Origin of the sequence: Streptomyces sp. A2-16 (genome assembly GCF_018128905.1) — a bacterium.
Lineage (GTDB): Bacteria > Actinomycetota > Actinomycetes > Streptomycetales > Streptomycetaceae > Streptomyces.
In genome coordinates this window covers 8,202,233-8,259,903 of record NZ_CP063808.1, presented here as the reverse complement: position 1 = coordinate 8,259,903, position 57,671 = coordinate 8,202,233, and the positions used below count along the sequence as shown (strand labels likewise).

The following is a 57,671-nucleotide window of genomic DNA, read 5'->3' as shown; positions in this document are numbered from 1 at the left end:
GGCACGCGCCGGAGGGGTTCGCGGCCTATGTGGACATGGTGCTCGGGGAGCGGGAACGGCCGCGCAGGCCGGACTGGGTGCCGGTGACCAACCTCTGGTATGTCCAGGACGACGCCTTCCTCGGCAAGATCGCGATCCGGCACCGACTCAGCCCGTTCCTGCTGGAGTTCGGCGGCCACATCGGCTACGCGGTCCGTCCGAGTGCCCGGCGAAGGGGGCACGCCACGGCCATGCTCGCGGCGGCCCTGCCGGTCTGCCGTCAACTGGGCATCAACCGGGCCCTGGTCACCTGTGACACCACCAACACCGCGTCTCGTAAGGTGATCGAGGCCAATGGCGGAGAATTCGAGGATCGGCGCGGCGCAAAGCTGCGGTACTGGATCCGTACGGGGAACTGAGGCGTCTACGTCGTTATGGACCTGGAGAAGCGGCCTGCGCCGCAGCACCCCGCGTCGCAGCAGCCCGCGCCCGAGGGATGTCTGACCGTCGCGATTCGCATCCCTGTGCGCATCGTCGTGCTCGTGCTGGTCGTGCCCGTGCGCATGGTGTGGGACGCGCTCGTCGTGGTGGGACGGTTCCTGCGCGACCACGTGCTGCGGCCGCTGTGGCGGGCGCTGGTCGTGTGGCCCTGCGTGGCCCTGTGGCGGTACGTGGTCGTGCCGGTCGCCAAGGCGTTCGGATGGCTCGGCAAGGTACTCGTCGTCGTCCCCCTGGTGTGGCTGTACCGGTATGTGCTGACACCGGTCGGGCACGGCATCGCGTGGGTCGTGCGGGGGATCGGGGCCGGCCTGGCATGGGTGTACGCGCGCGTGCTCACTCCCGTCGGCCACGGGATCGTATGGCTCCTCAAGGGCGTCGGAGCCGTGCTGGCCTGGATCTTCACACCGATCGGGCGCGCGATCGCCTGGTGCGTGGGCGGGCTCGTGTGGCTGGCGGGCACGATCGCGCGCGGCGTCGGCGTCGCCCTGTACTGGATCGCGCGGATCCTGCTCGTCCTGCCCGCGATCGCCCTGTGGCGCTGGGTCCTCGCGCCCGTGGGAAGGGTTCTCGCCGTCATCGGGCGGGAGGTCTGGGACGCGCTCGGGCACGCCTGGCGGATCGCCGGGCACATCTCGCTCGCCGTCGGACGCTTCCTCGGGACCCTCTTCCGGTGGATCTTCGTCGAGCCGGTGCGCTGGGTGTACCGCACGGTGCTGACCCCGGTCGGGCACGTGATCCGCGACCTGGTGCTGCGTCCCGTCGCCGAGGCCGCGCGCAGTGTGGGACGGATCACCCGGGCCGCGCTCGCCTCCGCCCGTGAGTCCGTGCGGGAGGCCCGTGCCGACTTCCGGCGCATGCTCTTCGGCGAACCCCGTGCGAGGGAAGCGGTGGCCCGGCGGGAACCGACCGGCGCCGACACACGTACTCTTGGTAGCAGTACGACCGCACTCACGAAGGACTGAGCGACACTGGGCAAGCGACAGCCCGAAGGCCCGCCGCCCGCACCGGCGGTGCAGCGCATCCGACTGCGCTACACCAAGCGCGGCCGCCTCCGGTTCACCAGCCACCGTGACTTCCAGCGCGCTTTCGAGCGTGCGCTGCGCCGCGCCGAGGTGCCCATGGCGTACTCGGCGGGGTTCACGCCGCATCCGAAGGTGTCGTACGCCAATGCCGCACCCACCGGCACGGGCAGTGAGGCGGAGTACCTGGAGATCGCGCTCACACAGGCGCGCGACCCGGAGAAGCTCCGGCTCCTCCTCGACGAGTCGCTGCCCGCCGGGCTCGACGTCGTCGACGCGGTCGAGGCCCGCACCTCGGGGCTCGCCGACCGGCTCACCGCTTCCGTGTGGGAGCTCAGGCTGGACGGCGTGGACCCGGCGGAGGCCGAGCGCGCGGTCGCCGCGTTCAGGACCGCCGAGGCGGTCGAGGTCCAGCGCACCACCAAGAACGGCCTGAGGACCTTCGACGCCCGCCCCGCGGTCGTCCAGCTCGAAACGCACAGTGAACCTGCTGATAGGCCGACCGACCAGCCCTGTGCGATACTGCGGCTGGTTGTTCGGCACGTGACGCCTGCCGTTCGACCCGACGACGTCCTGTCCGGTCTCCGCGCCGTGGCCGACCTGGCGCCGCCGGTCCCCGCAGCGGTGACCAGGCTGGCGCAGGGGCTGCTCGATGAAGAGACCGGCACGGTGACCGACCCGCTCGCGCCCGACCGCGAGGCAGTCGAGGCCCACTCAACGGCCGAACCGACTGCCGCCGCGAAGGCGCCGGCGTAAGGAAGGTCCCGCGAAGGACGGGCGTCGTAGCGCAGCCCTCGTACTCGGGAGCCACCTGGGTCGGGCAGCGCACTGACCACAAGACTTTCGCCAGGCCGTACCAACAAGGGCGTACGGAACCGGCGAGACAGGACACAGAGAGCTTCCGTGCGGCGCCCGCGCCCCGGACGGCGGCACCGCGCATCGCGCGAGCCGCGGACGTCACCGGCATCCTTGCCGGACCAGGCGCGGCGCCCGGGAGCCTGACGGGAGACAAGCCCGCATGCTCGAACCGACCGAACCCACCGAGGGTTCCGAACAGAACACTCCGAGCGACACCCTGCCGCCGCGTCGGCGGCGCCGTGCCGCGTCCAGGCCGGCGGGACCGCCGGTCGCCGCCGCGGGTGGCGAGGAGATCGTCACCCCGGCCATACCGGCCGCGGAGGCCGAGGACCTCGTCACGGACGAGGAGGAGAAGCTCGACGAGAACGTCGAGATCACCGCGAGCGTCGAGGCGGAGGAGCCGGCCGAGGCCGCCGCGTCCGCCGGGCGTCCGCGTCGGCGTGCGACGCGCCGGGCGTCCGCGCCCGCCGGTGCGCCCGCCGCGGCTGAGACTGCCGAGACCGTGGTGCCGGTGGCCGCCGAGGCGTCCGTCGAAGCCGTGGCCGCCGAGAGCGCGCCCGCCGTGGAGACCACGGCCGAGGACGCGGCCCCGCCCCGTACCCGTCGGCGTGCGACCCGTCGGGTGTCGGCGCCTGCCGCCGCACCCGCCGAGTCCGCCGAGACCGAGACTGCCGTGACCGCCGAGGCGCCCGCCGCCGAAGCCGTGGAGACCGCCGCGCCCGCCGCGCGCACCCGGCGCAGGGCCTCCCGGCGTGCTGCCGCTCCGGCCGGCGCCCCGGAGGCCACCGAGGTCTCCGAGCCGGCTGAGCCCGAGACGGTCGAGCCGGTGGCCGCGGAAGCGCCCGCCGAGCCCGTCGAGGCGGTCGAGACCGCCGCCGAGTCCGAGGACGCGGCCCCGCGTCGCCGTCGGCGCGCCACGCGGCGCGTGTCCGCGCCGGTCGCCGAGACCGCCGAGCCGGCCGAGAGCGCTGCCGCGGAGGCGGCACCGGTCGCCGAGGCACCCGTCGCCGAGGTCGCGGCCGCCGAGGCCCCCGTCGAGGAGGCCGCCCCGCGCCGTGCCCGTCGTCGGTCCGTTCGCCAGGCGGCCACCGGGTTCTCCGAGCCCGCGCGCCAGGCCGTCGGTGCCGAGGACGAGGAGAACGGCTCCCGTCGGCCCGCGCGACCCGCGGTCGCCGTGTTCCAGGCGCCCGTCTTCACCGAGCCGCAGTTCCAGACCCCGCAGCGGGCCGCCGCCGAGGCCGCCGCGGAGGCGGAGGCCGGACCGAGCGAGCCGGCCGAGACCGTCGAGCCGGTCGAGGAGATCGCCGAGGAGCAGACCGGGTCGCGGCGCCGCCGCCGGCGCCGGGGTGCCGGTGACGAGCCCGAGGTGCAGGAGACCGTCGCCGAGACCGTCGTAGAGGAAGAAGAGACGGACGACGGCGCCGAGGACTCCGCAGAGGAGGACGAGGCCGAGGAGACCGGGTCGCGCAGGCGCCGTCGCCGCGGTGGCCGTCGTCGTCGCCGGGGCGATTCCGCCGAGGCCTCCGGTGACGAGGAGGCGGACGACTCCGACGAGCAGGACGCCGAGCAGGGCGGGCGGTCCGGGCGGTCGCAGTCCGAGCACTCCGCCCGGTCCGCGCAGGACGAGGACGGCGACGAGCAGGACGACGAGGACGACGAGGACGCCCGTTCCGACGAGTCCGGTGGTTCCAGCTCCAGCAGCCGTCGCCGTCGTCGCCGCAGGCGTCGCGCCGGTGACTCCTCGGTCGACGCCGAGCCCGGGGACACCGACCCCGAGCGGACCGTCGTCAAGGTGCGCGAGCCGCGCGCGAAGGCCGAGCCGTCCGACGAGGTGCAGTCCATCAAGGGCTCGACCCGTCTGGAGGCCAAGAAGCAGCGCCGCCGTGAGGGCCGCGAGCAGGGGCGTCGCCGCGTCCCGATCATCACCGAGGCCGAGTTCCTCGCCCGCCGCGAGGCCGTCGAGCGTGTGATGGTCGTCCGGCAGAGCGGTGAGCGCACCCAGATCGGCGTCCTCGAGGACGGTGTGCTCGTCGAGCACTACGTCAACAAGGAGCAGGCCACCTCGTACGTCGGCAACGTCTACCTGGGCAAGGTCCAGAACGTGCTGCCGTCGATGGAGGCCGCCTTCATCGACATCGGCAAGGGCCGCAACGCGGTGCTCTACGCCGGTGAGGTCAACTTCGAGGCGCTCGGCATGGCCAACGGGCCGCGCCGCATCGAGTCCGCGCTCAAGTCCGGCCAGCCCGTGCTCGTCCAGGTGACGAAGGACCCGATCGGGCACAAGGGCGCGCGTCTGACCAGCCAGGTCTCCCTCCCGGGCCGCTACCTCGTGTACGTGCCCGAGGGCTCCATGACCGGCATCAGCCGCAAGCTGCCCGACACCGAGCGGGCGCGTCTGAAGACCATCCTCAAGAAGATCGTCCCCGAGGACGCGGGCGTCATCGTGCGCACCGCCGCCGAGGGCGCGAGCGAGGACGAGCTGCGCCGCGACGTCGAGCGGCTCCAGGCGCAGTGGGAGGACATCCAGCGGAAGGCGAAGAGCGGCAACGCGCCGACGCTGCTCTACGGCGAGCCGGACATGACCGTCCGGGTCGTCCGCGACATCTTCAACGAGGACTTCTCCAAGGTCGTCGTCAGCGGTGACGAGGCCTGGCAGACCGTCCACGGTTACGTCTCGCACGTCGCCCCCGACCTCGCCGAGCGCCTGTCGAAGTGGACCTCCGAGGTCGACGTCTTCGCCACGTACCGGATCGACGAGCAGCTCGCCAAGGCGCTGGACCGCAAGGTCTGGCTGCCCAGCGGCGGTTCGCTGGTGATCGACCGGACCGAGGCGATGGTCGTCGTCGACGTCAACACCGGCAAGTTCACCGGCCAGGGCGGCAACCTGGAGGAGACGGTCACCAGGAACAACCTGGAGGCTGCCGAGGAGATCGTGCGTCAGCTGCGGCTGCGCGACCTCGGCGGCATCATCGTGATCGACTTCATCGACATGGTGCTGGAGTCCAACCGGGACCTGGTGCTGCGCCGTCTGCTGGAGTGCCTGGGCCGGGACCGGACCAAGCACCAGGTCGCCGAGGTCACCTCGCTGGGCCTGGTCCAGATGACCCGCAAGCGGGTCGGCCAGGGTCTGCTGGAGTCCTTCTCGGAGACCTGCGTCCACTGCAACGGCCGCGGTGTCATCGTGCACATGGAGCAGCTGACCTCCGCCGGTGGCGGCGGCAAGCGCAAGAAGCGCGGGCGTGGCGGCGACGGGCACGAGCACACCCACGAGGCCGCGGTCGCCGTGGAGGCTCCCGAGGAGGTCGAGACCGAGGCGGAGCTCGCCGCCGAGGTGGCCGAGCCCGTCTCCCTGGCCCCGGCGGAGTTCGCGCCCGACGAGGAGTTGTTCAGCAGCGTCGCCGAGGCGGAGGCCGCCGCCACGCGTGGGCGGGGTCGTCGCAGGTCGAGCCGTCGGGCGTCGGCTCCGGCCGGGGCGCCGCGAGGCGCCGGGTCGAGGAGGTCGGGCGGCTTCGAGGAGTCGGCCGCCGAGGAGGCCCCGGTTTCCGGGAGCGCCGAGGTGCCGACCGCTCAGGCCGTGCCCGCGGAGGTCGAGGCCGAGCGTCCCGTGCAGCCGGAGACGGCCGCCGAGGCGCAGGCCGAGCCGTTCGCGGCGGAGGACCCGGTCGTCGAGGCCGCTCCCGTCGCCGAGGCACCGAAGGGCCGTACCCGTCGTCGCGCCACCCGCAAGGTGTCCGCGCCCGCCGGGTCGCCCGCGGGGGCCGAGGCCGCCGTGGTGACGGTCGCCGAGACCGCTCCGGTGGCCGAGCCGCAGGCCGAGGAGGCGCCGGTGGCGGCGCCTGCCGTGGCCGAGCCGGTCGCCGAGAGCGCCGCTCCGGCCCGTCCGCGTCGCCGTGCCGTCCGCAAGGCCACCGCGCCCACCGCGTCCGAGGAGGCGGCCGTCGTGGTCGTTCCCGCGGCCGAGGCGCCGGTCGGGACGGAGGAGCCCGCCGAGGAGGCGGCTCCGGCCAAGAAGACGGCCCGCAAGACGGCCAAGAAGGCCACGGCGAAGAAGGCGGCCACCAAGAAGACGGCTGCCAAGAAGACCGTCGCGAAGAAGACCGCCGCCAAGAAGACGACCGCGAAGAAGGCGGCGTCGAAGAAGACGGTGGCGGCCGAGCAGCAGTCGGCGCCGACCGTCTCGACTCCGGCGGACGAGGCCTGACGGACCGGCACCGAATAATTTCAGCCGTCTGAAGATCGAAATCCGCTCCTGGTTCGCCGGGGGCGGATTTCGTGATTCTGTGGCTATTGCGTCCGACGGAAAGTTGTCAACCGGTGATCGATCATGTGAATGGCCGGTGAATCCCGGTCCTGTCCCCAGGGTTATGATGTGAGCCGAGATTGACACTTAATTTAGACAAATAGGGATTTTCGTGAAGGCTCTCGTGCTCTCCGGGGGAGCGGGCACCCGCCTCCGCCCGATCACTCACACCTCGGCCAAGCAGTTGGTGCCGGTCGCCAACAAGCCCGTGCTGTTCTACGGCCTGGAGGCCATCGCCGAGGCCGGGATCAGCGAGGTGGGCATCGTCGTCGGCGACACCGCGGACGAGATCCGCGAGGCGGTCGGCGACGGCTCCCAGTTCGGGATCAAGGTCACCTACATCCCGCAGGAAGCACCGCTGGGCCTCGCCCACGCCGTGCTCATCGCGCAGGAGTTCCTCGGCGACGAGGACTTCGTCATGTACCTCGGCGACAACTTCATCGTCGGTGGCATCACCGGTCTGGTGGACGAGTTCCGCGCCGAGCGGCCCGACGCGCAGATCCTGCTGACCCGGGTCCCCAACCCCACCTCCTTCGGTGTCGCCGAACTCGACGGCGACGGCCGGGTGGTGGGCCTGGAGGAGAAGCCCAAGCAGCCCAAGAGCGACCTCGCCCTCGTCGGCGTCTACCTCTTCACGCCGGCCATACACGAGGCCGTCCGCTCCATCGAGCCGTCCTGGCGCGGCGAGCTGGAGATCACCCATGCGATCCAGTGGCTGATCGACCAGAAGCGTGACGTCCGCTCCACGACCATCTCCGGCTACTGGAAGGACACCGGCAACGTCACCGACATGCTGGAGGTCAACCGGTCGGTCCTGGAGACCGTCGACCCGGTGAACGAGGGCACGGTCGACGACAGCAGCGAGATCATCGGCCGGGTCCGGATCGAGGCGGGCGCCAGCGTCAGTGGCAGCCGGATCGTCGGTCCTGCCATCATCGGTGCCGGCACGGTGGTCAACGACGCCTACATCGGTCCGTTCACGTCCGTCTCCGAGGACTGCCGGATCGAGGACAGCGAAATCGAGTACTCCATCGTGCTGCGCGGCTCGTCCGTGACCGGCGTGCGCCGCGTGGAGGCCTCGCTCATCGGACGTGACGTCGAGGTCACGCCCGCGCCCCGCAACCCCAAGGCACACCGGCTCGTGCTCGGTGATCACAGCAAGGTGCAGATCTCTTCATGACCACTCGGATTCTGGTGACCGGCGGTGCCGGCTTCATCGGCTCGCACTACGTCCGTACCGTGCTCGGCCCCGAGGGCCCCGGTGACGTCTCGGTCACCGTCCTCGACAAGCTGACCTACGCGGGCAACCCGGCCAACCTCGACGAGGTGCGCGAGCACCCGGGCTTCGCCTTCGTGCAGGGCGACATCTGCGACCCCGAGCTGGTCGGCAAGCTGATGGCCGAGCACGACCAGGTGGTGCACTTCGCCGCCGAGTCGCACGTGGACCGCTCCATCGACGGCGGCGCCGAGTTCGTGCGCACCAACGTGGTCGGCACCCACACCCTCATCGACGCGGCCCACCGCGCGGGCATCAAGACCTTCGTACACATCTCCACCGACGAGGTCTACGGCTCGATCGACGAGGGCTCCTGGCCCGAGACGCACCCGCTGGAGCCCAACTCGCCGTACTCCTCGGCGAAGGCGTCCAGCGACCTGATCGCGCTGTCGTACCACCGCACCCACGGCCTGGACGTGCGCGTGACCCGCTGCTCCAACAACTACGGGCACCACCACTTCCCCGAGAAGGTCATCCCGCTCTTCGTGACCAACCTCCTCGACGGCAAGAAGGTCCCGCTGTACGGCGACGGCGGCAACGTCCGCGACTGGCTGCACATCGACGACCACGTCCAGGGCATCGAGCTCGTGCGCACCAAGGGCCGCGCCGGTGAGGTCTACAACATCGGCGGCGGCACCGAGCTCTCCAACAAGGAGCTCACCGGGCTGCTGCTGAAGGCGTGCGGCGCCGACTGGGACACCAGCGTCGAGTACGTCGAGGACCGCAAGGGCCACGACCGCCGCTACTCCGTCGACTGCACGAAGATCCGCGAGGAGCTCGGCTACGAGCCCCGCAAGAGCTTCGAGCAGGGTCTCGCCGAGACCGTGCAGTGGTACCGCGACAACCGCGCCTGGTGGGAGCCGCTGAAGGAGCGGGCCGCGCTGTGACCGACAACCGCACCTGGCTGGTCACGGGCGCGGGCGGCATGCTGGGCCAGGACGTCCTGGCCCGGCTGGCCCAGTCGGGGGAGCGGTACGTCGCCCTCGACCGCAAGGCGCTGGACCTCACCGACGCCGACGCCGTGAGCGCGGCGCTCGAAGAGCACCGGCCCGCCGTCGTCGTCAACTGCGCGGCCTGGACCGCCGTGGACGACGCCGAGACCCGTGAGGACGAGGCGCTCGCCATCAACGGCGACGGGCCGCGCAACCTCGCCGAGGCCTGCGCCCGCACCGGCGCCGTCCTGCTGCACGTCTCCACGGACTACGTCTTCGCCGGGGACGCCACCACGCCGTACCCCGAGGACGCGCCCACCGCGCCCCGCAGCGCCTACGGCCGCACCAAGCTGGCCGGGGAGAAGGCGGTCCTCGCGAACGAGCGCGGTTACGTCGTGCGCACCGCCTGGCTCTACGGCACCGGCGGCCCCAACTTCGTCAAGACGATGATCAAGCTGGAGGGCGTCAAGGACACCCTCGACGTCGTCGACGACCAGCGTGGCCAGCCCACCTGGAGCGCCGACCTCGCGGGCCTGCTGGTCGAGCTGGGGCGCGGCGCCCTGGCCGGCACCGCACCGGCCGGCGTCTACCACGGCACCAACTCCGGCGAGACCACCTGGCACGGCTTCACCCAGGAGATCTTCCGGCTGCTGGGCACCGACCCGGACCGGGTCCGTCCCACCACCAGCGAGGCCTTCGTGCGCCCCGCGCCCCGCCCCGCCTACAGCGTCCTCGGCCACGGCCGGTTCGCCGAGGCCGGCATCGAGCCGCTGCGCGACTGGCGTACGGCCCTCACCGAGGCCTTCCCGGAGATCCACCGGGTCCATCTGAAGGAGAACACGGCGTGACGGTCAAGGTCAGCGTCGTCATCGCGGTCTACAACCCCGGCAAATACGTCGAGGACTGCATCACGGGCCTGCTCCGGCAGAGCCTGACCCCGGACGAGTTCGAGGTCTTCTTCGTCGACGACGGCTCCACCGACGAGACCCCGGCCCGCCTGGACCAGCTCGCCGCCGAGCACCCCCACTTCCACGTCATCCACCAGGAGTCCTCCGGCTGGTCGGGCAAGCCCCGCAACACCGGTATCGAGGCCGCCCAGGGCGAGTACGTCATGTTCGTCGACCACGACGACTGGCTGGGCGACGAGGCTCTGGAGCGGATGTACGACTACGGCAAGGCCAACGAGGCCGACGTCGTCGTGGGCAAGATGGCAGGCATCGGACGGCCGGTCCCGCAGGAGCTGTTCCGGGTCAACCGGCCGCGTGCCACGGTGTCCAACGCGCCGCTGATCGACAGCCTCACCCCGCACAAGATGTTCCGGCGGGAGTTCCTCAACGAGCACAACATGCGCTTCAAGGAGGGCCGCCGCCGACTCGAGGACCACGTCTTCGTCGTCGAGGCCTACCTGCGCGCCAAGAGCGTCGCCGTGCTCGGCGACTACCTGTGCTACTACCACATCACCCGTGACGACGGCTCGAACGCGGGCTTCCAGCGCTTCGACCCGGTCGGTTACTTCGGCAACCTGCGCGAGGCCCTCGACGTCGTCGAGGAGCTGACCGAGCCGGGCGCGCTGCGCGACAAGCTGTTCAGCCGCTGGCTGCGCAACGAGATGGTCGAGCGGCTGCGCGGCCAGCGCCTGCTGAAGCTCCCCGAGGACTACGCCGAGGAGCTGTACACCGAGATCCACAAGGTGGTCACCGAGCGCTTCGGACCCGGTGTCGTCGCCCGTCTCGGTCTCACCCAGAAGGTCGTCGCCGGGCTGATCTTCGCCGACCGCTACCAGGACATCCGCACCCTCGCCGAGTGGGAGGCCGGGATCAAGCCCACCGGCAGCCTCACCTCGCTGGAGTGGCAGGACGGCACCCTGAAGGTCGGCTTCGACTCCGAACTCCAGATCGACGGCGAGCCGATGACGTTCCGCCGTGACGGCGAGCGCCGGCTGCTCGGTCTGCCGCTGTCCGACGAGGCGCTCAAGGCCCTCGACGACCAGGGCATCAAGCTGGACGCCCCGCTCGCCAAGAGCGACGTCGACCTGGTGGTCCGGCACCGCGAGGACGCCCGGCAGTTCTACCTGCCCGTCACGAGCGAGCTGCAGGAGATCGCAGCCGGGGACGGGGTCTTCCGGCAGCGGATCTCCGCCCGCGCCGAGCTCGACCCCGAGACCGCGGCCTCCGGAGCCCCGCTCGACAAGGGCATCTGGGACCTGCACCTCAGGATCAAGTCCTGCGGCTGGAGCAAGGAGACCCGGCTCGGCGCGGTGCGCGGCGAGGACGTCGAGGCCGGTCGCCTGGCCGCCCTCACCGGCGAGCCCAAGCGGCTCGTGCTGCCGTACTGGACCGACGGTCCCGGCAACCTCTCGCTCGACGTGGACCAGCACACCAACAAGCTGGAGGGCGAGGCGGTCGCCGTCATGCCGCCCGCCGAGGGCACGGTCGAGGGTTCCGTCGTACGGCTGCCCCTGCCGCTGCACGTCGCCGCGACCGGCGGGGACTCCGTCCAGCTGCGCTTCGAGCGCAAGAACGTCGGCAAGTACCCGGCCGACGCCGCCCTGGACGGCCGTACCGTCACCGCCACGCTGCCGCTGGAGAAGCTGACCGGCATGCGCTGGGCGGTCCGGGTCGGTGTGCCGTCCGCGGCCCGCGGTGAGCGCAAGTGGACGCGGCTCCCGGTCGATGTCGTGGTGGACGCCTCCGGTGCCGCCAAGGTGATCGACCGGCACACCCCGCCCGCGAAGTCCGCCGCGAAGAAGGCGGCCGCCCCGAAGAAGAAGGCGACCGCGCCGCGCCCGCTGTGGCGCCGTGCCGCCGGGCGTATCAAGCGCGCCCTGACCAACCAGAAGAAGGGCTGAGACCTCCGCGATGCGACCCCTTTCGATCTCCGGTGCCTGGGTGTTCGAGCCGAAGGTCTTCCCCGACGGCCGGGGCAGCTTTCACGAGTGGTTCAAGGCCCCTGTCTTCGCGGAGGCCGCGGGCCACCCGCTGAGCCTGGCCCAGGCCAACATGTCGGTCTCCAGCCGGGGCACCCTGCGCGGCATCCACTTCGCCGACGTGCCGCCCGGGCAGGCCAAGTACGTCAAGTGCGTGCGCGGCGCGGTCCTCGACGTGATCGTGGACATCCGGGTGGGCTCGCCCACCTACGGCCAGTGGGAGATCGTCCGCCTGGACGACCAGGACCACCACGCCGTCTACCTCTCCGAGGGGCTCGGCCACGGGTTCATGGCGCTCACCGACGACGCCACCGTGGTCTACCTGTGCTCCGAGGGGTACGCGCCGCAGCGCGAGCACGGCGTCCACCCGCTCGACCCGGAGATCGGCATCGAGTGGCCCGAGGGGATCACCCCGCTGCTCTCCCCCAAGGACGAGCAGGCGCCGACCCTGGCCGAGGCGCGTGAGCAGGGGCTGCTGCCCTCCTACGAGGAGTGCGTGGCGTACCGGGAGAGCCTCGGCTCCTGACGCGTGGGTTTGAACGCGACGGGGCCCGGTTTGACCCGTTCGGCCGCGGCCCCGTAACCTAGACCGTCGGCGTGTCCACTGGTGACACGCCACATCCCCGTAAACCTCTTCCTCTCGGGTCGCTGTTCTGGCCGGGAGAGGCCGCTCGTTCTGCCGGGCGGCTGGACTGCGGGGGTGCCGTTCCCGAGCGAGAGAGTGAGATCCGCGTGTACGCCATCGTGCGCAGCGGTGGTCGCCAGCACAAGGTTGCTGTCGGCGACATCGTTGAGGTTGACAAGATTTCCACTGCCAAGGTTGGCGACACGGTCGAGCTCTCGACCCTGCTCGTTGTCGACGGCGACGCTGTGACCAGCGACCCGTGGGTCCTGGCCGGCATCAAGGTCCAGGCCGAGGTCGTGGACCACCACAAGGGCGTCAAGATCGACATCCTTCGCTACAAGAACAAGACCGGCTACCGCCGTCGTCAGGGCCACCGCCAGCAGTACACGGCGATCAAGGTCACTGAGATCCCCGCGGCTGCGAAGTAAGGGACTGAGGAGAGATGGCACACAAGAAGGGCGCATCGTCCACCCGTAACGGTCGTGACTCCAACGCTCAGCGCCTCGGCGTGAAGCGCTTCGGCGGTCAGGTCGTCAACGCGGGCGAGATCCTGGTCCGCCAGCGCGGCACCCACTTCCACCCGGGTGCGGGCGTCGGCCGCGGCGGCGACGACACGCTGTTCGCGCTGAACGCCGGTGCGGTGCAGTTCGGCACCCACCGTGGCCGCAAGGTCGTGAACGTCGTTCCGGTCGCCTGAACCAGGCACTGATCGACAACTTTTCGCGAGGCGGACCTCACTTCCCTGGTGGGAAGGCGGGTCCGCCTTTCGCGTGTTACTGAAGTAGTACTCGTACCGTTTTTGGAGGCACCGAACCATGACCACCTTCGTGGACCGCGTCGAACTGCATGTCGCCGCGGGTAACGGAGGTCACGGCTGTGCCTCCGTCCACCGGGAGAAGTTCAAGCCGCTCGGCGGTCCCGACGGCGGAAACGGCGGACGGGGCGGCGACGTCATCCTGACCGTCGACCAGTCCGTCACCACGCTGCTCGACTACCACCACTCCCCGCACCGCAAGGCCACCAACGGCAAGCCCGGCGAGGGCGGCAACCGCTCCGGCAAGGACGGCCAGGACCTGGTCCTGCCGGTGCCGGACGGCACCGTCGTCCTGGACAGCCAGGGCAACGTCCTCGCCGACCTGGTCGGACACGGCACCTCGTACGTCGCCGCCCAGGGCGGCCGCGGCGGCCTCGGCAACGCGGCGCTGGCCTCCGCCCGCCGCAAGGCCCCCGGGTTCGCGCTGCTCGGCGTGCCCGGCGACCTCCAGGACATCGTCCTGGAGCTCAAGACCGTCGCCGACGTGGCCCTCGTCGGCTACCCGAGCGCCGGCAAGTCCTCGCTGATCTCGGTGCTGAGCGCGGCCAAGCCGAAGATCGCCGACTACCCGTTCACCACGCTGGTCCCGAACCTCGGCGTGGTCACCGCGGGCGAGACCGTCTACACCATCGCCGACGTGCCGGGCCTGATCCCGGGCGCCAGCCAGGGCAAGGGCCTGGGCCTTGAGTTCCTGCGGCACGTGGAGCGCTGCAGCGTCCTCGTGCACGTCCTGGACACCGCCACGCTGGAGTCCGACCGCGACCCGGTCTCCGACCTCGACATCATCGAGGCGGAGCTCAGGGAGTACGGCGGCCTCGACAACCGTCCCCGCATGGTCGTCCTGAACAAGATCGACGTACCGGACGGCAAGGACCTCGCCGAGATGGTGCGGCCGGACCTGGAGGCGCGCGGCTACCGCGTCTTCGAGGTGTCCGCGGTCGCCCACATGGGGCTGAAGGAGCTGTCCTTCGCGCTCGCCGACCTGGTCGGCAGGGCGCGGGCCGCCAAGCCCAAGGAGGAGGCGACCCGGATCGTCATCCGGCCCAAGGCCGTGGACGACAGCGGCTTCACCGTGGTCCGCGAGGAGGACGGCCTCTTCCGGGTGCGCGGCGAGAAGCCGGAGCGCTGGGTGCGGCAGACCGACTTCAACAACGACGAGGCCGTCGGCTACCTCGCCGACCGGCTCAACCGCCTCGGCGTGGAAGAGGCGTTGATGAAGGCGGGCGCCCGTTCGGGCGACGGCGTCGCCATCGGCCCCGAGGACAACGCGGTCGTCTTCGACTGGGAGCCCACCGTCATGGCGGGCGCCGAGATGCTCGGCCGCCGCGGCGAGGACCACCGCTTCGAGGCACCCCGGCCCGCCGCCCAGCGCCGCCGCGACAAGCAGGCCGAACGGGACGAGGCCGCCCAGGAGTTCGACGACTTCGAGCCGTTCTGAGCGAACGGCGGGTGACGTCCCGTCATATCCGAGGACAACCAACCGCCCTTCCTGTGAGTCGTACCGGGCAATCCGTACGACCGTCACAGGAGGGGATGCGGTATGCGCGGAAAACGAAGAGGGTGGCGCACGGGGCTCGCCGTCGTCCTGGCGCTCGGCGGTGCCGTGGCCCTGCCCGCCGCCGCGGGGGCGGCTCCGCACCAGACCCGGGACGACTTCAACGGTGACGGCTACGCGGACCTCGCGGTGGCCGCGCCCGACGGGACCGTCGCGGGGAAGGCGAAGGCCGGGTTCGTCGGGGTTCTGTACGGCTCCTCCGGCGGGCTGAAGACCTCGGCGAAGCAGGTGTTCAGCCAGAACAGCGCGGGCGTGCCCGGCGGTTCCGAGGCCGGCGACCGGTTCGGCAGCGCGCTCACCAGCGCCGACCTGGACCGGGACGGGTACGCCGACCTGGTCGTGGGGGTGGGCGGCGAGGACGGCGGCTCCGGCCGGGTGCAGGTCCTGTGGGGCGGCGCCCGCGGTCTGTCGGGCGGTGCCACCCTCGCCTCCGGTGCGGCCGGCCAGCGGCTGGGCGCCGAGGGACACCTCGCTGCGGGGGACGTAGACGGGGACGGGGCGACCGACCTGCTGACCGCGGTGGACCGGTACGGCCTGGTGGCGACCGGCGGCCCCTTCACCCGCTCCGGCGCGGCCACGGGGGAACGCCAGGTGGTGAAGGACAGATACGACAGCCGCGTCCTCGACCTCGACGTCGGCGACCTCAACGGCGACGGGATCACCGACGTCGTGGCCGCCCAGACCGGCACCGACACCTTCGACTCCCGGCGGATCGCGTACTGGTGGGGCACCAAGGACGGCCTCACGCCCTGGACCCTGGTCTGGGACATCGACGGCGCCGCGCTCCAGGGCGGCGAGAACCTCGCGGTCGGGGACGTGAACCGGGACGGCTACGCCGACATCGTGGTGGGCCGGGCCGTCGACGGATACGAGAGCGACCATGACGCCTACCGTGCCAAGGGCGGGCGTGTCGCCTGGATACCCGGCACCTCGGGCGCTCCTGACGGTGTGTCGGTGCAGGCCGTCAACCAGGACAGTCCCGGGGTGCCCGGCACCGCCGAGAAGGGCGACGGCTTCGGGACCGACGTGCAGCTCGCGGACGTCGAGGGGGACGGGTACCTGGACGTGGTCACCGGCGTGCCCGGCGAGGACCTGGGCCCCGCCACCGCCCCGAACTCGATCAAGGACGCCGGTGCCGTGGTCGTGCTCAGCGGCCGGGCCGACGGGCTGACCGGGGCCGGCTCCCACCAGGTGGTCACGCAGAACTCCACGGGAGTGCCGGGGGCCGCCGAGAAGGGTGACGCCTTCGGCCGAGCCGTCCACGCGGGGGACGTGAACGGCGACGGACTGGCCGACGTCGCGGTCGGCGCACCCGGTGAGAACGCGAGCGCCGGGTCCGTGTGGTCCTTCCGGTCGCGGGCGGAGTACGTCGTCTCGCCCGGTGGCGTGCCGGTTCCGGCCACCGTCGTTGCTCCGAACGGGACGTTCACCTTCGGCCACGCCCTGCTCGGCACCACCGCGGCGAAGGCCCGTCTGGGCTCGGGCTTCGCCAACTAGAACCCAAAAGATCGTCAGTCGGCGGTGTCCTGAAGGCCGTTGCGCCGGGATCACGTTCATCATGTGATACCCGAGTCGCAACGGCTCTTCTGTTGTCTACCTATTTGTCATGCACGCGAACACTCTGGTTCAACGCACGGATCACCCCGAAGCGTGAGCTTCCAGGGTGTCCAAGAGGTCAGCGACGCAAGGGAGTTCGCCCATGTACGGAGCAGCATCACCCGGCCGACGCCGCTTTCTGACCGCCGGTGCCGCCGTGCTCGGCGCCGCCGCCTCCGCCCAGCTGTGGCTGCCGGGCACCGCGCGAGCGGCGGAGACCCCCCTGCCCGACGGTGTGTTCAGCCTCGGCGTGGCCTCCGGCGACCCGCTGCCGGACGGCATCGTGCTGTGGACGCGGCTCGCCCCGGACCCCCTGAACGGGGGAGGCATGCCCGACAGGGTGGTGCCGGTCGACTGGGAGCTCGCCGAGGACCAGCGCTTCAGAAAGGTGGTCCGCCGGGGTACCGCCCAGGCGCTGCCCGCATACGGACACAGCGTTCACGTCGATGTACGGGGCCTGCGCGCAGGCCGCGCCTACTGGTACCGCTTCCGCGCCGACGGCCAGCTCTCGCGCACCGGCCGCACCCGCACCGCCCCCGCCCGGCACAGTTCCGGCGGCAGCCTCCGGGTCGCGCTCGCCTCCTGCCAGAACTGGCAGAACGGCTACTTCACCCCGTACGCCGACATGCTGGACCAGGACCCCGACGTCGTGCTGTTCGTCGGCGACTACATCTACGAGTCGGCGCCGTCGTCGGCGGGCCCGCGCCGGCACGAGGGCACGGGGGAGCCGTACACCCTCGAGCAGTACCGCAACCGGTACGCCCAGTACCGCACCGACCCGGACCTCGCCGAGGTGCACGCGAACGCGCCCTGGGTGGTCACCTTCGACGACCACGAGGTCGACAACGACTGGGCCGGCGAGATTCCGCAGGACCCCGCCAAGCAGCCGCACGACGCCTTCGTGGCCCGGCTGACGGCGGCCTTCCAGGCGTACTACGAGCACATGCCGGTGCGCGCCGCGGCCGTGCCGAACGGCCCGCACATCCAGATGTACCGGCGCCTGGAGTTCGGCCGCCTGGTCCGGCTGAACGTGCTCGACACCCGGCAGTTCCGCAGCGACCAGGTCACCAGCCAGGCCGCCGCCCAGGACCCCTCCCTCACCATGCTCGGCGCCGCGCAGAAGCAGTGGCTCCTGGACGGGCTCCAGGACTCACCGGCGCGCTGGAACCTCATCGCCTCGCAGATCATGATGGCCGAGACCGACATCCTGCCCGGCGAGGGCAAGCTCTGGTACTACGACGCCTGGGACGGCTACCAGGTCGAGCGCAACGCCCTCCTGGAGGAGTTCCGGAGCGTGCGCAACCCGGTCGTGCTCTCCGGCGACCGCCACCTGACGATGATCAGCGACCTCAAGGAGGACTACGCCGACCCGTCCTCCCGGGTCGTCGGCGCCGAGTTCGTCGGTACGTCCATCTCCAGCAACGGCGACCAGGACCAGGCCGCCTTCCACGCCCAGTGGGACCCGCTGAAGGCCGACAACCCGCACTGGAAGTTCATCGACGCCCACCGCGGCTACCACCTCTTCGACATCGACCGGCACGGCATCGACGCGCAGGTACGGGTCGTGGACACGGTGGTGAGCCCGCAGGCGACGCCGAGCACGATCGCCCAGCTGCGGGTGGACGCGGGCAAGCCCGGAGTCCGTCTGGTGTGAGTACGTTGCCCGAGAGGGGCGTGGTCCTCATCACAGCCCCATGCTCCTCTCAGGCAACACTCAGGCACTCCTCTTACCGTCCCTTGACCATGGAGACGGACTGTACGAGAGACGACCTTCCGGTGAACGGCGTGACGGCTCCGCTGCCCGCCGGCACGCGCCTGCTGCACATCGGCCCCCACAAGACCGGCACGACCTCCGTCCAGGGCGCGCTCTTCGCCGCCAAGGACCTGCTGCCCGAGCACGGTGTCGTCTTCCCGGCGCACAGCAGACACCCCATGGAAGCGGTCCTCGCCGCCTGCGCGAGGCCCGCCATGATGGGCGACACCGCGCCCACCGAAAAGCACTGGGCGCGGCTGCTGGAACAGGTCCGGGCCACGGGCGGGAAGACCTCGGTGATCAGCAGCGAGTTCTTCGCCGACACCGAGGACGACGACACGATCGCGCGGATCGTCGAGCAGCTCGGCGGGGAGCGCGTGCACGTGCTGGTCACGCTGCGGCCGCTGGTGCGGATCATGCCCTCGCAGTGGCAGCAGTACGTGCAGAACGGCCTGCGCATGGGCTACGAGGACTGGCTCACCCACATGCTGAGGAAGGCGCCGTACGAGCAGCCCAACCCCAGCTTCTGGCGCCGCCACCGGCACGACCGGCTCGTGGAGCGCTGGGGCCGGGCGGTCGGTGCGCAGCGGGTCACCGTCGTCGTGGTCGACGACCGCGACCGGGGCGGTCTGATGCGCACTTTCGAGCGGCTCCTCGGGCTGCCCGAGAATCTCCTCCAGCCCGTTCCGGACACCGCGAATCGTTCTCTTACCCTCGCCGAGACCGAAATGCTGCGGAATCTTAACAAGGAATTCCGGGGCAATGGACTGCCCGACGAGTTGTATTCCAGGCTCGTGCGCAACGGCGCGGTCATGCATATGAAGAACACGTGCAGCCCCTCGCCCGAGGACGTGAAGATACTCACTCCGGAGTGGGCCGTCCGGGCCGCTGCCGGGATCGGCGCCGAGGCGGCCCGGCGCATAGGCGAGCTGGGCGTGCGGGTCGTCGGTGACCCAGGGCTCCTGTCCGCCGTACCGGAGGCGCCCGCTCTGGACGGCATCCCCGCCCCGCGGATCTCGCCCGAGGTGGCGGCCCAGGCGCTGTACGGGGCGCTCGCCGCGGCCGCCGAGGTGCCGGGGCGGCACAGCTCACCCGCCAAGGCGCGTACCGTGCACCAGACCTCGTCGAAGGAACTGATGCGGGTACTCGGACATCGCTGTCTGAAGAAGCTGCGTCGCCGTTGAACTCCTGCACCGCCGTCGTTACCGGCAGTGCAAGATGAATGACAGGTGGCGCGTGGATATGCGGTGAACGGCGGTCACCTTGCACTGCGGTAACCGCAAGTGGGACCATTTCCCCGTTCCCTGTCGCCCCGAGGTAGGTCTTCTGTGTCCCAGCACATCGCCAAGCCCCGTACCACCGCAGTGATCCTGGCCGGTGGTACCGGTCAGCGCGTGGGTCTCTCGATCCCCAAGCAGCTGCTGAAGATCGCCGGCAAGGCAGTCATCGAGCACACCCTGACCACCTTCGAGAAGGCCGACTCCATCGACGACATCATCGTCCTGATGGCGCCGGGCTATGTGCCCGACATAGAGAAGATCGTCGCCAAGGCCGGGTTCACGAAGGTCAAGAAGATCATCGAGGGTGGCTCCACCCGGAACGAGACCACCGAGCGCGCCATCGAGGCCCTCGGCGAGGGCCTGGCCGAGGGCGAGGACCTGAACGTCCTGTTCCACGACGCCGTGCGCCCGCTGCTCTCGCGCCGCGTCATCGACGACTGCGTGGAGGCGCTGGAGCGCTACCAGGCCGTCGACGTGGCCATCCCGTCCGCGGACACCATCATCGTCACGCGCACGCACGGCGGGGACGGCGAGTTCATCACCGAGATCCCGGACCGCTCCCGGCTGCGCCGCGGCCAGACCCCGCAGGCCTTCAAGTTGTCCACCATCAAGCGCGCCTACGAGGTCGCCGCCGGTGACCCCAACTTCCAGGCCACGGACGACTGTTCGGTCGTGCTCAAGTACCTGCCGGACGTGCCGATCCACGTCGTCGCGGGTGACGAGTACAACATGAAGGTCACCCAGCCCGTCGACGTCTTCATCGCCGACAAGCTCTTCCAGCTCGCCTCGACCGCGGCTCCCGAGCAGGTGAGCGACGAGGCCTACCGCGAGCTGCTCACCGGCAAGACCATCGTCGTCTTCGGCGGCTCCTACGGCATCGGCAAGGACATCGGCGAACTCGCCGAGTCCTACGGCGCCAAGGTGTACGCGCTGGGCCGCTCCACCACGGGCACCCACGTCGAGAACCCGGAGGAGGTCGACGACGCGCTGTCCAAGGCGTACGCCGAGACCGGGCGCATCGACTACGTCGTCAACACCGCGGGCGTGCTGCGCATCGGCAAGCTCGCGGAGACCGACAACGCCACCATCGAAGAGGCGCTGAAGGTCAACTACCTGGCCCCGGTGCAGATCGCGCGCTCGAGCTACAAGTACCTCGCGGAGACCAAGGGCCAGCTGCTGCTGTACACCTCCAGCAGCTACACCCGCGGCCGCGCCGAGTACAGCCTGTACTCCTCCACCAAGGCGGCGATGGTCAACCTCACGCAGGCCCTGTCCGACGAATGGGCGGGTGACGGCGTCCGGGTGAATTGCATCAACCCCGAGCGCACCGCCACGCCCATGCGCACCAAGGCCTTCGGCCAGGAGCCCGCGGGCAGCCTGCTGTCCTCCGAGGCGGTGGCCCGCACCTCGCTCGACGTGCTGCTCTCCGAGCTGACCGGGCATGTCATCGACGTCCGTCAGCAGGACCCGACGGCCTCCGCCGGCCAGGCGTCCGGTTTCGAGGCCGCGCTTGCCAGTGTCCTCGACCGTCAGGACGGCGTGGCATAATCAAGGCAAATAGACTCACGTAATTCAGGCCTCTGTGGCTGCCCGTTCATGGCGCATTCGCAGGGGCCTGAATCCGTAAACAACCGGCATCCCTCCCAGAGCAGGTTTTCAGTGATAAGCACCGCTATTCGCGTCGCCCGGGTGGGCAGTGCGGCCGAACTGGCCGCGGCGGTCCTCATGCTGGCGGGTTTCCCCGCCATAATGGTGGCCGCGCTCATCCCGAGCGTCCCCGCCTTCGCGGCCGCGACCGCCGTGACGTACCTTGCTGACCACTATCTGCACCGCCAGGGCAGTTATCTGATCAACCGCCTCAGCAAGGTGCGCGCCGGACTGTCGATCCGCTTCCTGATCAGACAGCTTCTGCTGATCCTGCTGCTGGCCCGGCTCGACCTCTCCAACAACCTGATCTTCTACGGGGCCACCGCCTGCTTCATCGCGTTCTACGGTCTCCAGGCCCCGCACGGTGCGCTGGTCACCCTGATCCGCAACCGCCGCCGGCTCCCGGTCGCCACCCGCAACGTCGACCTGGCCTCCCGCATCCGCATCCCGGACGCCCCGCCGTTCGGCCTGCTGAACCGGTCGGCCGAGAAGATGCTCCACCTCGACCTCGCGGCCGTGGTCGGCATACTCGTCGCAGCCCAGCTGGACTCCGCGACGCCCGGCTTCATCGGCATCGGCGTGACCATAGGGCTCGGCTCCCTGTACGTCCTCGCGCTGATGCCGTACGTGCGCGGCAAGAAGGTCCCGCCGAACGCCGACAAGGTCCTCGCCAAGGTCGACGACTGGCTGCGCGACTACAAGCCGGAGACCGTGCTCTACTTCTCCGGCTCCAAGGACTCCACCTACCAGGTCAACATGTGGCTGGAGACCATGGAGCAGCTGGACTCCCGGCCGCTGATCATCCTGCGCGAGCGGGTCATCCTGCAGAACCTCGCGCCGACCACGGTCCCCGTCATCTGCGTGCCCGGAGGGGTGCACCTGATGAACATGGACCTGTCCACGGTGCGGGTCGCGCTGTACGCGGCCAACGTCGGCAAGAACATCCACCTGCTGCGCGTGCCCACCATGAAGCACGTCTTCATCGGCCACGGCGACAGCGACAAGCTGGCCAGCGTCAACCCGTTCAGCAAGGCGTACGACGAGGTGTGGACCGCGGGCCGGGCCGGCCGCGACCGCTACGCCATCGCCGACGTCGGTGTCCGCGACGAGGACATCGTCGAGGTGGGCCGCCCGCAGCTGGCGCCGATCCAGAAGTGGCAGGGAGTGCCGGAGGGACGCGTCCCGACGGTCCTGTACGCCCCGACCTGGGAGGGCTGGGACGGCAACCCGGGCAACACCTCGCTGATGCTGGCCGGCGAGAACATCGTGAAGAAGCTGCTGAAGGCCGACCCGCCGGTCCGCGTCCTCTACAAGCCGCACCCCTTCACCGGCACGGTCCTGCCCAAGGCGGGTGCCGCGCACGAGAAGGTCACCGCGCTGATCGAGAAGGCCGCCGCCGAGCGCGCCACGGACCCCCGCTTCCAGCCGGACGCGGCCGCCCAGGCCGCCGCCAAGGCCGAGCTCGCCCGTATCGAGGCGCGGCTCGCCGTCCTGGTCGGCAGCGGCGGCGAGAAGGGCGACGAGGCCGAGGCCAGCCGTGACGGTGTGGTCGACGTGGCCAAGTACGAGGAGATCGCCCGGCTGCGCGGCGAGTGGAACGACGCCTACTGGCGCTCCTTCCCCGAGTGGCAGCACCAGGTGGTCACGGGCGCCGAACCGCGGCTGTACGACTGCTTCAACGTCGCCGACGCGATGGTCTCCGACATCTCCAGCGTGGTCTCCGACTTCATCGCGAGCGGCAAGCCGTACGCGGTCACGGACTCCGCCGAGCTGGGCGTGGAGGAGTTCAAGCGGCAGAACACCGCGGTGCGGGCGGCCACGATCCTGTCCAACAAGGCCGCCGAGCTGGGCGAGCTGATCGACGCGGTCCGCGACCCGTCGTCCGACCCGCTGGCCGAGGACCGGGTGGAGCTCAAGCAGTACCTGCTCGGTCCCGACGAGCCCACGTCCATCGAGCAGTTCAACACCGCGGTGGCGAACCTCGCGATCAAGGCCGAGGCGCGCAACGTCGGCCAGGAGTCACGGGCGGCGGCCTCGGCCGCGGAGGCCACGACCAAGGCCTGACCTCCCCTTCGTAAAGAAAGGGCCCGGTTTTCGGGGGTGATCCCGAAAACCGGGCCCTTCTTGCGTATGTCCCGGTGTCGGAAAGCAACCGTTCCCTCCGACGGGCCGTCTTGGGGATTGCCCTGAGCGGATGTGAGGGGAAAAGACCGTGACTGGGGGAGAAGTGACCGTTGCGCAGCCTGATGTGACCGTGGTCATCGGGGCGTACGAGGCGATGCCGTATCTGGTCGAGTGTCTGGCCTCCGTCGAGGCCCAGACGATCGGCCACGCGCGCCTCGAGGTCATCGCGATCGACGACGGCTCGGCGGACGGCACCGGGGAGTACCTGGAGGAGTTCGCCGCGCGGACGCCCCTCGACGTCACGGTGATCCGGCAGGACAACTCCGGCGGCCCCAGCGGCCCGCGCAACGTCGGTCTGGGCAAGGCGACCGGCCGCTACGTCTTCTTCCTGGACGCCGACGACCGCCTCGGCCCCGAGGCGCTTCAGCGGATGGTCGAGATGGCCGACCGCAACGGCACGGACGTCGTCCTGGGCCGTGTCGAAGGCGTCAACCGCAAGCCGCCGACGTCGATGTGGGGCCAGACCCTGGAGCGCACCGACGTCTTCTCCTCCAACATCAAGTTCACGCTGAGCGCGCAGAAGCTGTTCCGCCGCGCGTTCCTCGAACAGCACAGCATGCGCTTCGACGAATCCCTGTGGACGGGCGAGGACGCCCTGTTCACGATGGAGGCCTATCTGCGGGCCGACGGCGTCTCCGTGATCGCCGACCACACCTGCTACTACCTGGTGGGACGCGAGGACGGCAAGCACGTCACCAGGACCGGCAGCCACACCCTGCGCTTCGACTCCGCGCGGGCCCTGATGACCCTGATCGCCGACATGGTCCCGCCGGGCGCGAGACGCGACTCCCTGATGGTCCGCCCCTTCCTCGTCACCCTGCTCCCGCAGTTCGGCCCGAAGTTCCTCAAGGACAGCGAGGCGGTGCGCCGGGAGAAGCTGGAGCTGGCGAAGCCCTTGGTGGACGCCTACTGGACGGGCGAGGTGGCCCACCGCCTCCGCGTCCACGAGCGCCTGCGGCTCCAGCTGGTGGCGATGGGACGCCCGGATCTCCTGGTGGAGGTCCTGGAGTTCATGAAGGCGAGGAAGACCCCGGAGGCGGTGCTGGAGAAGGGCGGCCGCCGGGTGTTCTTCGCCTACCCGTTCTTCCGCGACCGGTCGACGGGCCTGCCCGACGCGCTCTATCTGGCCGAGCCGCGGGAGGCCCGCGAGGTGCCCGGCTACCGTGAGGTCGGGGTCGACCAGCTGCTGCGTCGGGCGGTCCGCAAGGCGCGCAGGGTCCTCACCCCGGCAGCGTGAGCGTCCCGGAGACGCACACGGTCCCCTCCTCCCGCCGCTGCCCCGGAAGCCCCCGCCCCCGAGCCGCCGCGCACAACGCCTGTACGGCCATGTCGAACCGTTCCTGCGAGGACGGCTCGTCCGGCCCCAGCAACCGCCGCTTCAACCCGGCGCGCGCGGCCACGAGCTCGTCCCGCTCCGGATGACGTACCGCGTCCAGCAGCGCGGGCACCCCCACCGCGTCCGGCGTCAGCACGGTCGCCGCTCCCGCCGTGGGGAAGGCCGCCCGGAACGCGGCCTCGGTCAGGCCGCTCGTGTTCGCGACCGCGTACGGCTTCCCGCTCGCCAGGAAGTCGCTGACCACACTGGACACATCGCTGATCAGCAGGTCGGCCCGGTTGAAGCAGGCGTACAGCGCGGGCCGGGCGTCGGTGACGACCTGGTGCTCCCACTCCGGCAGCGAGGCCCAGTACGCACGCTCCCAGGCCGCCGTCGCCCGGGCCACCGCCTCCGCGCGGCCCGGCTCCGGGGTGGACTGGAGCAGCATCCGCTCCACCGAGTCCGCCGCCGACCGGAAGGACGCGATGGTGAGCCGGTCCAACTCCCTGGTCCTGCGGGAGAGCTCACCGCTGTCGGCGGGTCGCTCCCCGGCCCGTTCCCGGTTCGCCGCCCGCACCAGCTCACGGATCCGCAGGTCCGCCGCGCCCGCCCGCGCGTCCACCGACCCGGTCAGCGGATGCGGCTTGTACAGCAGCCGTACCCCGGGGTCCGCCAGCAGTGCCCGCACGATGTTCTCGCCCGCCTCGATCACCGAGGTGTTGCCGGGATTGCCGTCCCAGCCCTCCCAGGTCGGGGCGTACAGCACCGTCACAGCCCCGGTGGGCGGCCCCTCGTACGGCCGTACGGCCTCCAGTTGCGGGCGGCCGATCTCCACCACGTCCTTGTCCTCGACGCCCACCTCGGCCGCCGCGTACCGCTCGCGCGCCGCGGGTCCGGCCACCCACACCTCGTCGTAGGCCTTCGCGTACGGGTTGCAGGAGGACAGCTTGTCGCTCTCGCCGTGGTTGACGAAGGTGTGCTTGATCGTGGGGATGCGCAGGACCTGGGAGGTCTTGCCGGAGTTCGACGGGTGGATCAGGACCTGGAGCGTGGACTGCTCCAGGCGCAGCAGCGTGGACACCTTCGGCAGGCAGACGATCGGGACGTCGGTCGCGGCGATCTTCTGCATCATGAACCGCTCGCGCAGGACGATGACCGGCTTCCCGTCGAGCTTGGCGAGCGGCTCCAGCCACATGTTGGCCTGGTAGGCGGACGTGGACCCGCCGGAGAAGTACAGACCGACGGTCGGCCGGTACTCGGCGAGCCACGCGTCGAACCACTCCAGCACCTCCTGCTCGCCCGCCGGGCGCCGGCTCGGCAGCAGTCGTACGAGAAGGTCCGCCAGGCCCATGAGCGCGAGCCCGAGGGACATCGCGATGCCGAAGGCCGCCCACCGGGGCTCCCCCGTGGCGGCCGTGACCAGGAGGCCCGCCGTGGCGGGCAGGCCGTGGACCAGCAGCCGGGGGCCGGGGCGGCGCAGCAGGGCGGGCGGGGCCGGTGTCAGGCGCAGCGCGGAGGCGTCGATGTTGCGGGTGACCACCGGGAGGGTGCGGGTGCGGCGGACCAGGACCGAGACCGCCTGGATCGCGCAGTGCAGCGCGTAGAAGGCGAGCAGACCGGCCACCAGCACGGTGTATGCCGTCTCCTCGTCCTCCGGGGTCAGCCGCAGCAGGCCGAGGACCAGCAGCAGGTCGCGCAGGACATGCCGCACGGTGATGTCCGCGTGCGACTTCGCGAACAGGGACACCATGCCCCGCTGCCAGCGGTGCAGGACGCCCTCGACGGCCAGGGAGGCGGCCGTCGCGGCGAGCAGCAGCGGGACGTGCGGGCGCAGGGCGGCGACGGCCTGGGCGACGACGGCGGCTGCCAGGACGGCGGCGACGAGTGCTCTCGTCGTGGTCTGCCGGCCCGGCAGCCGCAGCGCGGACCGCAGGCGGGGGAGGGGTTTTCGCACGGGGGTCACTCCAGGGTCGTCGCGAGACGGACGCCCTGGTTAACGCGTGCCGACCTCCGGACGACACGCGCGTGTCCTGTGCCCTGCGTGGCGGGGAGGTGCTATGCGCGGGGCGGTGTCAGGCGAGCGGGGCCAGGAGGTCCGCGGCGCGTTCCGCCGCCGACCGGTCGGCCAGGTCGTTGACCGCGGCGTTGAAGCGCTCCATGGAGGTCGGGTGGTCCGGGCCGAGGACGTACTCCTTGAGAGTGCGGCGCCGCGGGGCCATGGGGTCGTGGAGGGGCTCGCGGACCGAGCGCAGGATCTCCGGCAGCCGGGTGCAGGCACGGTCGAGCAGATACGCGCCGCCCGCGGTGGTGTAGGCGGCCCGGAACTCCTCGTCGGGCAGGTCGTGGGCGTTGGTGAGGACGTACGGCTTGAGGCTGGCCACGAAGTCGGCGACCACCGAGGAGACGTCGCTGATGAGGAGGTCCGCCTGGTTGAAGCACTCGTACAGGGTGGGCAGCTGTTCGAGGATCACATGGTGCCGGGCGCCGGAGCGGCTCGCCCAGAAGATCCGGTGCCACTCGGCGTGCAGCTCCTGCCACTCGGCAGCGCCGTCGGGGCCGGGCATGCGCGCGTCCCTCAGCTGCTGGGCGTCGTCGCCCTCGTGGCGCCCGGACATCTCGTCGAGGCGGGCCCGGATCTCCTGGAGCCGGGGTCTCGCGTCCGCCATGTGCCGGTCCTCGTCGGCGCGCAGCAGCTCCCGGATCCTCCGGTCCGCGGCGGCCGCCTCGGCGGAGCGCTTGCCGGTGAGGGGGTGCGGCTTGTAGATGATCCGGACGTTCTCCGCGAGCAGCCTCTCGACCAGGGGTACGCCCATGGGGATCAGCGAGGTGTGGCAGTCGTCGTCGCTCCAGCCCTCCCAGGTGGGGGCGTAGAGGACGACCGGCACCGGGCCGGGAAGGTGGTCGGTGTGCAGCCGGACCGGGGCCAGCTGCGGGCGGCCCACCTCGACGATGGCCCCGTCGCTGATGGCGTGCCGCACCCGCCGGTAGCGGTCCCGGCCCGCACGACCGGCCACCCAGATCTCGTCGTACACCTTGCTGACGCGGTTGCTGCTGGCGAGCTTGTCGCTGTCGCCGTGGCCGATGAAGACGTGCTTGGCCTCGGCGATCCGCAGCATGTGGACGTTCTTGCCGGCGTTGCCGGGGTAGAGCACGACCCGGACGCCGGACAGCTCCAGCTCGGCCAGGTCGTCGGCCTTGGGCACACAGACCACGGGGATCCGGGTGCGGCCGAGGAAGCGGAACGAGGCCCGCTCGCGCAGGACGATCACCGGGCGCCGGTCGAGCTGCTCCAGCGTCTCGATCCACATGTTGACCTGGTACATGAAGTCCTGGGACACCGCGGCGAAGCTGAAGTACAGGGCCACCTCGGGTCGGTATCCGGCCAGTCGGCGGTTGACCTCGCCGATCACCGTGTCCCGGCCGGGCATCCGGCGGACCGCGCGGAACCGTCCCAGCAGCGCCGTCAGGGCCGCCAGGGTGGTGCCGATGGTGAGCGCGCAGCCGATGTAGGCCGAATACCAGGTGCCGGTCGCCAGGGCGACGATCACTCCCGCGTGGGCCGGAAGATCGAGGTGGAGCAGTTTGCGCAGGAAACGCCGGTAGAGAAACGCGGGCGGGTGCTCGGGAATGTCGAGCCCGCTCATGTCGAGATTGCGCACGATCACCGGAAGCACACGGCGCCTGCGGATCGCGTGATGCAGTGCCGAATACATCATCACCAGCAGGAGATGGGCGCTGAGCACGGTGAGCCCGGTGACCAGCACCGCCCCGGGGGCGTCCATCCGGTCGGCCAGGGCGAGCAGCATCACCGTGCGCACGGCGAACCTCATCGTGCGGCTGAGCTGCAGTGTCGCAAGGCGGCGGACGAATCCCGGGGCCCTGGAGTGCAGGGCCTCGTCCGCCAGATAGGTCACGGCCCACGCCGCCGTGAAGCCCCACAGTGACGGCAGCAGTGCCAGGACGGGCAGTGCCGCGAAACCGGCGGCGAAAAAGAACACCAGGAGAAGATCGATTTTCCCGCGAACGCGCAGGACGGCGCACAACCGACGGATCGTCATGGGCAGGGCTTTCTCGAGCTACGGCAACGACCTTGATGTCGGCGAGTTCGACACGAAGCGGAGGGGAATGGTTGTACATCCCGTGGCCGAAAAGAATTCACTTTCCATTAACGGGAGGGTGTTGTTCCGCTTTTCTCGGAAAGGGAACCGAATCGGCCCCCGAACGCGTCCGGTACCGGGTCCGGCACCTGGACGGCCGCGCGTCACCGCGTCCCCTTCGCGTACATTGCGGGCGAGGTACCCGAAGTGGCGCGAGGGGACAGGACACAAGGTGGCAGGGGCAAGGCAGGCTGTGGGCGAGGCCCGCAGGATCGTCGTCAAGGTGGGTTCCTCGTCGCTGACCACCGCATCCGGCGGCCTCGACGCCGACCGGGTCGACGCGCTCGTCGACGTCCTCGCCAAGAGCCGCAGCGGCGGTGAGCGCGAGATCGTCCTCGTCTCCTCCGGGGCCATCGCGGCCGGACTCGCCCCGCTGGGCCTGCGCCGCCGCCCCCGGGACCTCGCCCGCCAGCAGGCCGCCGCCAGCGTCGGACAGGGTCTGCTCGTCGCCCGCTACACCGCCTCCTTCGCCCGCTACGGCGTCCGTGTCGGCCAGGTGCTGCTGACCAGCGACGACATGAGCCGCCGCGCCCACCACCGCAACGCCTCCCGCACCCTCGACAAGCTCCTCGCGATGGGCGCCCTCCCGATCGTCAACGAGAACGACACGGTCGCCACGGACGAGATCCGCTTCGGCGACAACGACCGGCTCGCCGCTCTGGTGGCCCACCTGGTCCACGCCGACCTGCTCGTCCTGCTCTCCGACATCGACGGCGTCTACGACGGCGACCCCAGCAAGCCGGGCACCTCGCGGATAGCGGAGGTGCACGGGCCCGGGGACCTGGCGGGCGTCGAGATCGGCAGCGCCGGAAAGGCCGGCGTGGGCACCGGCGGCATGGTCACCAAGGTCGAGGCCGCCCGGATCGCGGCCGCCGCCGGCATCCCCGTGGTGCTGACCAGTGCCATCCACGCGGCCGACGCGCTGTCCGGCGGCGACACCGGCACCTACTTCCACCCCGCAGGGAAGCGCTCCGCCGACCGGCTGCTGTGGCTCCAGCACGCCTCCACCCCGCAAGGCTCGCTGACCTTGGACGACGGTGCCGTCAAGGCCGTTGTCGACCGCCGCAAGTCGCTGCTGCCGGCCGGGATCGCCTCCGTCGAGGGCGAGTTCGTCGCGGGTGATCCCGTCGAACTGCGGGACGGCACCGGGCACGCGGTGGCCCGCGGGCTCGTCAACTTCGACGCCAAGGAGATCCCGCGGCTGATCGGCCGCTCCACCCGGGAGCTGGCGCGGGAGCTCGGACCGGCCTACGAGCGGGAGGTCGTCCACCGGGACGATCTGGTGATCCTGCATCCCTGAGGGACATGCGGTGGTGTGTTCCGAGGGGGCGGGGTGCCCGAAAACGGGGTGAACGCCCTGCCAAGGGCGTCGCCCTGAGGTGGACGTTCCGCAAAACCGCCCCGCGAGCCCTTGCGGCCTGCTCAACTTTGTCTCAGGGACACATTCCGCGCGACCCCTGGGGTCGACCTGTGCATGAAGGAGGCCGTCGTGAGACGAGTGCGCCCTGGGGCAGCGGCGTCCCACGAGGGTGCGGCGGCTTCCCGGGACGGCGGCCCGCCCGGGGGAACCGCCGCGCGGGCGGCCGGTGAGGAGCGCGCGCTGACGAGCGTCGCAGCCGGTGAGGAGCGGGCCCTGACGAGCGTCGCGGCCGGTGACCGGTACGAGGGCGAGGAGCCCCGGGATCTGCCGCGGCTGTGGCATGTCACCCTCAGCGTCTCGGGCGGCGAGGCCCCGCTGAAAGAGGTCCGGCGCGCCCTCGAGCAGCTCGCCCACGACCACCCCTTCCTGCTGACCAGCCGCTACGCCAACGACCACGCGGAGATCCGCTACTGGGAGGAGGCCCGCGACCTGCACGACGCGGCCGCCGTCGCCCTGCGCCTGTGGGGCGAGCACCGGCAGACCGCGGGACTGCCGCCGTGGGAGATCGTCGGCCTGGAGGTCATCGACCGCCAGACCTACCACCAGCGCATCGCCGAGGGGTACGGTCCGCCGCCGGCCACGCCCGTCGGGGCCCACCCGTTCTGATCATGGCGCCGGTGTCCCTTTGATCCCGTCTCGCGCTGTGGAACAACAGGTGGACGGCCTCGCCCGGCGCACTACCCTTCCTGGTATGACCTCCCTCTCGCCGTACGACTCCATGACCCCGGTCACCCAGGCCGCCTACCGGGCCAAGGCCGCCGCCGCCGACCTCGCCCCGCTGCCCAGGGCCGAGAAGGACGACGCGCTGCTCGCCATCGCGGACGCCCTGGAGGTCCGTACGAGCGAGATCGTCGAGGCCAACGCCAAGGACATCGCCAAGGCCCGCGAGGCAGGCACCAGCGAGACGGTCATCGACCGGCTCACCCTCACCCCGGAGCGGGTGCGCGCGATCGCCTCCGACGTCCGGGACGTCGTCGCGCTGCCCGACCCGGTCGGCGAGGTCGTGCGCGGCTCGACCCTGCCCAACGGCATCGACCTGCGCCAGGTCCGCGTCCCGCTCGGCGTGGTCGGCATCATCTACGAGGCCCGCCCGAACGTCACGGTCGACGCCGCCGCCCTGTGCCTGAAGTCCGGCAACGCCGTCCTGCTGCGCGGCTCGGCCTCCGCGTACGAGTCGAACACCGCCCTCGTGCGGGTCCTGCGCGACGCCGTGGGCGGGGCCGGGCTGCCCGCCGACGCCGTCCAGCTCGTGCCCGGCGAGTCCCGCGAGAGCGTGCGCGAGCTGATGCGCGCCCGCGGTCTGGTCGACGTGCTCATCCCGCGCGGCGGTGCCTCGCTGATCCAGACCGTCGTGACGGAGTCGATCGTCCCCGTCATCGAGACCGGCACCGGCAACTGCCACGTCTACGTCGACGCCCAGGCCGACCTCGACATGGCGATCGACATCCTGATCAACTCCAAGGCCCAGCGGCCCAGCGTCTGCAACGCCGCCGAGACCCTCCTGGTCCACCAGGACATCGCCCCCGAGTTCCTGCCGCGCGCCCTGGACGCCCTCGCCGAGGCCGGCGTGACCGTCCACGCCGACCCGCGGGTGCTGGCCTACGCGAAGGACACCAAGGCGACCGTCGTCGAGGCCACCCTGGAGGACTGGGACACCGAGTACCTCTCCTACGACATCGCCGCCGCCGTCGTCGACTCGCTCGACAAGGCCGTCGAGCACATCCGGCTGTGGACCTCCGGTCACACCGAGGCCATCGTCACCACCTCCCAGCAGGCGGCCCGCCGTTTCACCCAGCTGGTGGACTCCACGACCGTCGCGGTCAACGCCTCCACCCGCTTCACCGACGGCGGCCAGTTCGGCTTCGGCGCGGAGATCGGCATCTCCACCCAGAAGCTGCACGCGCGCGGTCCGATGGGCCTGCCGGAGCTGACGAGCACGAAGTACATCGTCACCGGCGACGGTCACATCCGCCGCTGAGCCGGGTCGCCAGGGGGCGCGCGGCCAGGGCATATGCGTCAGGCAGGCGCCCCGGCCCGCTTCCGTGGCATACGAGAGGCGTCTCACTGGGCGGATGAATTTCCGTACCGTCTGCCCAAATTGACCCCCCAGGTCTACTCTGGATCCGTGCCGGAGGACGTGGGGGGCACGCCGTTCCCTGACGGCTGGGAGCCCGACGACGACCACGACCGCGGGGTGTCGGACGAAGAGTTCGCCTCCGTGGTCTTCGACGAGGCCTTCGTACGGGCGGCCGTGGTGCACGAGCCGACCGCCGTCGAGCGCCTCCTGGCCGCCGCCCAGGCGAGAGCCGAGGCCTCCGAGGCCGAGGCTCGCCGCGCGCACCCCAGAGGCGAGCGGTACGACGACAGGTTCGGACCCGGCCGTTTCGGCCATGATCCCGAACTCGACGACCTGGACGACACCGAGGTCCTCGAAGGCCGCTACGGCGCTCCAGGGACGTACGGCAAACAGGTCCGCTGGCACCGACCCGTCGCCTGGATGCTCGCTCTTGTCATGGGCATCGGCATGGTCGCGCTGGCTTTCACTGCGGTCTACCGGGGTGCCTCCTCGGGCAGCCGCGACCGGGTTCCGCCGCCCGCGTCGACCGGTCTGGAGCAGGGGAGCACGGTGACGCCCTCGGCGTCCGCCGACTACTCCCAGCCAGCCGCCTCCGCGGTCCCGCGAACGCCCTGACGATCCTGGTGAGAACCTGTCAGAACTTGTCGCACAGCCGGGCGTTTACCTGAGCTCCCCGAGACCTACCCTGAAGATATGGGCGGACCAGGAGACCCACCTGAGGGGACACCCGAGGGCGCCCCCGTGGGTGGTGAGGACGAGTACCGATCCGTCGTCTTCGACGAGTCGTTCGTCCGCGCTGCCCGCCTCCAGGAGTACTCCGCCCAGGAGCGCATGGCCGACCACGCGCCCGCCGTACGCCGCCGCCCGCCGCTGCGCCGGGGACTGCACCGGCAGGCGCTGATCCTGGTCCTGCTGATCGCCGTCGCCTTCGGCACCGCCATCTACATGGGCGTACGGCACCCCTACCAGAACTCCGCGGTCCCGCAGCCCGTCGAGCCCCTGCGGATGACGGTCATCCCGCTGGCCCCCGAGGGCAGGGTCCCGGGACACGCCGACGCCGAGTACCTGTACGCGCACAGCCCGGCCGCGCAGTACCGCGTGGGCGCCGAGGGCATCCCGCTGCCGGCCTCGCGCCGCACCGCGCACTTCTCCGACAGCCAGGTCGTGTCCGCGCTGAGCACCGCCAAGGACTACATCGTGCGGTCCTCGCTAGACCCGGACGTCCTCGCCGGCAACCAGGTCCGTGCCGTACGGGTGCTCCTCGACACGGACCAACTCGACCAGTTCGACCAGAGCTTCGCCCACCCGGCCGCGGACGGGCGGCACGCGCCGACCGGGTGGCTGGTTCGCTTCGACCCCGCCCAGGCGCGGCTGGCCGACGGCAGGATCCGGGTGCAGGGGAGTCTCCAGGCTGCCGAGACCGACTCGTCGACGCTGGAGGTCACGGCCGACCACACGTTCGTGTACGCGTTGCGGGCGGTGGGGGCGGGTGCCTCGGAGGAGACCTCGCTGTTCACCGTGCGGCGCGAGCTGCACTTCCGGTTCGACCGGGACGACCTGCGGATGCACACGGCCCAGCTGGTCGTGTCGTACGTCCAGGCCGGGCCGCTGTCCTGCGCGGAGGACTCCACCAACCGGCTGCATCCGCTGCTGGCCGGTCAGACGGCGAGGGCGGGCGGACCGGCGGGGACGGATCCGTACGCGACCGGCAGTGCTACGGCGTTGTGCGGCTCTCTGGCCAACGGGGCGCAGCCGAAGGTGTGAGCAGCGGGGGCCGGGCGAGGTCTGGCGGTGTGATCAGCGGGGGGGGGGCAGGGGGCCGGGGGCAGGAGGAAGGGTCCTGCCGGTGTGGCCGGGGGCCGGTGTGGCCGGTGCGGTCGGCGGGGGACCAGGGGACGAGGTCTGCCGGTGTGGCCGGCGGCACCAGGTCGTTCGTCGGCCGGTGCCGGTGCCGGTGCCGGTAGGGGCCTGTCGCGCCCGGCTGCGGAGCCGCGGATCGACACGGCCCCGCGCGCCTTCGGGTGGGTTCAGCCGGTCTGCGTGGGGCCGTCCCCCTCGTCGGGCCTGCCGTCGTCCCGCGGGGCCGAGTTCGAGAAGCCGCCGAAGCCCCGCCGTACCCTGCCGCCCAGGTCGCCCGCCCCGCCGGCGATGTCGCTGACCAGCTTCATCAGCGGGTCCTTGGAGCTCTTGACGTTGGTCGCGTAGCTCGCCGCCGACTCACGGAAGGAGTCCGTGACCGAGGTGTCCTTGTCCTCCGTGCGGCGCGGGTAGTGGCCGTCCATGATCCGCTGGTAGTCGCGGGACTCGGCCCACTTCTTCAGCTCGGCCGCCCGCACGGTGGTGAAGGGGTGGGAGCGCGGCAGGACGTTCAGGATCTTCAGCACGGAGTCGCGCAGGTCGCCACCGGCCTCGTACTCCTCGGCCTGCTTCAGGAACGCGTCCACGTTCATCTCGTGCAGATGGTGGCCGCCGGCCAGCTTCATCAGACCGCGCATCGAGGCCTTGAGGTCCTGGCCGACCAGCAGACCCGCCCGGTCCGCCGACAGCTCCGACTTGCGGAACCACTCGCGCAGCGCGGTCACGATCGCCATGATCGCGAGGTTGCCCAGCGGGATCCACGCCACCCTGAGGGCCAGGCTGGTCAGGAACAGCAGGATGGTCCGGTAGACCGAGTGGCCGGACAGCGCGTGGCCCACCTCGTGGCCCACGACCGCCCGCATCTCCTCCTCGTCGAGCAGATCGACCAGACCCGTGGTGACGACGATGATCGGCTCGTCCAGGCCGATGCACATCGCGTTCGGCTGCGGGTCCTGGTTGACGTACATCGGCGGGACCTTCTCCAGGTCCAGGATGTAACAGGCGTCCCGCAGCATGTCGTTGAGGTACGCGAACTGCTGGTCGGAGACGCGCACCGAGTCGGACAGGAACAGCAGCCGCAGGCTCCGCTCCGGGAGCAGGCCGCTGAGCGCCTTGAACACCGTGTCGAAACCGCTCAGCTTGCGCAGCGCCACCAGGGCGGAGCGGTCGGCGGGGTGCTCGTACGCACGCGAGGAGATACCCGGGAAACGCTTGCGCTGCCTGCTCGGCACGTTCTCGTGACCGTTGTTCTGATGGCCGTCGTCGGACATGTCTTCCCCCATGTGCGTCTTTGGCTCTGCCGTCTGTGGCTGTGCCTCTTCGACCGCTGTGATCCTTTGCGGACCCTTGTGCGGTCCTTTGCGCCCCCCGAAGCAGCCCCCAGCCTAGGCGGAGATAGCGTGGACGGGCAGTACAGCGAAGGAGTCCACGTCATGGAGCACACCCGGGCCGCCTGGCTCACCGAGGCCGCGAGCGCCGCCGAGCAGCAAGGGGCCGGAAATCTGCTCCGGGTCGTCCTGGTCGTGATGTTCGTGGGCTGTGCGTTCACCGCGTGGTTCCTGCTGCGGGGGTACAAGCGGAAGGACGAGTGAGGGTGGGCGAAGGTTCCCCGCCGTCCCCCAACGGTGGAGTCGGCGTGATCGCCCTCACCGCGCCCGCTTACGATGGGCCGACGTCTTTATCCCGCCCACCGGATAGGTCCTGCCGAAGATGAGCTTCCACAGCACCGCTGCCCAGTTGGTCACCCTCGCCGCAGAGGGCGAGGAGCACGGCGGCAACCACGAGAGCCTCAACCCCCTGGTGACCGGCGGCGCCGCGTTCCTCATCCTGCTGCTCCTGCTGTGGATCACCACCCGTTTCAACCGCGACCGCTGAGGCGCCGGGTGCCCGAAGCAGGGCATTTCGGGCCACCGCCGGCCAGTGTCCTCAGGCCGGGCCGGTAGGGTCTGCACGCATGGGAGAGCAGGACATGCCTACCGGCCCGGGCAACAGCCCGTCGAGCCCCGGCAAGCGCCGCCTGGGCGTCATGGGCGGAACGTTCGACCCGATCCACCACGGGCACCTCGTGGCGGCCAGCGAGGTCGCCGCGCAGTTCCACCTGGACGAGGTGGTGTTCGTACCGACGGGTCAGCCGTGGCAGAAGACCCACCGCAGGGTCTCCCCGGCCGAGGACCGTTATCTGATGACGGTCATCGCGACCGCCGAGAACCCGCAGTTCTCGGTCAGCCGCATCGACATCGACCGCGGCGGCGCGACCTACACCACGGACACCCTGCGCGACCTCAAGGCCCTCAACCCCGACACCGACATCTTCTTCATCACGGGCGCCGACGCCCTCGGCCAGATCCTCACCTGGCGGGACGCCGAAGAGCTGTTCGCCCTCGCGCACTTCATCGGAGTCACCCGGCCCGGCCATACCCTGGCCGACCCCGGGCTGCCCGAAGGCGGCGTCTCGCTCGTCGAGGTCCCCGCCCTCGCCATCTCCTCCACCGACTGCCGGGCGAGAGTCGCCAAGGGCGACCCCGTCTGGTACCTGGTGCCGGACGGAGTCGTGCGTTACATCGACAAGCGCGAGCTGTACCGCGGCGAGTGAGCCGAGAGGGGCACCGGTGAACGACCGATACGACGCGGGCTACGGCGACGACCAGGAGAACCAGTACCAGCTGGTCGGCTACGACGAGTACGGCCGGCCGGTGTACCAGCAGGTCCCGCCGCAACAGGCCCCGCAGCAGCAGTACGACCCCTACGCCCAGCAGGGCTACGGCTACGACCCGTACGCCACGGGAACCCACGACCCGGCCCCTGCCTACGACCCCTACGGCACCGGCGACACCGGTCAGCAGGCGCCCGTGCCGCCCTACGACCCCTACGGCGGCGGGCCCCAGCAGGGCGGCGGACCGGCGTCCGCGTACGACCCCTACGGCCGGGCCGCCGCGAGCGGCCAGCAGCCCCGCGTCGCCGAGCAGACGGCCTACATCCCGCAGCAGGGCGGGCCCGGCGGGGGAGCGCAGACCGGCCACGGCCAGGCTGCGGGAACCCAGGCCGGCCCGGGGCACGCCGCGGGCTCGCAGGGCGGCCAGGGGTACGCTGCCGGCCCGCAGTCCGGGCAGGGGCACATGGCGGGCTCGCAGGTCGGTCAGGGGGCCGCTCCGGGCTCTCGGGCCGGGCAGGGCCACGGTCCCGCGGTGGACGAGGACGCCGCCGGCTCCGGTCGTCCCGGCGGCCGTCCCGGTGCCGAGGGCGCCGACGGTGACGAACGGCAGTACCACACCGCGCAGTTCGCCTTCGTCGAGGAGCCCGACGGCGACTCCGAGGACGTCATCGACTGGCTCAACTTCACCGAGAACCGCACCGAGCGCCGCGAGGAGGCCAAGCGCCGCGCCCGCAGCCGGCTCGTCGCCCTGGTCGTCGTCCTCGCCCTGGTCGCGGTGGGCGGTGTCGGCTACCTCTGGTACGCCGGGAAGCTCCCCGGTCTGTCCGACTCGCCGAGCAAGAAGGGCACCACGATCGCGGCGAGCGCCCAGAACCGCGACGTGATCGTCGTCCATCTGCACAACACCACCAAGGGCGGCACCTCCACCGCGCTGCTCGTCGACAACACCACCACCAAACAGGGCACCACCGTCCTGATCCCCAACTCCCTCAACCTGACGGCCGACGACGGCTCCACGACGACCCTCGCCAAATCGGTCGACGACGACGGCTCCTCCGGGACCGTCGACGCCCTCGACACCGTCCTCGGCACCGACATCGAGGGCACCTGGCGACTGGACACCCCCTATCTGCAGAACCTGGTCGACCTCGTCGGCAACATCGACGTCGACACCAACGCCGCCGTGCCCGACCCGGACGCCAAGAAGAAGGGCCAGGCGCCGCTGGTGAGCAAGGGCAAGGGCCAGACCCTCAGCGGCAAGATGGCCGTCGCCTACGCCACCTACCGTGCCTCGGGCGAGGCCCAGAACGCCCAGCTGGAGCGCTTCGGCCAGGTCCTGCAGGGCGTCCTGCGCAAGCTGTCCTCCGACCCGACGGCAGCGACCACCACCGTGCAGACGCTGGCCCAGATCCTCGACCCCTCCCTGACCGACAAGGACCTCGGCACCTTCCTCGCCAAGCTCGCCGACCTCGCCAAGGGCGGCGACTACAAGACCGCGCTGCTGCCGGTCCAGCAGGACGGCACCCTGAGCGCGGCGGCCAGCGCGAGCGTGGTCAAGGACGTCCTCGGCGGCAAGGCGAAGAGCCCCGACAAGGACGCGGCCGTGAGCGTCTCGGTGCAGAACGCCACCGGCACCCGGGACAACACCGAGAAGGCGCGTGTCGTCCTCCTCAACGGCGGCTTCACCTTCATCGACGGCGGCACGCCCTCCTCGTCCCGGGCCACCTCCAAGGTCCTCTACGCCGACGCCGCCGACAAGGCGAACGCCACCGAGGTCGCCAAGACCCTGGGCCTGCCCACCAGCGCCGTCGCCAAGGGCACGATCTCGTCGAGCGCGAACGTCTCCGTGGTCCTCGGCCAGGACTACAAGCCGGACTCCTCGTCCTAGGCCCGACTCCGGGCCCGAGGCGCCACCCCGCGTGATCTCCGCCATCACGTGGGGTGCCGTCGGTCGTCCGTGAGACCCTTGGTGTCAAGTGACCGCCGACCGAAAGCCTTGTAGTGACCGCCACTGACCGTTCCCTCGAGCTCGTCAACACCGCCGCGCAGGCGGCCGCCGACAAGCTCGCCCACGACGTGATCGCCTATGACGTCAGCGACGTCCTCTCGATCACCGACGCCTTCCTGCTGGCGTCCGCGCCCAACGACCGCCAGGTCAAGTCCATCGTCGACGAGATCGAGGAGCGCCTCTCGAAGGAGCTCGGCGCCAAGCCGGTGCGCCGCGAGGGCGACCGCGAGGCCCGCTGGGTCCTGCTCGACTACGTGGACATCGTCGTCCATGTCCAGCACAGCGAGGAGCGGGTCTTCTACGCCCTGGAGCGGCTGTGGAAGGACTGCCCCGAGCTGGAGCTGCCGGCCGACGCCAAGGCGACCCGCGGCAAGGGCGAGGAGCACGCCAAGCTCCGGGCCGAGGAGGACGACACCGAGTTCGGGGAGCCGCGGTGACCGCTGCCGCCGACCGCAAGGGCCGGGGCCGCCGCGTCATCCTGTGGCGGCACGGCCAGACCTCCTGGAACGTGGAGCGCCGCTTCCAGGGCACCACCGACGTCGAGCTCACCGAGACCGGTGTCGGCCAGGCGCGCCGCGCCGCCCGGCTGCTGGCCTCCCTCCAGCCCGACGCGATCGTCGCCTCCGACCTGCGGCGGGCCGCGAACACCGCCGCCGAGCTCGCCGCGCTCACCGGCCTGGACGTGGCCCACGACGAGGGTCTGCGCGAGACCTACGCGGGCGTCTGGCAGGGGCTGACGCACGAGGAGATCATCGCCCGGCACGGCGAGGAGTACGCCGCGTGGAAGCGCGGTGAGCCGGTGCGCCGCGGGGGCGGTGAACTGGAGACCGAGGTGGCCGACCGCGCCGCCCCTGTCGTGCTCCGGCACACCGAGAAGCTCCCCGAGGACGGCACGCTCGTCGTGGTCAGCCACGGCGGCACGATCCGCACCACCATCGGCCGGCTGCTCGGCCTGGACGCCCGTCACTGGGAGAGCCTCGGCGGCCTCTCCAACTGCTGCTGGTCCGTCCTCGGCCAAGGCGCCCGCGGCTGGCGCCTCCTGGAACACAACGCCGGCACCCTCCCCGAGCCGGTGCTCGGCGACGACGACTGAGGGCTCCGGACCGGATTTCACTTTCCGGCAGGTCGCAGGCTAAAGTTCTTCTTGTTCGCCCGCCGAGCGGGAAGAACGCAAGGGGCTATAGCTCAGTTGGTAGAGCGCCTGCATGGCATGCAGGAGGTCAGGAGTTCAATTCTCCTTAGCTCCACAGACCGACACTCTGTTGAGTTGTCAAAGATCGGTTGATGAGGATCCCGTCTCCCTCAGGAGGCGGGATTTTTCACGTGTCTCCGCGTCCTCCGGTGTGTAGACCACGATCCGGCACTCGGGCATCCCGTCGATCGACAGCGACTGGGACGTCATCCGCAGTTCGCCCACGGCCTTGTGACGGAACGTCTTGACCCGTGGCCCGGGCTGGACCACCTCTCCGCTCGCCCACAGCTCGGCGAAATAAGGGCTGGCCGCCGCCAGCGCGGATATGAACCCCTCCCAGGCCGGCTCGCCCACATGTCTGCCGTACGAGGACCGAAGTGTCGCCACCATGACGGGCAGCTCGCGCTCCCGGAACATCAGCGGGCAGGCCTCGTCGGACACCGTGAACAGCGTCCACAGCGCGTTCGCCACCCCGATGTCGACGATCTCCGGGATCATGAACAGGTCCCGGTAGCCCGGGTTGGTGGCCAGGATGTCGTAGCGCGAGTTGTAGACGACCGCCGGGAGCGGGTCGAGGGCGTCGATGATGCCCTGCACCTCCGGGCCCGTCGACCGCGTCAGTCCCTCGGGGTCCGGGGCGAACGGCACCTGTGCCAGGCGGTACAGATGCTCCCGCTCCGGCGGGTCGAGCCGCAGGGTGCGGGCCACGGCGTCCAGGACCTGCGGGGAGGCGTTGATCGGCCGGCCCTGCTCCAGCCATGTGTACCAGGTCACCCCGACGCCGGAGAGCTGGGCGACCTCCTCGCGGCGCAGTCCCGGCGTACGCCGCCTCAGGCCCGGCGGCATGCCCACGTCGGCCGGCGTCACCCGGGCCCGCCTGCTGCGCAGGAACGAGGCCAGCTCGGGCCGTCGTCGCTGTGTCGTCCTCATCGTCGCGTCCCCCATCGCCACGTCCCCCGTCACGACCATCCTCGGTGCCGCGCCCGGCGCTTGCCAGGTGCTGGCACTACCAGCATCAGCGGGCTCTCGGCACCCGTACCGGGATGTCCTCAGGCTCGACGGCATGAAGACAACGCCCCGGACGGGATCCCGTCCCGCACCCGTTCTTCCCACTGCCAAAAGTGAAGCACCCGCCACTGACAACCGGCCCCGGCCGCTGCTCGCGCTGGTGCTCGCCGCCCAGTTCATGGCGCTGCTCGACGTGTTCATCGTCAACGTCGCGGCCCCCACGATCGGTACGGAACTCGACGCATCGGGCTCCCAGCTCCAGCTGGTCATCGCCGGATACGCCATCACGTACTCGGTACTGCTGATCACCGGCGCCCGGCTCGGCGAACGGTTCGGCCACGGCCGGGTCCACCTGTGCGGACTCGCCCTGTTCACGTCGGCCTCGCTCGCCTGCGGACTCGCGCAGGGCGCCACCGAACTGATCGTCTTCCGGCTGGTGCAGGGCGCCGGTTCGGCGGTGATGATCCCGCAGGTGCTCAGTCTGATCCAGCGCAACTTCACCGGCGAGGCCCGGATGAAGGCGCTGGGCGCCTACTCGGCGGTCCTCGCGGTCGGCGCCGCCGCCGGGCAGGTCGTCGGGGGAGTCCTGGTGAGTGCCGACCTGTTCGGTACGAGCTGGCGGCCGGTGTTCCTCGTGAACGTACCCGTGGGCCTCGTCCTGCTGGCCGCGGGCACACGTGTCCTGCTGCCCGGGGACCGTGGCACACCGCGGGACCGCACCCGCGGCCTCGACCTGCCCGGCCTGGTGCTGCTCGCGGCCGCCGTGTCGCTGTGCACGGTGCCGCTGGTGCTCGGGCAGGAGGAGGACTGGCCCCTGTGGTCCTGGCTCTCCATGGCCGCCGCCGTGATCCTGTTCACCGTCTTCTGCGGCTACGAGTCCCGGCTGGCGGGGCGCGGCGGTGCCCCGCTGATCACGCCGAGCGTGCTGCGCCATCCCGGCATGGGGCTCGCCGTCTTCCGGATCATGGCGGTCATGGCCGTCAACGGCGGCTTCCTCTTCGCCCTCACCCTGTACGTCCAGGGCGGCCTCGGCTACAGCCCGCTGCGGGCCGGGCTCTCCTTCGCGCCGACCGCGGTGATCTTCGGGATCGTCGGACTGACCTGGCGTCACTGGCCCGCGTCCTGGCGGCGACTGCTCACGCCCGCCGGGTTCCTGATCACCGCGGCGGCCGCACTCGGCGTGGGGCTGGCGCTGAGGGACGGCGGTGACGGCGGCGTCGCCCTGTACGCCGCGTACGCCGGCGTGGGCGTGGGGCTCGCGCTCGCCTTCAGCCCCACGCTCACCGGGGCCCTTGCCACCGTGCCGCCCCGGCACGCGGCGGACGCCAGCGGTCTGCTCGCCACGGTCACCCAGCTCGGCCAGCTCATCGGCGTCGCGGGCTTCGGCACACTGTTCTTGAACCGACTTGAGTCACTCGGCCCCTCTGGGGCGTATACCTCTGCGGAGGCGCTTTTGGCGTGCATGTTCGCGCTGGCCGGGACCGCCGCGGTGGGCGCCGTGTCCGGACTGGTACTCAGGCGTCGCTGACCGTATTGGTCCGGCCGTGGCAGAATCAAACGGCCGGAAGGGGGCGCGGCCCGACGGGAGGGAGTAGTGATGCCTGCGAGCATCCTCGTGGAGGTCGGCCACCTCCGCGAAGCGGCGTCGACAAGGGACACGACGGTCCGCCTCATCTGCCCTTCCTGCGGTTCCGTCCATGTGGCGCAAGTACTCGGCGACAACGGCGGGATCTCCTACGTGTGCACGGCCTGCGGCCACAGCTGGAGCTGATCGATGGGTGCACACAGGCGAAAATGCGACTGGTGCGGCAGTGGGACGCCGATCGTGCGGGACATGGAGCCGGTCAATCCCGACTACCAGTACTGGTGCGAGGAGTGCGCGCGGGCGCTGATCATAAAAGGCGACCCCATCGAGACGTACCGTGAGCTGGAGGGCGAGCCGATCTACGGTCGTCTCCTCGAGGAGCACTGCACGCTCAAACGGTTCTACTCGTTCGTCACTGCTTGAGCCGCGAAACGATTTGGTGTTCCACCCGGGAGACCGTGTAATGTTGGCTCCGCCGCCGGGGAAACCGGGCGGAACACCAAGCAAGGGGCTATAGCTCAGTTGGTAGAGCACCTGCATGGCATGCAGGGGGTCAGGAGTTCAAATCTCCTTAGCTCCACAGAAAGATCCCGCCGGGTCATCTTGATCCGGCGGGATTCTCTTGTTTTAAGAGGCAGTTGCGACTGAGGGGGCCACCCGGATCGGGTGGCCCCCTCAGTCGTCTGCTGTCTGCCTCAGCGGCCCAGCGCACGCCTTCCGCGGCCCTGGGACAGGACCGGCAGGTTGCGGGAGGGGCCCTTGTCCCGGGCGGTCTCCTCCTCGAGGCGCAGCGCGAGCGCGGGGCAGCGACGCACCGCGCGTAGAGCCTTCGCCTCGGCGTAACGCGGTACCTGCGCCTGGGCGACGGTCGGGAAGCCGTCGGCGCCGAGTTCGAAGACCTCGGGGAGGATGTCGGCGCACAGGCCGTGACCCCGGCACAGCGTCCAGTCGACGTAGATCTTCTGACGGCTGGGGCCGTTCTCCTCGGCCTCGCCGCCGCCCGGGATGCCCGTCGGCATCTTTCCGCCCTCGAAGAGCGGCAGAACGCCCTCCACGGGCCGTCCGCAGCCGTTGCCGAGGACATGGGCGGCCAGGTCGTCCGTGAACGCCTTGATGGTCGACTCAAGGAACATCGCGGAGCCGTCCGGGTGCGAGCACGCGCCGCGCCGCTTCACGTTCTTGGCGACCTGCTTGAGCGCCTCCAGGGCGGCCGGGCCGCCGCCGTTGAGGATGTCCTCCATGCCGCGCGCGGCGGCCGGCAGACCGAGGTAGCAGGGGCCGCACTGGCCCGCGCTCTCCTCGGCCAGCCACTGCGCCACCCGCAGCGACTCGCCCAGCGGGCAGGTCTCCTGGGTGATGGGCAGGATCGCTCCCGCACCGAGCGCGCCGCCCACGGCGTCCAGGGAGTTGCGGGAGACGATCGCCTCGTTGACCGTCGCCGCGTCGATCCACTTGCCGTGGTAGCCGCCGGTCAGCACGCCCTGCGGGACCGGCGGGGCGCCGGCCAACTGCAGGACGTAGCGCAGCGGTACGCCCGTGGGGACCTCGATCACCATGGGGCGCGCGACGGCGCCGGAGACCGTGAGCATGACGGTGCCCGGCTCGTCGTACAGGCCGGTGTTGCCGTAGCGCTCGGGGCCGATCCGGGCGGCGATCGCCAGCTGCGCGAACGTCTCGGCGTTCGACAGGAGGGTCGGTGCGCCGCCGACGCCGTTCTGCGAGGCGCTGACCTTGCGGCCGGGCGGGATGGCCGGGCCGCCGTCGATCGAGCGGATCAGCGACGCGGCCGCTCCGGTGACCATGCGGACGGGATTGCGTTGCACGCGTGCGCGTAGAGCCGACCTGCGGCCGTTGCTCAGGCCGCGTTCGGCGAGGGCGGCCTCCATGGACCGCTGTGTGGACTCCCGGGTGACCCCCACCACGAGCGTGCGGGCACCCAGGGCTTCGGCGGCCAGGAGGGCGCCGTCCAGGATGAGGTGCGGGGCACGGTTGATGAGCACCGTGTCCTTGCGGCAGGCAGGTTCGTCCTCGCTGCCGTTCACGACGACGACCGGCCGGACGCCGCGCTTGATCGCCGCTTCGGCGACCGAACGCAGCTTCTTGTGGAAGGGGAAGCCGGCGCCGCCGCGTCCCTTCAGGTTGATGGCTTCGGAGAGCTTCGCGAGTTGCTCCCCGCCCATGGGTTCGAGCGGCCCGTGCACCTTCAGGTGCATGGGCAGGTCAAGTCGTTCGACAAGGTCGAAGCCCGACGTGAGCTGGGGAAGGCCGACCACGCGGACTTCTGGTACGTCGGGCAGGGCCTCGTTCACCTATAGCCTCCGGAAGGCGTGTTCCAAGGTTCGCCCGGACCCGGTGAGTCGAAGTCGTACGACTGACCGGGCGTTGGATCACTGGCGGGACCGCTGTTGTACGTGTCAGTAGGGTTGTACGTGCCGTAAAGGGTGTTCGTCTCACCGGTGTCGCGCACATCACCTGACAGATAGCTGGCCGTGCCCGTATTGCTGCCATATGTAGGGATGTTGTAACCCGTGTCCTGGAGCGGGTCGTAGGCGGAGGGGGGTGCTTCGCCGACCGGCGGCGGGGACGGGACCGGCCAGCTGCCGGAGGTGCTGCCGCCGGTGTCCGCGCGCGGAATGGGATCGGTGGCGGCCTGCATGTCCATCAGGTCCATGCGCGCTGTCTGGGCGGTGTCGTAGGGCTGCTGTGCGCCCGGCGACACCGCGCGGTACGCGGCGGCGAATCCGTTGCCCGCGGGCTCCGGGGCCGGGGTCTGGTAGATGGGGTTGGCGCCGGTCTGGCTGAGGCCCTCGTAGCCGGGCAGGGCGGACTCCGAGCGCCGTCCTGCGGACTCGGGTGCCCTGCGGCTCTCGCGGCCCGGGGCGGCGCTCTCAGCGGCCCTCCTGGCCCGGCTGGCCTCCAGCTCCTCGCGGCCCGGTCGCTCCTCCGCGCCGAGGAGCATGGCGACCCGGTCGGTGACCTTGCGCTTGAACGGGCGCGGGGCCGCGCGCAGGGCGAGGGCCGCGATGACGCCGAGCACGCAGAGCGCGTACATGTACGTGAAGATCGGGGCCTTCACTGCGCGCCCCGCGTACAGGCCGTGGATCAGTCCGGCGCACCAGGCCGGGTAGGCCAGCATGTGCATCGCCCGCCAGCGGGCCGCGACCGGGGCCGGGGAGGCGAACCTGTTGCGCAGGGCGCCGGTGATGCCGACGAAGATCATGAGCTGGCCGGCCAGCGTGCCGAGGCCTATGAGGCCTCCGCTGCTGCTGAAGCCGAGCCCGAACGGGATGAACGCGGCGATCCACGTCGTGTGCTCGAGGGTGAGTTTGATCCCGATGTGCAGCAGAAGGAACGCGATCGAGCCCACCGCGGTGATCCGGTGCACTCCCTGGGCGACGATCCGCTGCCGGGTGTTGAGGATCAGCCGGTCCTGGGCGACGAGCCCCCAGATCACGGAGCATGTGAGGAGGACAAGCGTCACCACGCCGGCCCCGAAGTTGAGGAAGTCCTGGAGCCAGACACCTCCGTACACCACGACCAGAGGGATGGCCAGCAGGAAGACGGCCGTCGCCACCCCGTAGGCCGACCGGCCCGTCCTGGGGAGCGTGTTGTTACTACTGCGAGGGTTCATGGGGGCAACTCCGAGCGGTTCGGGAAGGCGGTCCCGCTGCCGCACTCTAAGTGGCGCCATACCGGTGGGTACGACGTTTGAGTTATTGCGTTGTTATCAAACGGCCGCGGGGCTGTTGTGATGCCCCTTAGTGGCCGTTACGCGAAGTAACCTTTGACCTTTATTCAGTTCCTGTCGGGGTAGAACGGTGCGCTCGACTGCGGCGGCGAGTGCGGCACCCGGTGCCGAAGAGGCATACGTAAGTCCGTCGCCGCTTGCTCAACGGCTGCGGTACTCTGACGCCATGCGTGCCGTACGCCTTCTGCTTAGCGAGCCGCGCTGATCAGTCCCGACCACCGGTGAAGACGTGGTCGGAATCGGCGCGGCGTCCCCTCCTGTGCGAGGGGATTTTTCGTTTCCGGACGACACAGCCGCTGGCAGAGACGATCGATGGAGCTTTGAGGACATGAGCGAGACGAACCCCGCTGCCCCCGCCGAGGTGGCCGCGCCGCACCGCTACACGGCCGCCGTCGCGGCCGAGATCGAGGCACGCTGGCAGGACTTCTGGGACGCCGACGGCACCTATGCGGCGCCCAACCCCAAGGGTGACCTGGCGGGCGACCCGGAGCTGGTCGCCAAGCCCAAGAAGTTCGTCATGGACATGTTCCCGTACCCCTCGGGTGCCGGCCTGCACGTCGGCCACCCGCTGGGCTACATCGCCACCGACGTCTTCGCCCGATTCCAGCGGATGACCGGCCACAACGTCCTGCACACCCTGGGCTTCGACGCTTTCGGCCTGCCCGCCGAGCAGCACGCCGTGCAGACCGGCGAGCACCCCAGGGTCACCACCGAGGCCGCCATCAGCAACATGAAGTCCCAGCTGCGCCGGCTGGGCCTGGGCCACGACAAGCGCCGGTCGTTCGCCACGATCGACCCGGACTACTACAAGTGGACCCAGTGGATCTTCGTCCAGATCTTCAACTCCTGGTACGACGACGAGGCGAAGAAGGCCCGCCCGATCTCCGAGCTGGTCGCGCTGTTCGAGTCGGGTGAGCGCGCGGTTCCCGGCGGCCGTCCCTGGGACGCCCTGTCCGCCACCGAGCGCGCCGACGTCCTGGGCGAGTACCGCCTGGCGTACGCCTCCGACGCCCCGGTCAACTGGTGCCCGGGCCTGGGCACCGTGCTGGCCAACGAGGAGGTCACCGCCGACGGCCGCTCCGAGCGCGGCAACTTCCCGGTCTTCAAGGCCAAGCTGCGCCAGTGGAACATGCGGATCACGGCCTACGCCGACCGCCTGCTGGACGACCTGAACGAGCTGGACTGGCCCGAGGCCATCAAGCTGCAGCAGCGCAACTGGATCGGCCGCTCCGAGGGCGCCCGCGTCGACTTCCCCGTCGACGGCGAGGCGATCACGGTCTTCACCACGCGCCAGGACACCCTGTTCGGCGCGACCTACATGGTGCTGGCCCCCGAGCACCCGCTGGTCGAGAAGTTCACCCCGGCCACCTGGCCCGAGGGCACGCACGACGTGTGGACCGGCGGACACGCCACCCCGGCCGAGGCCGTCGCCGCCTACCGCGCGCAGGCCGCCTCCAAGTCGGACGTCGAGCGCCAGGCCGAGGCCAAGGACAAGACCGGCGTCTTCACCGGCGTGTTCGCGACCAACCCGGTCAACGGCGAGCAGATCCCTGTCTTCATCGCCGACTACGTCCTGATGGGCTACGGCACCGGCGCGATCATGGCCGTACCGGCGCACGACACGCGTGACTTCGCCTTCGCGCGCGCCTTCGAGCTGCCGATCCGCTGCGTGGTCGAGCCGAGTGACGGCCGGGGCACGGACACCTCGACGTGGGACGACGCCTTCGTCTCCTACGACGCCAAGATCGTGAACTCGCACGGCGCGGACGTCTCCCTGGACGGACTGGGCGTGGCCGAGGCCAAGGCGCGCATCACCGAGTGGCTGCAGAGCAAGGGCATCGGCGAGGGCACCGTCAACTTCCGGCTGCGCGACTGGCTGTTCAGCCGTCAGCGCTACTGGGGCGAGCCCTTCCCGATCGTCTACGACGAGGACGGCATCGCCCACTCGCTGCCCGAGTCGATGCTGCCGCTGGAACTGCCCGAGGTCGAGGACTACTCGCCGCGCACCTTCGACCCGGACGACGCGGACACCTCCCCGGAGACCCCGCTGTCCCGCAACCAGGACTGGGTCGACGTCACCCTGGACCTGGGCGACGGACGCGGTCCCCGCCCGTACCGCCGCGAGACCAACACCATGCCCAACTGGGCCGGTTCCTGCTGGTACGAACTGCGCTACCTGGACCCGCACAACAGCGAGAAGCTGGTCGACCCCGAGATCGAGCAGTACTGGATGGGCCCCCGCGCGGGACAGCCGCACGGCGGTGTCGACCTGTACGTCGGCGGCGCCGAGCACGCCGTGCTGCACCTGCTGTACGCGCGCTTCTGGTCCAAGGTCCTGTTCGACCTGGGGCACATCTCGTCGCCCGAGCCGTTCCACAAGCTGTTCAACCAGGGCATGATCCAGGCCTTCGTCTACCGCGACAGCCGTGGCTTCCCGGTGCCGGCCGCCGAGATCGAGGAGCGCGACGGCCAGTTCTTCCACGCAGGGGAGCCCGTCAAGCGCGAGCTGGGCAAGATGGGCAAGTCCCTGAAGAACGCCGTCACCCCCGAGGCGATCTGCGAGGAGTACGGTGCCGACACCCTGCGCCTGTACGAGATGGCGATGGGCCCGCTGGACGTCTCGCGTCCCTGGGACACGCGCGCGGTGGTCGGCCAGTACCGGCTGCTGCAGCGGCTGTGGCGCAACATCGTCGACGAGGCCACCGGCGAGGTGACCGTCGTCGACGCCGAGCCCGACGAGGCCACGCTGCGCGCCCTGCACAAGGCGATCGACGGGGTGCGCCACGACCTGGAGGGCCTGCGCTTCAACACCGCCATCGCCAAGGTCACGGAGCTGAACAACCACCTGACCAAGACGGGCGGCGCGATCGCCCGCCCGGTCGCCGAGGCGCTGGTCCTGCTGATCGCCCCGCTGGCCCCGCACATCGCCGAGGAGCTGTGGCGCAAGCTGGGCCACACCGACTCGGTCGTCCACCAGGACTTCCCGGTCGCCGACCCGCAGTACGTCGTGGACGAGACCGTGACCTGCGTGGTCCAGGTCAAGGGCAAGGTCAAGGCCCGCCTGGAGGTCTCGCCGGCCATCTCCGACGACGAGCTGGAGAAGGTCGCGCTGGCCGACGAGAAGGTCGTCGCGGCGCTGGGCGGGGCGGGCATCCGCAAGGTGATCGTGCGAGCGCCGAAGCTGGTGAACATCGTTCCGGCGTAGTGCCTGTCCGGCGCCAGGCGCCGGGTTTCGCCTCGGGCCCCTAGGGGTTGCGTGCGGGCAGGTTCGGGGTTCCTCCGGAACTCAGAGCCTGCCCGTGGCGTTTACCTTTGAAGAGCGGCGCGGCGCGTGCCGTGCCGGTCGGAGGAGGAGCGTTGTGGAAGCAGTGATCGCGATCGTGGCCCTGCTTTTCGTGCTCTTCGTGGTGCTCGGCGCCTATGCGACGGTGAAGGTGGTCGGCGCCGCCAAGCGCGGTGTGGACCGCACCATCACCCAGGCCCGGCGCACGGTCGAGGACCACACCCTGCGCGCCAAGTCCTTCGCCCAGCTCGGCCCGGCGGGCGAACTGGCCCAGCTGCGGCTGAAGCTGCGCACCTCGATGCGGGCCACCCAGGACGCGCTGCACGCGGGCGCGGCCGAGGACCAGTCCCTCAAGGAGTCCCTCGGCCTCTTCCAGCGCCTCAGCGCCCACGGCCACGAACTGGACGGCGAGCTCAAGCGCCTGGAGTCCGAGCCCGACCGGGCGAAGCTCGCCGAGCGCCTGCCGGGCCTGCGGGAGCGCACCGAGCGCATCACGGAGTCGGCCGACTCCCTGCGCTGGGCGGCACGCGACCGTGCCCGCCGCTTCGCCGACGACGACCTGGACACACTGAGCGCGCAGATCGACGTCGAGTCAGGTGCCCTGCGGCACTGGACCAAGACCGAGCCCACCGCGACACCGCCTCCCTGGCCGGAGGCACCCGCCGCCGACGCCAGTCCCGAGCAGCAGACCTGGCCCGAGACGCCCCGCTCAGGGACCGCCGACGAGCCGACGCGGCCCGCAATCACCCCGCCGGGCCCTCGCCCCACCTACCCCTGGCAGAAGAAACCCCGTCCCGAGAGCACGACTTGATCCGCACACGGCGGCCCCGGGTGACAGGGGCCGGGATGCCACCCGGACGCTACGGCAGGTAACCTCCAGCTCATGTCCCGCCATGTCGCGATCGTCACGGATTCAACGGCCTACCTGCCGCAGGGGACGATGGAGCGGCACGGCATCACAGCGGTACCCCTGACCGTGGTCCTGGGTGACCGCGCGCTCGAAGAGGGCACCGAGATCACGGCCCGTTCGCTGGCCCAGGCGCTCCAGAAGCGACGCCCCGTCACCACCTCGCGACCCAGCCCCCAGGCCTTCGCCGAGCACTACCGCAAGGTGGCCGAGTCCGGTGCGACCGGCATTGTGTCGCTTCATCTGTCCGCCGAGCTCTCCGGCACCTACGACGCGGCGGTCGTGGCGGCGCGTGAGGCACCGGTGCCGGTGCGCGTGGTCGACACCGGCATGATCGCCATGGCTCTCGGGTTCTGCGCGCTCGCCGCCGCCGAGGCCGCGGAGTCGGGCGGCACCGTGGACGAGGCGGTCACGGCCGCGGAGAAGCGGGCCGCGGGCACCTCCGCCTACTTCTACGTCGACACCCTCGACTATCTGCGCCGCGGTGGCCGGATCGGGGCCGCGCAGGCGCTTCTCGGTTCCGCGCTGGCCGTCAAGCCGCTGCTGAAGCTCGACGGCGGGCGGATCGAGCCCCTGGAGAAGGTGCGGACGGCGTCCAGGGCCATCGCCCGCCTGGAGGAGATCGCGGCCGACCGGGCCGGCAGCGCGCCGGTCGACATCGCGGTGCATCATCTGGCGGCCCACGACCGGGCGTCGGCCCTCGCGGACCGGCTGCGGGCGCGGGTGACGGGACTTGTCGACCTGCACGTGAGCGAGGTCGGGGCGGTGATCGGGGCGCACACGGGGCCCGGGTTGCTGGGGGTCGTGGTCTCGCCCCGGTGACGGGGTGTGAGGTGTGGCCGGGCTCGGCTGGGCTGGACCCCGGCCGGGCCTGTGGGTCGCAGGGGTGCGTTCTGCACTCGTCCGGGTGACGGGTTTTTCCACAACCGGTGGGTAATCCACGGGAATTGACCAAGATCATCGCGAGAGCGCGAAGTGTCCGATGCTCGGCGCATGGCACTTCGATCACGCTCAGGTACAGCGACGACGACCAGCGGGCCGGGCCGCGGCCCCCGTTCCGACGGACGCTCACGGCACCGCCGACCGCCCGGCGCACGGGGCACCCGGGGCCGGGCCCGGCACCGGCATGCCGCCTCGGCGGACGAACTCCGGCGCCGGGCGGAGGTGCTCTTCGCCGAACGGGCGGGCGAGCACCGGGACTCGGGGAAGGGGCCGCCGTCGGGCGGGCCGGGTGTGGACGACGACGTGGTGGTGGCGGCGGGTGGTCCAGGGCGGTTGGCGGCTGCCGGTGCGGAGCGGTTGGAGCCGGTCGGTGGCGGCGACGTCCTCGGTGCCGGCGATGTTGGCGAGGTCGGTTCGGGTGCCGACGCGGTCGGGTTCGTGGAGGGGGTCCGTCGGCACGGTGGTTCTCCGGGAGGGGCTCATCGGGACGCTGAATCTCTGGAAGGGGCTCACCGGGACAGTGGTTTTCGCGAGGTACCTCCGCGCGATGCCGATACGCGGGGTGGCGCTCGGCGAGACACCGAATCCGGGGACCGGGACTGGAGCCGGGACCGGGCCGGGGGTCGGCGGGAGCCGGCCGGGTTGGCTCTGCGGGAGCGGATGCCGGTGTGGTTGCAGGCGCGGTGCGGACTGGAGCGGCGGAACGTGGTCGCGCTCTCGGTGCTCCTCGTCGCGGCCGCGGTCTTTGCCCTGCAGCACTTCTGGACGGGCCGGATGCAGTCCGTCCAGGCGCCCGAAGTGGTGCGCGCGGCAGCTCCTTTCGGGGCGAGCGGGGAGACCGGTGCCGGTGGACGACGAGGGGCTGCCGAGCCGGCCTTCTCGGGCGGCGTCGCGAACACGGCGGGGACGGCCGGTGCAGAGATCGTCGTGGACGTCAGTGGCAAGGTCCGCGAGCCCGGGATCCAGCGGCTGCCGGCCGGTTCGAGGGTCGCCGACGCGCTGAAGGCGGCCGGTGGCGTGCGGCCTGGCACCGACACCGACGGGCTCAACCGCGCGAGGTTCCTCGTCGACGGCGAGCAGGTGGTGGTCGGCGGCCCGGCCGCACCCGCACCCGCGTCCGGCGCGGGCGGTCCCGTCGTCGGCGGACCGGCCGGTACGGCGTCGGCTCCCGTCTCCTTGAACACGGCCACCGTGGACCAGCTCGACACTCTGCCCGGCGTGGGTCCCGTGCTGGCCCAGCACATCCTCGACTACCGCACCCAGCACGGCGGTTTCCGCTCGGTGGACGAACTGCGCGAGGTCAATGGCATCGGCGACCGCCGTTTCGCCGATCTGCGGAATCTCGTACGGCCATGAGGCGCGGCGCGGAGATGCGGCGAAGGCTCGAGAGCGGAGCGCGTGCAGGGGCCGATGTGCACGCCGCCTCGGGGAAGCGGCTCGGGGACGCTCACCCCCGGCAGGAAGGGCCTACGGATCTGCGGCTGGTACCCGCGGCGCTCGCGACCTGGGGCACCGCCGCTGTGACCCTGAACGCCTCCTCGGGGTGGGTCACCGCAGTGGTGGCCGGTTGTCTGGTCCTCGCCTGCGTGTTGTTGTCGGGACGAAGGCGAGCGGTACGGGGCCTCGGTCGGGGCGATCGGGGCGATCGGGGCGGCCGGATGCCGGTGGCCGCCGTGCTGCTCTGTGTCGCGGCCGCCGCCGTGTCCGCGGGGCTGCACGGAGCGGATCTGCGACGGGGGCCGGTGCCCGAGCTGGCCCGGGAGTACGCCACCGTGACCGCCGAGGTCCAGGTGACCTCCGACCCTCGGCTGACCCGGCCCCGGATCACGGGGGACCACGCGGCCCCGACCGCCGTCGTCATCGGCGCCGACGTCCGGCGGGTGGAGACGGCCGAGGGGAAGGCGGTGGCGACACGGGCGCCGGTGCTGTTGATCGTCGACGCGCGTGCGGGCAACGGCTCGGGTACCAGGGCGATCGGCGCCGGTCCGCCGGGAGGTGGGGGCGGGGCCTTCGGCTCCACGCCCGCGGTGGAGGGTCCGGGCCGATCGCCCTGGCTCGGGTTGCTGCCGTCCACGCGGGTGCGGGTCACCGCGCGTGCCGCGCCGGCGCTGATCGGAGGTGACCGGGTCGCGGCCGTGCTGCGGGTGCGGGACCGGGGAGGACCCGAAGTCGTGGGGGAGGCGTCGGGGACCCAGCGGTTGGCGGGGGCATTGCGGGCAGGGCTGCGGGAAGCCACCGACGGGCTGCCGGCGGATGCCCGGGCCCTGTTGCCGGGGCTGGTCGTCGGGGACACCGCGCGGATCACACCCGAGCTGGACGAGGCATTCAAGGAGACCGACCTCGCGCACACCCTCGCCGTCTCCGGCAGCAATCTCACGATCCTGCTCGCCCTGCTCATCGGTCCGCCCGGACTCGCCCAGCTCGTCGAGCGACGGGGACTGGCGCCCCGCCTCGGGGTGTCGCTGCGGGCGACCGCGCTGCTCGGCGGCGGGCTCACACTGGGCTTCGTCGTGGTGTGCCGGCCGGACCCGAGCGTGCTGCGGGCCGCTGCCTGCGGGGCCGTCGCCCTGCTCGCCCTCGCGACCGGACGGCGCAGATCGCTGATCCCGGCACTGGCGACCGCTGTACTGCTGCTGGTGCTGTACGACCCGTGGCTGGCCCGCAGTCCCGGCTTCCTGCTCTCCGTGCTGGCCACCGGCGCCCTGCTCACGCTCGCGCCGCGCTGGAGCCTGGCGCTGCGCCGGCGCCGGGTGCCGCCGCGGTTGGCGGAGGCGTTGGCCGCCGCGGCCGCCGCACAGGCCCTGTGCGCTCCGGTGGTCGCCGTGCTGTCGGCGCGGGTGAGCCTCGTGGCGGTCCCGTGCAATCTGCTCGTGGAGTTCGCGGTCGCCCCGGCCACGGTGCTGGGCTTCGCGGCGCTGGCGGCGGCACCCGTGGCGATGCCGGTGGCCAAGGCGATCGCCTGGTGCGCGAGTTGGCCCGCCGGGTGGATCGCGGACGTCGCCCGTACAGGGGCGTCGCTGCCCGGCGGAGGAGTGGACTGGCCGGGCAACTGGACGGGGGCGGGACTGCTGGCCCTTCTCACCGGGCTCCTGTTGCTCGTGGGGCGCCGATTGCTGAGACATCCCTGGTGGTGCGCCCTGTGCGCGCTGCTGTTCGTGCTGGCGGTCGTACAGCCGCCGCCACTGACCCGGGTGATCACGGGCTGGCCCCCGCCGGGTTGGCGGCTCGCGATGTGCGACGTCGGCCAGGGCGATGCGACGGTGCTGGCGGCGGGGGAGGGCACCGGCGTGGTCGTGGACGCGGGACCTGATCCGGCTCTCGTCGACGACTGTCTGCGCACGCTCGGTATCACCAAGGTGCCGCTCGTGGTGCTGACCCACTTCCACGCCGACCATGTGGCGGGGCTGGCCGGGGTGCTGCGGGGGCGGTCGGTGGGGGCGATCGAGACGACGGGGCTGGAGGAGCCGGTGGACCAGGCCGAGTCCGTACGGCGGGAGGCGGTGGCCCGGCGGATTCCGGTGACGCGTGCCGTGGCCGGGGAGGTGCGGCGTACGGGGGCGCTGACCTGGGAGGTGCTGTGGCCGCCGGCGGATCCGGCGGCGGCGGACGGGCCGAACGACGCCAGCGTCACGATGCTCGTTCGGTCGGCCGGGCTGCGGTTCCTCCTGCTCGGGGACCTCGAACCCCCTTCCCAGCAGGCGCTGTTGAGGTCACCCGCGGGTTCGCGGCTGGCCGGGGTGGATGTCCTCAAGGTCGCTCACCACGGTTCGGCTTACCAGGACCCGGAGCTGATACGCCGGGTCGCGCCGAGGCTCGCGCTCATCTCCGTCGGCGCCGGCAACACGTACGGCCATCCGGCCCCCGGGACGGTCGCCGCGCTGCGGGCCGGGGGTGCGGTGGTGCTGCGGACGGACCGGGACGGGGCGCTGGCGGTCGCCGGGACGGGCGGCGGCAGCGGGGGCGGTGGCGCGGGCGGCGGAAGCGGTCATGGCGATGGGGGCGGCGGAAGCGGACAGGGTGGCGCGAATCGTGGAGGCGGGGGTGGTGGCGCGGGCGGTGGGGAGTTGTGGGTGGCGCGAGACTGGAGGCATGAATCCCACACAGGTTGACGCATATCTCCGCCGCCTGGGAGTCCAGCATCCGGCGTGGCCCACCGTGGAGGTCCTGCGCGAACTGCATCTGCGCCATTTGCAGACCGTGCCCTTCGAGAACCTGTCGGTCCACCTCGGCGAGGAGATCGTGCTGGAGGAGGAGCGGCTGGTGGAGAAGGTCGTGGGGGCCCGGAGAGGAGGGTTCTGTTACGAACTGAACGGGGCGTTCGGGGCGTTGCTGGCCGCGCTCGGCTTCGACGTCACGCTGCTCGCGGGCCGGGTGTACGGGGACGAGGGGCGGCTCGGGATCCCGTACGACCATCTCGCGCTGCGGGTGCGGACGGTGGACGGGGGTGAGTGGCTGGCCGACGTCGGGTTCGGGGCGCACAGCCACTACCCGCTGGCGTTCGGGGCGCGGGGTGAGCAGGAGGATCCCGGGGGCACCTTCCGGATCGTCGAGGCGGGGCCCGACGCGGCGGGGGTGCGGAGCGGGGACGGTGTGGTGAAGAAGGGAGGGGGAGACGCCGCGGATCTGGATGTCGCCATGGGCGGCAGGAGTCAGTACCGGCTGGAGGTGCGGCCCCGGGTGCTCGGTGACTTTGCGGCCGGGGCCTGGTGGCACAGCACTTCGCCGGCTTCGCACTTCACCCGGTCCCTGGTGTGTTCGAGGGTGACGGAGGATGGCGGGCGGATCACACTCAGCGGGCGCGTCTTCAAGACGACAGCGGCCGACGGGGCGCGGGAGGAGCGGGAGCTGGAGACCGACGAGGAGGTGCTGGAGGTGTACCGGGAGCGGTTCGGTGTCGAGCTCGGCCGGGTGCCGACGGTGCGGAACCTCGACCGTCACGGCTGATCCGGTCCTGGAAAATGGTGCCGTGAGCGATGTGAGACATGTGCTGGTGCTGCCTGATCGGGATGCCGCGGAGGAGGTCGTCGAGGCGCTCTCGGAGCGGTTCGGGGTGGATGAGGAGCCGCAGGTCGTGCGGGACGCGCTGGCGGGGGAGGACGACGCGGAGGACGCGCAGTGGCTGGTGGTGCTGCGGGACGCGGCGGGACGGTTGGATCCCGGGGAGCTGGAGGAGTTCGTGGGGGAGTGGGACGGGTGGCGGGAGGAGCCGTGATGCCGCGGTTCGGTGGGGTGGGGTGGGCGGGGCTGCCGGGCGGGGGTGACCGTACCCGTCCGGGGGTGCGGACGACTCCGTGACCGGCTCCCTCGGTATCGGTTGCTCCAGCTCTTGACTCCCTCGGCTTCGGCTCCCACGGCTTCGGCTGCCCGGCTCCACTCGGTCCGGCTTCCCGGCTCCGGTTCCCCCGGGGGCCCGGCTCTGCCTCCCCGGCTCCGGTTCCCCCGGCCTCACCGGGTCCGGTTCCCCGGCCCCGGCTATGCTTCCCCCGGCCTCACCGGGTCCGGCTCCCCGGCACCGGCTCCGGTTCCCCGGCACCAGCTCCGGTTCCCCGGCACCGGCTTCCCGGCCCCCCAGCCCCAACCCCCGGCGCCCGCAGCCGCGGGGCTGTCAGTGCTCCGTGCCATGCTGTACGCGATGGCCAAGAAGACTGCTCATGACGACCCCCTCGCCTCTGTGACCCTCGCCGTGGGGCAGGAGGAGCTCCTGCTCGACCGGGCTGTGCAGGAGGTGGTCGCCGCTGCTCGGGCCGCTGACGCGGATACGGACGTGCGGGATCTGACCCCGGACCAGTTGCAGCCGGGGACGCTCGCGGAGTTGACCAGTCCGTCGTTGTTCGCGGAGCGCAAGGTCGTGGTCGTGCGCAATGCGCAGGATCTCTCCGCCGACACCGTCAAGGACGTGAAGGCGTATCTCGGGGCGCCCGCCGAGGAGATCACCCTGGTGCTGCTGCACGCGGGCGGCGCGAAGGGCAAGGCGCTGCTCGACACCGCGCGGAAAGCGGGGGCGCGAGAGGTCGCCTGTCCGAAGATGACCAAGCCGGCGGACCGGCTGGCCTTCGTGCGGCAGGAGTTCCGCGGGACCGGCCGGTCCGCCACCCCCGAGGCCTGCCAGGCGCTGGTCGATGCGATCGGGAGCGATCTGCGGGAGCTGGCGTCCGCCGTGTCCCAGCTGGTCGCCGATGTCGAGGGGACGATCGACGAGGCCGTCGTGGGGCGGTACTACACCGGGCGGGCCGAGGCCTCCAGTTTCACCGTCGCCGACAGAGCGGTGGAGGGG

The 57,671-nt window shown here is 71.1% G+C and carries 46 protein-coding genes and 2 tRNA genes (2 of these 48 running past the window's edge); 42 read left to right on the top strand and 6 right to left on the bottom strand.

All coding sequences use genetic code 11. The annotated features are described in order from the left end of the window. The 18 genes from IOD14_RS37080 to IOD14_RS36995 form a co-directional block, all read left to right on the top strand. Nucleotides 1–398 carry the 3' portion of a GNAT family N-acetyltransferase gene (locus tag IOD14_RS37080; protein WP_212672591.1) on the top strand. Its footprint begins 130 nt before the window's first position, so 398 of the gene's 528 nt are visible here — the last part of the coding sequence; its start codon lies beyond the left edge, outside the window; it ends in the stop codon at nt 396–398. Nucleotides 399–413: 15 nt separating this feature from the next. After that, entirely contained in the window at nt 414–1,442 is a 1,029-nt protein-coding gene (locus IOD14_RS37075) for a hypothetical protein (protein ID WP_212672590.1), read from the top strand. Between the two features lie 48 nt (nt 1,443–1,490). Then, entirely contained in the window at nt 1,491–2,255 is a 765-nt protein-coding gene (locus IOD14_RS37070; RefSeq protein ID WP_123989194.1) for a TIGR03936 family radical SAM-associated protein, read from the top strand. Between the two features lie 262 nt (nt 2,256–2,517). Then, nucleotides 2,518–6,558: an Rne/Rng family ribonuclease gene (locus IOD14_RS37065; protein WP_212672589.1), complete on the top strand. Its 4,041-nt coding sequence runs from the start codon at nt 2,518–2,520 to the stop codon at nt 6,556–6,558. 211 nt (nt 6,559–6,769) lie between these two features. After that, nucleotides 6,770–7,837 (top strand): glucose-1-phosphate thymidylyltransferase, encoded by a 1,068-nt coding sequence (locus IOD14_RS37060; protein ID WP_212672587.1) that lies wholly within the window; start codon nt 6,770–6,772, stop codon nt 7,835–7,837. Then, nucleotides 7,834–8,820: a dTDP-glucose 4,6-dehydratase gene (gene rfbB, locus IOD14_RS37055; protein WP_123989191.1), complete on the top strand. Its 987-nt coding sequence runs from the start codon at nt 7,834–7,836 to the stop codon at nt 8,818–8,820. The genes IOD14_RS37060 and rfbB overlap by 4 nt, the downstream gene beginning before the upstream one ends. Next, a complete protein-coding gene (gene rfbD / locus IOD14_RS37050) occupies nt 8,817–9,713 on the top strand; it encodes a dTDP-4-dehydrorhamnose reductase (protein ID WP_212672586.1) in 897 nt (298 codons plus the stop codon). The genes rfbB and rfbD overlap by 4 nt, the downstream gene beginning before the upstream one ends. Continuing rightward, nucleotides 9,710–11,713: a glycosyltransferase gene (locus IOD14_RS37045; protein WP_212672584.1), complete on the top strand. Its 2,004-nt coding sequence runs from the start codon at nt 9,710–9,712 to the stop codon at nt 11,711–11,713. The genes rfbD and IOD14_RS37045 overlap by 4 nt, the downstream gene beginning before the upstream one ends. Nucleotides 11,714–11,723: 10 nt before the next feature. Further along, complete coding sequence (gene rfbC / locus IOD14_RS37040; protein ID WP_212672582.1) at nt 11,724–12,317, top strand: dTDP-4-dehydrorhamnose 3,5-epimerase; 594 nt, start codon at nt 11,724–11,726, stop codon at nt 12,315–12,317. 206 nt (nt 12,318–12,523) lie between these two features. Next, nucleotides 12,524–12,844, top strand: a complete 321-nt coding sequence (gene rplU / locus IOD14_RS37035; RefSeq protein WP_007381993.1) for a 50S ribosomal protein L21 — start codon at nt 12,524–12,526, stop codon at nt 12,842–12,844. 14 nt (nt 12,845–12,858) lie between these two features. After that, on the top strand, nt 12,859–13,113 hold the full coding sequence (rpmA, locus tag IOD14_RS37030; protein WP_123760699.1) for a 50S ribosomal protein L27: 255 nt from the start codon (nt 12,859–12,861) through the stop codon (nt 13,111–13,113). Nucleotides 13,114–13,231: 118 nt separating this feature from the next. Beyond that, nucleotides 13,232–14,668, top strand: coding sequence for a GTPase ObgE (gene obgE / locus IOD14_RS37025; protein WP_123989187.1), 1,437 nt, complete (start codon nt 13,232–13,234; stop codon nt 14,666–14,668). 102 nt (nt 14,669–14,770) lie between these two features. After that, on the top strand, nt 14,771–16,282 hold the full coding sequence (locus IOD14_RS37020; RefSeq protein WP_212672580.1) for an FG-GAP and VCBS repeat-containing protein: 1,512 nt from the start codon (nt 14,771–14,773) through the stop codon (nt 16,280–16,282). Nucleotides 16,283–16,484: 202 nt separating this feature from the next. Further along, complete coding sequence (locus tag IOD14_RS37015; protein WP_212672578.1) at nt 16,485–18,035, top strand: alkaline phosphatase D family protein; 1,551 nt, start codon at nt 16,485–16,487, stop codon at nt 18,033–18,035. An 89-nt stretch (nt 18,036–18,124) separates the two neighbouring features. Beyond that, a complete protein-coding gene (locus IOD14_RS37010) occupies nt 18,125–19,318 on the top strand; it encodes a hypothetical protein (protein ID WP_212672577.1) in 1,194 nt (397 codons plus the stop codon). 144 nt (nt 19,319–19,462) lie between these two features. Then, entirely contained in the window at nt 19,463–20,962 is a 1,500-nt protein-coding gene (locus IOD14_RS37005) for a bifunctional cytidylyltransferase/SDR family oxidoreductase (protein WP_123989183.1), read from the top strand. A gap of 111 nt (nt 20,963–21,073) precedes the next feature. Then, entirely contained in the window at nt 21,074–23,125 is a 2,052-nt protein-coding gene (locus IOD14_RS37000) for a CDP-glycerol glycerophosphotransferase family protein (RefSeq protein ID WP_249126165.1), read from the top strand. Between the two features lie 163 nt (nt 23,126–23,288). Continuing rightward, entirely contained in the window at nt 23,289–24,482 is a 1,194-nt protein-coding gene (locus IOD14_RS36995) for a glycosyltransferase family 2 protein (RefSeq protein WP_123989182.1), read from the top strand. Here IOD14_RS36995 and IOD14_RS36990 read toward each other — a convergent pair. After that, the gene (locus IOD14_RS36990) at nt 24,466–26,481 is read right to left on the bottom strand and encodes a hypothetical protein (protein ID WP_249126329.1); all 2,016 of its coding nucleotides are present in this window, start codon (nt 26,479–26,481) and stop codon (nt 24,466–24,468) included. The genes IOD14_RS36995 and IOD14_RS36990 overlap by 17 nt on opposite strands. A gap of 151 nt (nt 26,482–26,632) precedes the next feature. Next, nucleotides 26,633–28,558 carry a hypothetical protein gene (locus IOD14_RS36985; RefSeq protein ID WP_249126164.1) on the bottom strand — a complete coding sequence of 642 codons (1,926 nt, stop codon included), beginning with the start codon at nt 28,556–28,558 and terminating at the stop codon, nt 26,633–26,635. 352 nt (nt 28,559–28,910) lie between these two features. On the opposite strand from IOD14_RS36985, the gene proB reads away from it, so the two are divergent. The 5 genes from proB (at nt 28,911) to IOD14_RS36960 (ending at nt 33,978) form a co-directional block, all read left to right on the top strand. After that, on the top strand, nt 28,911–30,017 hold the full coding sequence (gene proB, locus IOD14_RS36980) for a glutamate 5-kinase (RefSeq protein ID WP_212673479.1): 1,107 nt from the start codon (nt 28,911–28,913) through the stop codon (nt 30,015–30,017). Between the two features lie 189 nt (nt 30,018–30,206). Further along, complete coding sequence (locus IOD14_RS36975; RefSeq protein ID WP_249126163.1) at nt 30,207–30,743, top strand: hypothetical protein; 537 nt, start codon at nt 30,207–30,209, stop codon at nt 30,741–30,743. Between the two features lie 85 nt (nt 30,744–30,828). Next, nucleotides 30,829–32,115 carry a glutamate-5-semialdehyde dehydrogenase gene (locus IOD14_RS36970; protein WP_123989179.1) on the top strand — a complete coding sequence of 429 codons (1,287 nt, stop codon included), beginning with the start codon at nt 30,829–30,831 and terminating at the stop codon, nt 32,113–32,115. Nucleotides 32,116–32,262: 147 nt separating this feature from the next. Beyond that, nucleotides 32,263–32,829, top strand: a complete 567-nt coding sequence (locus IOD14_RS36965; RefSeq protein WP_174269133.1) for a hypothetical protein — start codon at nt 32,263–32,265, stop codon at nt 32,827–32,829. A gap of 78 nt (nt 32,830–32,907) precedes the next feature. Then, nucleotides 32,908–33,978 carry a hypothetical protein gene (locus tag IOD14_RS36960; protein WP_212672573.1) on the top strand — a complete coding sequence of 357 codons (1,071 nt, stop codon included), beginning with the start codon at nt 32,908–32,910 and terminating at the stop codon, nt 33,976–33,978. A gap of 263 nt (nt 33,979–34,241) precedes the next feature. On the opposite strand, the gene IOD14_RS36955 is transcribed toward IOD14_RS36960, so the two are convergent. Then, a complete protein-coding gene (locus tag IOD14_RS36955) occupies nt 34,242–35,342 on the bottom strand; it encodes a M48 family metallopeptidase (RefSeq protein WP_212672571.1) in 1,101 nt (366 codons plus the stop codon). Nucleotides 35,343–35,504: 162 nt separating this feature from the next. On the opposite strand from IOD14_RS36955, the gene IOD14_RS36950 reads away from it, so the two are divergent. The 7 genes from IOD14_RS36950 (at nt 35,505) to IOD14_RS36920 (ending at nt 39,979) form a co-directional block, all read left to right on the top strand. Next, nucleotides 35,505–35,663, top strand: coding sequence for a hypothetical protein (locus tag IOD14_RS36950; protein WP_086723901.1), 159 nt, complete (start codon nt 35,505–35,507; stop codon nt 35,661–35,663). A gap of 118 nt (nt 35,664–35,781) precedes the next feature. Further along, nucleotides 35,782–35,946, top strand: a complete 165-nt coding sequence (locus IOD14_RS36945; protein ID WP_174269132.1) for a hypothetical protein — start codon at nt 35,782–35,784, stop codon at nt 35,944–35,946. Nucleotides 35,947–36,025: 79 nt separating this feature from the next. After that, nucleotides 36,026–36,664, top strand: a complete 639-nt coding sequence (nadD, locus tag IOD14_RS36940) for a nicotinate-nucleotide adenylyltransferase (protein ID WP_123989175.1) — start codon at nt 36,026–36,028, stop codon at nt 36,662–36,664. 16 nt (nt 36,665–36,680) lie between these two features. Beyond that, on the top strand, nt 36,681–38,612 hold the full coding sequence (locus tag IOD14_RS36935; RefSeq protein WP_212672570.1) for an LCP family protein: 1,932 nt from the start codon (nt 36,681–36,683) through the stop codon (nt 38,610–38,612). Nucleotides 38,613–38,725: 113 nt separating this feature from the next. Beyond that, nucleotides 38,726–39,169, top strand: a complete 444-nt coding sequence (gene rsfS / locus IOD14_RS36930; protein ID WP_123989173.1) for a ribosome silencing factor — start codon at nt 38,726–38,728, stop codon at nt 39,167–39,169. Continuing rightward, nucleotides 39,166–39,825 (top strand): histidine phosphatase family protein, encoded by a 660-nt coding sequence (locus IOD14_RS36925; protein WP_212672569.1) that lies wholly within the window; start codon nt 39,166–39,168, stop codon nt 39,823–39,825. The genes rsfS and IOD14_RS36925 overlap by 4 nt, the downstream gene beginning before the upstream one ends. Before the next feature lie 81 nt (nt 39,826–39,906). Beyond that, a tRNA-Ala gene (locus tag IOD14_RS36920) sits at nt 39,907–39,979 on the top strand. Nucleotides 39,980–40,002: 23 nt separating this feature from the next. On the opposite strand, the gene IOD14_RS36915 is transcribed toward IOD14_RS36920, so the two are convergent. Beyond that, nucleotides 40,003–40,854: a helix-turn-helix transcriptional regulator gene (locus IOD14_RS36915; RefSeq protein ID WP_212673478.1), complete on the bottom strand. Its 852-nt coding sequence runs from the start codon at nt 40,852–40,854 to the stop codon at nt 40,003–40,005. Between the two features lie 238 nt (nt 40,855–41,092). Here IOD14_RS36915 and IOD14_RS36910 point away from each other — a divergent pair, with 238 nt between their 5' ends. The 4 genes from IOD14_RS36910 (at nt 41,093) to IOD14_RS36895 (ending at nt 43,097) form a co-directional block, all read left to right on the top strand. Beyond that, nucleotides 41,093–42,460: an MFS transporter gene (locus tag IOD14_RS36910; protein WP_282959534.1), complete on the top strand. Its 1,368-nt coding sequence runs from the start codon at nt 41,093–41,095 to the stop codon at nt 42,458–42,460. Nucleotides 42,461–42,529: 69 nt separating this feature from the next. Continuing rightward, entirely contained in the window at nt 42,530–42,703 is a 174-nt protein-coding gene (locus IOD14_RS36905; protein WP_106409891.1) for a hypothetical protein, read from the top strand. A gap of 3 nt (nt 42,704–42,706) precedes the next feature. Beyond that, on the top strand, nt 42,707–42,940 hold the full coding sequence (locus IOD14_RS36900) for a hypothetical protein (RefSeq protein ID WP_003976229.1): 234 nt from the start codon (nt 42,707–42,709) through the stop codon (nt 42,938–42,940). 84 nt (nt 42,941–43,024) lie between these two features. Then, nucleotides 43,025–43,097, top strand: a tRNA-Ala gene (locus tag IOD14_RS36895). A gap of 115 nt (nt 43,098–43,212) precedes the next feature. On the opposite strand, the gene IOD14_RS36890 is transcribed toward IOD14_RS36895, so the two are convergent. Together IOD14_RS36890 and IOD14_RS36885 are read right to left on the bottom strand one after the other, a co-directional pair. After that, entirely contained in the window at nt 43,213–44,826 is a 1,614-nt protein-coding gene (locus tag IOD14_RS36890) for an NADH-quinone oxidoreductase subunit NuoF family protein (RefSeq protein WP_123989170.1), read from the bottom strand. Further along, on the bottom strand, nt 44,823–46,148 hold the full coding sequence (locus IOD14_RS36885) for a cytochrome b/b6 domain-containing protein (protein WP_249126162.1): 1,326 nt from the start codon (nt 46,146–46,148) through the stop codon (nt 44,823–44,825). Before IOD14_RS36885 ends, IOD14_RS36890 begins: the two co-directional genes overlap by 4 nt. Before the next feature lie 445 nt (nt 46,149–46,593). Here IOD14_RS36885 and leuS point away from each other — a divergent pair, with 445 nt between their 5' ends. The 8 genes from leuS to holA all read left to right on the top strand — a co-directional run. After that, complete coding sequence (leuS, locus tag IOD14_RS36880; RefSeq protein ID WP_123989169.1) at nt 46,594–49,470, top strand: leucine--tRNA ligase; 2,877 nt, start codon at nt 46,594–46,596, stop codon at nt 49,468–49,470. Nucleotides 49,471–49,624: 154 nt separating this feature from the next. Then, nucleotides 49,625–50,359 carry a hypothetical protein gene (locus tag IOD14_RS36875; RefSeq protein WP_123989168.1) on the top strand — a complete coding sequence of 245 codons (735 nt, stop codon included), beginning with the start codon at nt 49,625–49,627 and terminating at the stop codon, nt 50,357–50,359. 72 nt (nt 50,360–50,431) lie between these two features. Further along, nucleotides 50,432–51,277 (top strand): DegV family protein, encoded by an 846-nt coding sequence (locus tag IOD14_RS36870; RefSeq protein WP_123989167.1) that lies wholly within the window; start codon nt 50,432–50,434, stop codon nt 51,275–51,277. A gap of 171 nt (nt 51,278–51,448) precedes the next feature. Continuing rightward, a complete protein-coding gene (locus tag IOD14_RS36860; RefSeq protein WP_349252442.1) occupies nt 51,449–52,753 on the top strand; it encodes a ComEA family DNA-binding protein in 1,305 nt (434 codons plus the stop codon). A 56-nt stretch (nt 52,754–52,809) separates the two neighbouring features. Beyond that, nucleotides 52,810–55,506, top strand: a complete 2,697-nt coding sequence (locus IOD14_RS36855; RefSeq protein ID WP_212672566.1) for a ComEC/Rec2 family competence protein — start codon at nt 52,810–52,812, stop codon at nt 55,504–55,506. Further along, complete coding sequence (locus IOD14_RS36850; protein ID WP_123989107.1) at nt 55,487–56,341, top strand: arylamine N-acetyltransferase; 855 nt, start codon at nt 55,487–55,489, stop codon at nt 56,339–56,341. Before IOD14_RS36855 ends, IOD14_RS36850 begins: the two co-directional genes overlap by 20 nt. A gap of 22 nt (nt 56,342–56,363) precedes the next feature. Next, nucleotides 56,364–56,609 (top strand): hypothetical protein, encoded by a 246-nt coding sequence (locus tag IOD14_RS36845; RefSeq protein ID WP_037716977.1) that lies wholly within the window; start codon nt 56,364–56,366, stop codon nt 56,607–56,609. Between the two features lie 420 nt (nt 56,610–57,029). Continuing rightward, nucleotides 57,030–57,671 carry the 5' portion of a DNA polymerase III subunit delta gene (gene holA, locus IOD14_RS36840; protein WP_212672565.1) on the top strand. The gene runs 348 nt beyond the window's last position, so 642 of the gene's 990 nt are visible here — the first part of the coding sequence; the start codon lies at nt 57,030–57,032; its stop codon lies off the right edge, out of view.

Excerpts from the sequence above, each read along its gene's own strand:
- IOD14_RS37075 (WP_212672590.1), top strand. The coding sequence starts at position 414 with ATGGACCTGGAGAAGCGGCCTGCGCCGCAGCACCCCGCGTCGCAGCAG.
- IOD14_RS37065 (WP_212672589.1), top strand. The coding sequence starts at position 2,518 with ATGCTCGAACCGACCGAACCCACCGAGGGTTCCGAACAGAACACTCCG.
- rfbB (WP_123989191.1), top strand. The coding sequence starts at position 7,834 with ATGACCACTCGGATTCTGGTGACCGGCGGTGCCGGCTTCATCGGCTCG.
- rfbC (WP_212672582.1), top strand. The coding sequence starts at position 11,724 with ATGCGACCCCTTTCGATCTCCGGTGCCTGGGTGTTCGAGCCGAAGGTC.
- rpmA (WP_123760699.1), top strand. The coding sequence starts at position 12,859 with ATGGCACACAAGAAGGGCGCATCGTCCACCCGTAACGGTCGTGACTCC.
- obgE (WP_123989187.1), top strand. The coding sequence starts at position 13,232 with ATGACCACCTTCGTGGACCGCGTCGAACTGCATGTCGCCGCGGGTAAC.
- IOD14_RS37020 (WP_212672580.1), top strand. The coding sequence starts at position 14,771 with ATGCGCGGAAAACGAAGAGGGTGGCGCACGGGGCTCGCCGTCGTCCTG.
- IOD14_RS37015 (WP_212672578.1), top strand. The coding sequence starts at position 16,485 with ATGTACGGAGCAGCATCACCCGGCCGACGCCGCTTTCTGACCGCCGGT.
- IOD14_RS37010 (WP_212672577.1), top strand. The coding sequence starts at position 18,125 with ATGGAGACGGACTGTACGAGAGACGACCTTCCGGTGAACGGCGTGACG.
- IOD14_RS36970 (WP_123989179.1), top strand. The coding sequence starts at position 30,829 with ATGACCTCCCTCTCGCCGTACGACTCCATGACCCCGGTCACCCAGGCC.
- IOD14_RS36960 (WP_212672573.1), top strand. The coding sequence starts at position 32,908 with ATGGGCGGACCAGGAGACCCACCTGAGGGGACACCCGAGGGCGCCCCC.
- IOD14_RS36955 (WP_212672571.1), bottom strand. The coding sequence starts at position 35,342 with ATGTCCGACGACGGCCATCAGAACAACGGTCACGAGAACGTGCCGAGC.
- IOD14_RS36950 (WP_086723901.1), top strand. The coding sequence starts at position 35,505 with ATGGAGCACACCCGGGCCGCCTGGCTCACCGAGGCCGCGAGCGCCGCC.
- IOD14_RS36945 (WP_174269132.1), top strand. The coding sequence starts at position 35,782 with ATGAGCTTCCACAGCACCGCTGCCCAGTTGGTCACCCTCGCCGCAGAG.
- nadD (WP_123989175.1), top strand. The coding sequence starts at position 36,026 with ATGGGAGAGCAGGACATGCCTACCGGCCCGGGCAACAGCCCGTCGAGC.
- IOD14_RS36915 (WP_212673478.1), bottom strand. The coding sequence starts at position 40,854 with ATGAGGACGACACAGCGACGACGGCCCGAGCTGGCCTCGTTCCTGCGC.
- IOD14_RS36905 (WP_106409891.1), top strand. The coding sequence starts at position 42,530 with ATGCCTGCGAGCATCCTCGTGGAGGTCGGCCACCTCCGCGAAGCGGCG.
- IOD14_RS36900 (WP_003976229.1), top strand. The coding sequence starts at position 42,707 with ATGGGTGCACACAGGCGAAAATGCGACTGGTGCGGCAGTGGGACGCCG.
- IOD14_RS36885 (WP_249126162.1), bottom strand. The coding sequence starts at position 46,148 with ATGAACCCTCGCAGTAGTAACAACACGCTCCCCAGGACGGGCCGGTCG.
- leuS (WP_123989169.1), top strand. The coding sequence starts at position 46,594 with ATGAGCGAGACGAACCCCGCTGCCCCCGCCGAGGTGGCCGCGCCGCAC.
- IOD14_RS36870 (WP_123989167.1), top strand. The coding sequence starts at position 50,432 with ATGTCCCGCCATGTCGCGATCGTCACGGATTCAACGGCCTACCTGCCG.
- IOD14_RS36860 (WP_349252442.1), top strand. The coding sequence starts at position 51,449 with ATGGCACTTCGATCACGCTCAGGTACAGCGACGACGACCAGCGGGCCG.
- IOD14_RS36850 (WP_123989107.1), top strand. The coding sequence starts at position 55,487 with ATGAATCCCACACAGGTTGACGCATATCTCCGCCGCCTGGGAGTCCAG.